Annotated in this window: 51 protein-coding genes (1 of these 51 running past the window's edge); 35 read left to right on the top strand and 16 right to left on the bottom strand. The window is 71.0% G+C overall.

Going from position 1 to position 55,817, the window contains the following annotated elements:
- The first annotated feature begins 235 nt into the window (after window positions 1-235).
- Window positions 236-688, top strand: a complete 453-nt coding sequence (locus ACZ7NC_RS21740; protein ID WP_471490474.1) for a MarR family winged helix-turn-helix transcriptional regulator — start codon at window positions 236-238, stop codon at window positions 686-688.
- Between the two features lie 196 nt (window positions 689-884).
- Window positions 885-1,247 carry a nuclear transport factor 2 family protein gene (locus tag ACZ7NC_RS21745; protein WP_471490475.1) on the top strand — a complete coding sequence of 121 codons (363 nt, stop codon included), beginning with the start codon at window positions 885-887 and terminating at the stop codon, window positions 1,245-1,247.
- A gap of 28 nt (window positions 1,248-1,275) precedes the next feature.
- Here the strand turns inward: ACZ7NC_RS21745 and ACZ7NC_RS21750 are convergent, their stop codons facing one another.
- On the bottom strand, window positions 1,276-1,878 hold the full coding sequence (locus ACZ7NC_RS21750; protein ID WP_471490476.1) for a response regulator transcription factor: 603 nt from the start codon (window positions 1,876-1,878) through the stop codon (window positions 1,276-1,278).
- On the bottom strand, window positions 1,875-3,131 hold the full coding sequence (locus ACZ7NC_RS21755) for a sensor histidine kinase (protein WP_471490478.1): 1,257 nt from the start codon (window positions 3,129-3,131) through the stop codon (window positions 1,875-1,877). The genes ACZ7NC_RS21750 and ACZ7NC_RS21755 overlap by 4 nt, the downstream gene beginning before the upstream one ends.
- Window positions 3,132-3,280: 149 nt before the next feature.
- Here ACZ7NC_RS21755 and ACZ7NC_RS21760 point away from each other — a divergent pair, with 149 nt between their 5' ends.
- From ACZ7NC_RS21760 to lpdA, 4 genes are all read left to right on the top strand, one after another.
- Window positions 3,281-3,871 carry a hypothetical protein gene (locus ACZ7NC_RS21760; protein WP_471490479.1) on the top strand — a complete coding sequence of 197 codons (591 nt, stop codon included), beginning with the start codon at window positions 3,281-3,283 and terminating at the stop codon, window positions 3,869-3,871.
- Between the two features lie 352 nt (window positions 3,872-4,223).
- Window positions 4,224-7,424: an amidohydrolase family protein gene (locus ACZ7NC_RS21765; RefSeq protein ID WP_471490480.1), complete on the top strand. Its 3,201-nt coding sequence runs from the start codon at window positions 4,224-4,226 to the stop codon at window positions 7,422-7,424.
- 173 nt (window positions 7,425-7,597) lie between these two features.
- Complete coding sequence (locus tag ACZ7NC_RS21770; RefSeq protein ID WP_471490482.1) at window positions 7,598-8,455, top strand: SCO2400 family protein; 858 nt, start codon at window positions 7,598-7,600, stop codon at window positions 8,453-8,455.
- Between the two features lie 174 nt (window positions 8,456-8,629).
- Entirely contained in the window at window positions 8,630-10,042 is a 1,413-nt protein-coding gene (gene lpdA / locus ACZ7NC_RS21775) for a dihydrolipoyl dehydrogenase (protein ID WP_471490483.1), read from the top strand.
- Between the two features lie 16 nt (window positions 10,043-10,058).
- Here lpdA and ACZ7NC_RS21780 read toward each other — a convergent pair whose 3' ends face one another.
- Both ACZ7NC_RS21780 and ACZ7NC_RS21785 read right to left on the bottom strand, forming a co-directional pair.
- A complete protein-coding gene (locus tag ACZ7NC_RS21780; protein WP_471490485.1) occupies window positions 10,059-10,760 on the bottom strand; it encodes a lysostaphin resistance A-like protein in 702 nt (233 codons plus the stop codon).
- A 30-nt stretch (window positions 10,761-10,790) separates the two neighbouring features.
- Complete coding sequence (locus ACZ7NC_RS21785) at window positions 10,791-12,719, bottom strand: glycoside hydrolase family 5 protein (RefSeq protein WP_471490486.1); 1,929 nt, start codon at window positions 12,717-12,719, stop codon at window positions 10,791-10,793.
- A gap of 229 nt (window positions 12,720-12,948) precedes the next feature.
- Here ACZ7NC_RS21785 and ACZ7NC_RS21790 point away from each other — a divergent pair, with 229 nt between their 5' ends.
- From ACZ7NC_RS21790 to ACZ7NC_RS21800, 3 genes are all read left to right on the top strand, one after another.
- Entirely contained in the window at window positions 12,949-13,725 is a 777-nt protein-coding gene (locus tag ACZ7NC_RS21790; RefSeq protein ID WP_471490488.1) for a class I SAM-dependent methyltransferase, read from the top strand.
- 133 nt (window positions 13,726-13,858) lie between these two features.
- On the top strand, window positions 13,859-15,922 hold the full coding sequence (locus ACZ7NC_RS21795; protein ID WP_471490490.1) for a discoidin domain-containing protein: 2,064 nt from the start codon (window positions 13,859-13,861) through the stop codon (window positions 15,920-15,922).
- Between the two features lie 19 nt (window positions 15,923-15,941).
- Entirely contained in the window at window positions 15,942-16,538 is a 597-nt protein-coding gene (locus ACZ7NC_RS21800) for a TetR/AcrR family transcriptional regulator (protein WP_471490491.1), read from the top strand.
- Window positions 16,539-16,546: 8 nt separating this feature from the next.
- Here ACZ7NC_RS21800 and ACZ7NC_RS21805 read toward each other — a convergent pair whose 3' ends face one another.
- Window positions 16,547-17,647 (bottom strand): acyltransferase family protein, encoded by a 1,101-nt coding sequence (locus tag ACZ7NC_RS21805; protein WP_471490493.1) that lies wholly within the window; start codon window positions 17,645-17,647, stop codon window positions 16,547-16,549.
- Window positions 17,648-17,871: 224 nt separating this feature from the next.
- Between ACZ7NC_RS21805 and ACZ7NC_RS21810 the strand changes: the two genes are divergently transcribed.
- Together ACZ7NC_RS21810 and ACZ7NC_RS21815 are read left to right on the top strand one after the other, a co-directional pair.
- Complete coding sequence (locus tag ACZ7NC_RS21810; protein ID WP_471490494.1) at window positions 17,872-18,525, top strand: hypothetical protein; 654 nt, start codon at window positions 17,872-17,874, stop codon at window positions 18,523-18,525.
- Window positions 18,526-18,730: 205 nt separating this feature from the next.
- Window positions 18,731-19,354 (top strand): class F sortase, encoded by a 624-nt coding sequence (locus ACZ7NC_RS21815; RefSeq protein ID WP_471490496.1) that lies wholly within the window; start codon window positions 18,731-18,733, stop codon window positions 19,352-19,354.
- Between the two features lie 15 nt (window positions 19,355-19,369).
- Here ACZ7NC_RS21815 and ACZ7NC_RS21820 read toward each other — a convergent pair whose 3' ends face one another.
- Window positions 19,370-19,804, bottom strand: a complete 435-nt coding sequence (locus ACZ7NC_RS21820; protein WP_471490497.1) for a hypothetical protein — start codon at window positions 19,802-19,804, stop codon at window positions 19,370-19,372.
- Between the two features lie 28 nt (window positions 19,805-19,832).
- Window positions 19,833-20,255, bottom strand: a complete 423-nt coding sequence (locus ACZ7NC_RS21825) for a hypothetical protein (RefSeq protein ID WP_471490499.1) — start codon at window positions 20,253-20,255, stop codon at window positions 19,833-19,835.
- Window positions 20,256-20,431: 176 nt separating this feature from the next.
- Here ACZ7NC_RS21825 and htpG point away from each other — a divergent pair, with 176 nt between their 5' ends.
- Both htpG and ACZ7NC_RS21835 read left to right on the top strand, forming a co-directional pair.
- On the top strand, window positions 20,432-22,339 hold the full coding sequence (htpG, locus tag ACZ7NC_RS21830) for a molecular chaperone HtpG (RefSeq protein WP_471490501.1): 1,908 nt from the start codon (window positions 20,432-20,434) through the stop codon (window positions 22,337-22,339).
- Between the two features lie 98 nt (window positions 22,340-22,437).
- Complete coding sequence (locus ACZ7NC_RS21835) at window positions 22,438-22,848, top strand: VOC family protein (protein WP_471490502.1); 411 nt, start codon at window positions 22,438-22,440, stop codon at window positions 22,846-22,848.
- Between the two features lie 16 nt (window positions 22,849-22,864).
- Here ACZ7NC_RS21835 and ACZ7NC_RS21840 read toward each other — a convergent pair whose 3' ends face one another.
- The gene (locus ACZ7NC_RS21840; protein WP_471490504.1) at window positions 22,865-23,404 is read right to left on the bottom strand and encodes a hypothetical protein; all 540 of its coding nucleotides are present in this window, start codon (window positions 23,402-23,404) and stop codon (window positions 22,865-22,867) included.
- 259 nt (window positions 23,405-23,663) lie between these two features.
- Between ACZ7NC_RS21840 and ACZ7NC_RS21845 the strand changes: the two genes are divergently transcribed.
- From ACZ7NC_RS21845 to polX, 9 genes are all read left to right on the top strand, one after another.
- Complete coding sequence (locus ACZ7NC_RS21845) at window positions 23,664-25,169, top strand: type III PLP-dependent enzyme domain-containing protein (RefSeq protein ID WP_471490505.1); 1,506 nt, start codon at window positions 23,664-23,666, stop codon at window positions 25,167-25,169.
- Window positions 25,166-26,497 carry a pyridoxal-phosphate dependent enzyme gene (locus tag ACZ7NC_RS21850; protein WP_471490507.1) on the top strand — a complete coding sequence of 444 codons (1,332 nt, stop codon included), beginning with the start codon at window positions 25,166-25,168 and terminating at the stop codon, window positions 26,495-26,497. The genes ACZ7NC_RS21845 and ACZ7NC_RS21850 overlap by 4 nt, the downstream gene beginning before the upstream one ends.
- A 2-nt stretch (window positions 26,498-26,499) precedes the next feature.
- Window positions 26,500-27,717 (top strand): aminotransferase class V-fold PLP-dependent enzyme, encoded by a 1,218-nt coding sequence (locus ACZ7NC_RS21855; RefSeq protein WP_471490508.1) that lies wholly within the window; start codon window positions 26,500-26,502, stop codon window positions 27,715-27,717.
- A 95-nt stretch (window positions 27,718-27,812) separates the two neighbouring features.
- Window positions 27,813-28,583: a class I SAM-dependent methyltransferase gene (locus ACZ7NC_RS21860; RefSeq protein WP_471490510.1), complete on the top strand. Its 771-nt coding sequence runs from the start codon at window positions 27,813-27,815 to the stop codon at window positions 28,581-28,583.
- A 152-nt stretch (window positions 28,584-28,735) separates the two neighbouring features.
- Window positions 28,736-29,863 carry a GNAT family N-acetyltransferase gene (locus ACZ7NC_RS21865; protein ID WP_471490512.1) on the top strand — a complete coding sequence of 376 codons (1,128 nt, stop codon included), beginning with the start codon at window positions 28,736-28,738 and terminating at the stop codon, window positions 29,861-29,863.
- Between the two features lie 116 nt (window positions 29,864-29,979).
- Entirely contained in the window at window positions 29,980-31,221 is a 1,242-nt protein-coding gene (locus ACZ7NC_RS21870; protein WP_471490514.1) for a DegT/DnrJ/EryC1/StrS family aminotransferase, read from the top strand.
- A 127-nt stretch (window positions 31,222-31,348) separates the two neighbouring features.
- Window positions 31,349-31,798, top strand: a complete 450-nt coding sequence (locus tag ACZ7NC_RS21875; RefSeq protein ID WP_471490516.1) for a hypothetical protein — start codon at window positions 31,349-31,351, stop codon at window positions 31,796-31,798.
- 305 nt (window positions 31,799-32,103) lie between these two features.
- On the top strand, window positions 32,104-34,425 hold the full coding sequence (locus ACZ7NC_RS21880) for a tetratricopeptide repeat protein (protein ID WP_471490518.1): 2,322 nt from the start codon (window positions 32,104-32,106) through the stop codon (window positions 34,423-34,425).
- A 56-nt stretch (window positions 34,426-34,481) separates the two neighbouring features.
- Window positions 34,482-36,218: a DNA polymerase/3'-5' exonuclease PolX gene (polX, locus tag ACZ7NC_RS21885; RefSeq protein WP_471490520.1), complete on the top strand. Its 1,737-nt coding sequence runs from the start codon at window positions 34,482-34,484 to the stop codon at window positions 36,216-36,218.
- Window positions 36,219-36,233: 15 nt separating this feature from the next.
- Here polX and ACZ7NC_RS21890 read toward each other — a convergent pair whose 3' ends face one another.
- Window positions 36,234-36,404 (bottom strand): hypothetical protein, encoded by a 171-nt coding sequence (locus ACZ7NC_RS21890; protein WP_471490696.1) that lies wholly within the window; start codon window positions 36,402-36,404, stop codon window positions 36,234-36,236.
- 123 nt (window positions 36,405-36,527) lie between these two features.
- Entirely contained in the window at window positions 36,528-37,169 is a 642-nt protein-coding gene (locus ACZ7NC_RS21895) for an acyl-CoA dehydrogenase family protein (RefSeq protein ID WP_471490521.1), read from the bottom strand.
- Between the two features lie 302 nt (window positions 37,170-37,471).
- Here ACZ7NC_RS21895 and ACZ7NC_RS21900 point away from each other — a divergent pair, with 302 nt between their 5' ends.
- The 8 genes from ACZ7NC_RS21900 (at window position 37,472) to ACZ7NC_RS21935 (ending at window position 44,585) form a co-directional block, all read left to right on the top strand.
- Window positions 37,472-38,587, top strand: a complete 1,116-nt coding sequence (locus tag ACZ7NC_RS21900; protein WP_471490523.1) for a Gfo/Idh/MocA family protein — start codon at window positions 37,472-37,474, stop codon at window positions 38,585-38,587.
- On the top strand, window positions 38,584-39,501 hold the full coding sequence (locus ACZ7NC_RS21905; RefSeq protein WP_471490525.1) for a DUF6807 domain-containing protein: 918 nt from the start codon (window positions 38,584-38,586) through the stop codon (window positions 39,499-39,501). Before ACZ7NC_RS21900 ends, ACZ7NC_RS21905 begins: the two co-directional genes overlap by 4 nt.
- Complete coding sequence (locus tag ACZ7NC_RS21910) at window positions 39,495-40,247, top strand: cupin domain-containing protein (protein WP_471490526.1); 753 nt, start codon at window positions 39,495-39,497, stop codon at window positions 40,245-40,247. The genes ACZ7NC_RS21905 and ACZ7NC_RS21910 overlap by 7 nt, the downstream gene beginning before the upstream one ends.
- Before the next feature lie 71 nt (window positions 40,248-40,318).
- A complete protein-coding gene (locus ACZ7NC_RS21915) occupies window positions 40,319-41,602 on the top strand; it encodes an ABC transporter substrate-binding protein (protein WP_471490528.1) in 1,284 nt (427 codons plus the stop codon).
- Window positions 41,599-42,543, top strand: a complete 945-nt coding sequence (locus ACZ7NC_RS21920) for a carbohydrate ABC transporter permease (protein WP_471490530.1) — start codon at window positions 41,599-41,601, stop codon at window positions 42,541-42,543. Before ACZ7NC_RS21915 ends, ACZ7NC_RS21920 begins: the two co-directional genes overlap by 4 nt.
- Window positions 42,540-43,400, top strand: a complete 861-nt coding sequence (locus tag ACZ7NC_RS21925) for a carbohydrate ABC transporter permease (protein WP_471490532.1) — start codon at window positions 42,540-42,542, stop codon at window positions 43,398-43,400. The genes ACZ7NC_RS21920 and ACZ7NC_RS21925 overlap by 4 nt, the downstream gene beginning before the upstream one ends.
- Window positions 43,401-43,405: 5 nt before the next feature.
- Complete coding sequence (locus tag ACZ7NC_RS21930; RefSeq protein WP_471490534.1) at window positions 43,406-43,984, top strand: hypothetical protein; 579 nt, start codon at window positions 43,406-43,408, stop codon at window positions 43,982-43,984.
- Window positions 43,985-44,132: 148 nt separating this feature from the next.
- Window positions 44,133-44,585, top strand: coding sequence for a phospholipase (locus ACZ7NC_RS21935; RefSeq protein ID WP_471490536.1), 453 nt, complete (start codon window positions 44,133-44,135; stop codon window positions 44,583-44,585).
- A 69-nt stretch (window positions 44,586-44,654) separates the two neighbouring features.
- Here the strand turns inward: ACZ7NC_RS21935 and ACZ7NC_RS21940 are convergent, their stop codons facing one another.
- Window positions 44,655-46,910 (bottom strand): heavy metal translocating P-type ATPase, encoded by a 2,256-nt coding sequence (locus tag ACZ7NC_RS21940; protein WP_471490538.1) that lies wholly within the window; start codon window positions 46,908-46,910, stop codon window positions 44,655-44,657.
- 67 nt (window positions 46,911-46,977) lie between these two features.
- Entirely contained in the window at window positions 46,978-47,193 is a 216-nt protein-coding gene (locus ACZ7NC_RS21945) for a heavy-metal-associated domain-containing protein (protein ID WP_471490540.1), read from the bottom strand.
- A gap of 241 nt (window positions 47,194-47,434) precedes the next feature.
- Here ACZ7NC_RS21945 and ACZ7NC_RS21950 point away from each other — a divergent pair, with 241 nt between their 5' ends.
- Complete coding sequence (locus tag ACZ7NC_RS21950; protein WP_471490541.1) at window positions 47,435-48,397, top strand: hypothetical protein; 963 nt, start codon at window positions 47,435-47,437, stop codon at window positions 48,395-48,397.
- 4 nt (window positions 48,398-48,401) lie between these two features.
- On the opposite strand, the gene ACZ7NC_RS21955 is transcribed toward ACZ7NC_RS21950, so the two are convergent.
- From ACZ7NC_RS21955 to ACZ7NC_RS21965, 3 genes are all read right to left on the bottom strand, one after another.
- Window positions 48,402-48,611, bottom strand: coding sequence for a hypothetical protein (locus ACZ7NC_RS21955; RefSeq protein WP_471490543.1), 210 nt, complete (start codon window positions 48,609-48,611; stop codon window positions 48,402-48,404).
- A gap of 74 nt (window positions 48,612-48,685) precedes the next feature.
- Window positions 48,686-50,521 carry a glycoside hydrolase family 15 protein gene (locus ACZ7NC_RS21960; RefSeq protein WP_471490544.1) on the bottom strand — a complete coding sequence of 612 codons (1,836 nt, stop codon included), beginning with the start codon at window positions 50,519-50,521 and terminating at the stop codon, window positions 48,686-48,688.
- Window positions 50,522-50,637: 116 nt separating this feature from the next.
- On the bottom strand, window positions 50,638-51,417 hold the full coding sequence (locus tag ACZ7NC_RS21965) for a DeoR/GlpR family DNA-binding transcription regulator (RefSeq protein WP_471490545.1): 780 nt from the start codon (window positions 51,415-51,417) through the stop codon (window positions 50,638-50,640).
- 168 nt (window positions 51,418-51,585) lie between these two features.
- Between ACZ7NC_RS21965 and ACZ7NC_RS21970 the strand changes: the two genes are divergently transcribed.
- Entirely contained in the window at window positions 51,586-52,467 is an 882-nt protein-coding gene (locus ACZ7NC_RS21970) for an SIS domain-containing protein (RefSeq protein ID WP_471490546.1), read from the top strand.
- A 33-nt stretch (window positions 52,468-52,500) separates the two neighbouring features.
- Window positions 52,501-53,355, top strand: coding sequence for a class II fructose-bisphosphate aldolase (locus ACZ7NC_RS21975; protein ID WP_471490548.1), 855 nt, complete (start codon window positions 52,501-52,503; stop codon window positions 53,353-53,355).
- A gap of 18 nt (window positions 53,356-53,373) precedes the next feature.
- Here the strand turns inward: ACZ7NC_RS21975 and ACZ7NC_RS21980 are convergent, their stop codons facing one another.
- Entirely contained in the window at window positions 53,374-54,507 is a 1,134-nt protein-coding gene (locus tag ACZ7NC_RS21980; protein ID WP_471490697.1) for a methyltransferase, read from the bottom strand.
- 68 nt (window positions 54,508-54,575) lie between these two features.
- On the opposite strand from ACZ7NC_RS21980, the gene ACZ7NC_RS21985 reads away from it, so the two are divergent.
- Window positions 54,576-55,217, top strand: a complete 642-nt coding sequence (locus tag ACZ7NC_RS21985) for an alpha-ketoglutarate-dependent dioxygenase AlkB family protein (protein ID WP_471490549.1) — start codon at window positions 54,576-54,578, stop codon at window positions 55,215-55,217.
- A 36-nt stretch (window positions 55,218-55,253) separates the two neighbouring features.
- Window positions 55,254-55,817: the 5' portion of an ROK family protein gene (locus tag ACZ7NC_RS21990; protein WP_471490551.1), read on the top strand. The gene runs 675 nt beyond the window's last position; only the first 564 of its 1,239 coding nucleotides appear in the window; its start codon is at window positions 55,254-55,256; its stop codon lies off the right edge, out of view.

A 55,817-nucleotide genomic window follows, 5' to 3' on the forward strand; every position in this document is an offset into this window, starting at 1 on the left:
ACAAACGACGCGGACACAGTCCCTGAAACTGCCCAGCAATCAGAACAAGCACCGTTGCAGTACTAGGACCTGTCGTTTGGATCATGCCGGCGTCGAGTCGTTCCGCGGCGGGTGATCGAGTGGCGGCTGTTGTGGTCCTGTGCAATGATTGCGCGTACCTTTACGAGTACATTAGGTAGTTGTACCGTTGTTGGTTGCCGCGAGCTGCTCCTCCGGCGTCAGGAGGGTAGTAGCGATGAGTCAGAGTGCATCGGAGCGCCAGGCCACCCAGACGGAGCGGGGTGCGTGGAACCGGCTCGTCTCCTTCCACACCCAGGTGTCCGAGCTGGTCGAAAAGGCGCTTCAGGACAGGTTCGGGCTGTCGCTGAGCGAATACACCGCGCTGGAGGCGCTCGCCGGCGCCTCCGTGGACGGCCGGCCGGGACTGCGAATGCAGGCGCTGGCCGAGGCGGTCGGCATGAACCAGAGCTCCGTGAGCCGCCTGGTCACCCGACTGGAGCGACAGGATCTCGTCGAGCGCATTCACTACGAGAAGGACAGACGCGGCGTATTCACGGCCATCACCGCGTCGGGACGCGAGACTCTGGAGGCCGCCGTTCCGGTCTATCTCCAGACCCTCGCCGCAGCCTTCGACCGGGCAAACGCCGATCCCGACCTGCGGGAATTGGTGAAGCGCATCGGCAGTTAACCTGCCGTTCGAAAATCGACGGGCCGAAATTGCCCTTCGCACTCCGCCGTGCGGATGTGGCCAATTCTGTGCATCCCACCTTCGGTCCTTCTGCGCCCATGTCACTCCAGCACTAGTATTTCCAAGCGAAGTGAATGGGCCGCCGGTACAGGCGCGCCTATCGCCACCTGCACACTTCTCCACGGGAGTTGGTCGCATGACCACGGCAGATATCGTCGAGCGCTACTACGACGCCTGGATCAACCGGGACGGAGACATGAGCGATGTTCCGCTCTCGGACGACTTCGTCTTCGTCGGTCCGGTGGGCACCTTCGATTCGGCCGACGGCTTCCGCGCGATGGCCGGGCAATTCGGCCCGGCCGCCACAGATTTCACCGTCCGTCACCGGTTCATCGACGGTGACAAGGCCTGCGCCTTCGTTTCCTGGAACCTCGCCGCCGTTCCCGGCACGATGACGGCCGCCGAACTGCTCGAGGTCCGTGACGGCACCCTCGTCCGCGCCGAGGTGATCTACGACGCCGAGGACCTCCGCAAGGCCGCGGCGGCCGGCCGCGTCTGACCACCGCCGCCCGCCGCCCAGGCGACGATCAGATCCAGCCCTGCTCCCAGGCCCGGTGCGCGGCCGCGTGCCGGGTCGGCACGCCCAGCTTGGCCATGGCCGCGGAGAGATAGTTGCGGACCGTGCCCGGGGCCAGATGGACCTCGGTGGCGATCTCGGCCACCGACGCGCCGGTGCGTGCGGCACGCAGGACCTGTAGTTCGCGGTCGGTGAGCGGGCAGTCGTCCTCGGTCAGCGCGGAGGCGGCGATGTCCGGGTCCACATAGCGACGGCCGGCGGCGATGTCGCGGATGATCTCGGCCAGCCGTGCCGCCGGCGTCGTCTTGGGCACGAAGCCGCGCACACCGGCGGCCAGGGCCCGGCGCAGTACGGCGGGCCGGGCGTGCCGGGTGACCAGGACGATCCGCGTGGGCAGTTCGGCCCGGATCTCCTCGGCCGCGCGCAGCCCGTCGGTGGGCGGCATCTCCAGATCGAGGACGGCGATGTCGGGGCGATGCTCCCGGGCCAGCCGTACCGCCTCGGTGGAGGTGGCGGCCTCGGCGACCACGGTGAGGTCGCTCTCCAGCGCGAGCAGGGCGGCCAGGGCGCTTCTGAGCAGGTCCTCGTCGTCGGCGATCAACAGGCGGATCATCGGGCGGCTCCGTCCGCGGGGTGGGACAAGTCGATCATCGCGCCCGCCCTCCGGGTGGCCGGAGAGGACACCGGCAGCGCGGCCACCACCACGAACAGATCCCCGTCCCGGTGCCACGCCAACTCGCCCCCGGCCACTTCCAACCGCTCGGCGAGCCCACGCAGTCCCGTGCCCTCCGAGGCGTCCGGGCCGTCCGCCACGCCGTCGTTGCTCACGCGCAGCCGGGCGACACCGTCGGCGACCCGGTACTCCACCTCGGCATTCCCGGCCCGGCTGTGCCTCAGGACGTTGGTCGTGGCCTCCCGCATCACCAGACCGAGCAGGTGACGGGCCGGCTCCGGGAGAGCCCCGGCCACGGCGTCGGGGTCGAGCGTCATCCTCGCGTCGATCCCCGCGGCGGCCAGCACCCGGGTCGCGTTGGCGATCTCGTCGTCCAGGGTCGTTCGCCGGTAACCCCGCACCACGGCACGGGTGTCGGCGAGGGCGTCCGCCGCGAGCCGCCGTACCTCCTTCATCTCCCCGGCCGCACGCTCCGGGTCCCGCTCGACCAGCCGCTCCGCCAACTCGCCCTTCAGGGCGATCACTTGGAGATGGTGACCCTGGATGTCGTGCAGGTCGGCGGCGAACCGCAGCCGTTCCTCCCTGACCGCCAGCTCCGCCTCCAGCCGCCGCGCCTCGTCCAGCCGCCGAGCGGTGTCCCAGGCCCACAGGGGACCGAGTGTCACCCAGACCGTGAAGGCGACCAGCCCCGGGGGAAACAGCGCGGCGTAAGCCAACTCGCCGTCGCCCTCGACCAGGCTCACGACACCTCCGGGCAGCGGCGCGAGGAGCACGGCGCCCGCGATCAGCAGCCGTGCGCGGCGCGGCGGGAGGTACGTCGCCACGATCGCCGCCACGATGGCGGGCGCGACCGGCCACAGCCCGTAGTCGCGCCGGGCCAGCGGAGCGGCGGCGAGCACGACTCCGGCCCCGACGGCGGCGATCAGCCACCCCAGGGGCGGTCCGCCGGGCCGGGAGCCGGCCACCGGCAGAAGGGCCGGCCGACTGCCCAGCAGTACGACGCTCGCCCCCACCTCGACCACCAGCGCGACGGCGGCCGGGCCGCGGGCCCACAGCGGGACATCGCCGTCGAGGACCCACGCGCCCACGAAGACGGCCAGCACACACGCGGTCATACCCGGCACGGTCCACCAGGTGTAGCGGCGAAGGCCCGTCAGCCCCGCCGTGTCACGATCGATCGCCCCGTCCCCCACCCGGTCATTGTGGCCCAGGCCGCATGACAGATGTCACGCGAGGACGTGACAACTCCACGGGCGGGCATGGGGGTTCGGCACTACTGGCGGGCTGCGCCGCGCCGCAGGCTGGATCTGCCCACGGATACGTACCTGACCAGGAGATCCTCATGTCCACGCCCGCACCTCACGCGACGGCGGACGGCCCGCGCCCGGCTGCCATGCTCAAGCGGCGCTGGCCCACCGCGCTGGCCGCCGCGGTCGTCACCGTCAATGTGCTCGCCTCCGGCTCACAGGACCAGGCCGACGCCGTCGGCGGCTACGGGGAGACCCTGCCGCTGCTGCCCCTGATCTATCTGATGGTCAATCAGCTGGGGCAGCCCCGGTTCACCTGGCCGGTCCTCGGGGCGGGGGTGGTGCTGGTGTTCGCCCTCGCCGCGCAGGACGCCCTCGCCCCGTCGGCCGTCCTCGTCGCCCTGGCCCTGCTCCTCCTGGTCTGGGGTGCCGTCCGTGGAACTCCGCACGGGCAGGCCGTCTTCGGGCTCCAGGTCGCCGGCGCGGTCCTGTTCTGCGGGCTCGCAGTGGCCGGGCTGGCCGTGGATCCCGATCTGGGCCGCTGTCTGGTGGCCGCTGGCTGGTTCTTCCACGGTGTCTGGGACTTCGTCCACCTGCGGCGCGACCAGGTCGTCTCCCGCACGTTCGCCGAGTGGTGCGGCGTCATCGACGTACTCGTCGCCGCACAACTGCTGTTTCTGGCCTAGGGCCTGTCGTTTGGATCATGCCGGCGTCGCGGGGCCTGGCACGCGCATCTGCCGCGTTGTCGTCAGTCGCCGACGCTCCGCGTCGACTCCCTCCTCCGCCTTGCAGCTGCACGCTCCCCCACGCTCGAACCGGCTTCGCTCGGCTCGCGCGGGGGCACCCCCATCGCCCCCGCTCGGGTCGGCTGAAATGCGCAGTCCCTCTCAGCCGACCTGATCCAAACGACAGACCCTAGCCGGCGCGAAGAACGGCCGAGAAGCGCCCGGGCGGGGCCCGTAACCGGGTCCCGCCCCGTACGTTGCCACCAGTGGTCTCTGCCGTCCGATCCGTCAACTCCGCGCACTGGGAGCTCCCTTGGACACCGAAGACACCTCCGGCGCCCTCCCTTTCGGCCCGCTCTCCCGCCGCAGATTCCTCCAGGCCACCGCGACGGCCACCGCACTCGCCACCGTCGGCACGTCCGTCGCGTCCGCCGCGTCCGCCGCGTCCGACACGGCCACCACCCTCTCCTTCACCGCCGCCACGGGCGGCTCCGCGACCCTCGCCCCCACCGGTGACCGGCTGGTCGCCGAGGTCCAGAACGTGCTCTGGTCCATCCCGCGCAAGGGCGGCACCGCCGTCCCGCTCACCCCGCCCGGCCTCGAACCCAGCCGTCCGCAGTTCTCGCCCGACGGCAGCCGGCTCGTCGTCTGCGCCTACCGCGACGGCGGCTTCCACCTCTGGACGCTGCGGCCCGACGGCTCCGAGCTGCGGCAGCTCACCGACGGCCCGTGGGACGACCGGGGCCCGGCCTGGTCGCCGGACGGCACCCGGATCGCGTTCGCCTCCGAGCGCGGGGGCGACACCGTGACCGGTGCCCCGTACCGCATCTGGGTCGTGGACGTGCGCACCGGCGCGCTGACCCGGCTCACCGGGGGCCCCGGCCGGCAGGGTCCCGGGCAGGACGCCCGCTGGGAGGACTTCGACCCGGCGTGGTTGCCCGACGGCGAGCGGGTGCTCTTCGTGCGCGCCGGCGTCACCGCCACGGGCACCCTGCGCGCGACCACCGTCGCGTCCGTGGCCGCCGACGGCTCGGGCCCGGTCACCACCGAGCACACCGACGACTCCGGCGCCCAGCTCATGACCCCGGCCGTCTCGCCCGCCGGACGCCTGGCCTACCTGCGCACCACCGCCTCGCCCGCGGCCTCCTGCACCCTCGTCGTGGACGGCGAGCAGGTCGCCGTGCGGGGCGACCTGCTCCCCGCGCCGCCCCGGTGGACGGACGCCGAGCACCTGCTCCTCACGGTCGACGGGCACTTCCGCCTGGTCGACCCGGACGCTCCGGGCGAGGGCGAGGAGATCCCGTTCACCGCCACGCTGCCCGTGGACCGGCCTCACTACCGAGGCAAGGCGTACGACTTCGAGGGCTCCGGCGCCCGTCCCGTCCGCGCGCTGCACCTGCCCGCCCTGTCACCGGACGGCCGCAGCGTCGCCTTCGCCGCGCTCAACGCCCTGTGGACCGCGCGAACGACGGGCGGCCGCGCGCCCCGCAATGTGCTGCAAGTCCCCGCCACCCGCTATGTGCTGGCCCCCACCTGGACGCCCGACGGCACGGCTCTGGTGTACGCCGACGACCGCGACGGACTGTTCGCCGTACGGCGCCGCGACCTCGGCTCCGGAGAGGAGACCGTGCTCGCCGAGGGCGGCCGTGTCTTCCCCGCCCTTTCGCCCGACGGGACACGGCTGGCCTGTCTGGACATGTCCGGCAACCTCGTGGTGCGCGACCTGCCCGACGGCACCGAACGGATCCTCGTCGCGCCCCTCGGCTCGGGCGGGCTGCCCGGCCGCCCCAGCTGGTCGCCCGACGGCCGGTATGTGGCCCTGTGCGACCGCAACCGCCTCAACCAGCGCTTCCGGGAGGGCTACAACCTCATCCGCGTCGTCGACACCACGACCGGGACCGCCGCTCTCCACGCCCTCGCCCCGCACACCTCGCTCTCCGACCGCTATGACTCCGGCCCCGTCTGGTCCCCGGACGGCCGCTGGATGGCCGTCGTCGCCGAGTCGGTGCTGTGGCTGCTGCCGGTCCGCACCGAGGGCACCCCGGACGGCGAGCCCCGCCGGCTCACCACGGAACCCGCCGACCACCCGTCCTGGTCCGCCGACGCCCGCACCCTGCTCTACCTGAGCGCGGGCGCCCTGCGTCTGATCGACATCGGCAGCGGCAGAAGCCGTACCGTCCGCGTCCCGCTGGGCTACCGCAGACCGCGCCCCGCCGACACGGTCGTGCACGCGGGCCGCCTCTGGGACGGCACCGGTTCGGCGGTCCGCGAGGACATCGACGTCGTCATCCGCGACGGCCGGATCGCCGAGGTGGCCCCGCACCGCGCCGGCCGCCCCGCCGCACACCGTGTCGACGCGAGCGACCGCACCGTGATCCCGGGCCTGTGGGACGCGCACACCCACCCCTGGCAGAGCACGTACGGCGGCCGGCAGACCGCGCTCCAGCTCGCGTACGGCATCACGACGGCGGTCTCGCTGGGCGGCTTCGCCTACGAGCAGGCCCGCATCCGGGAGGCGGTCGCCGCCGGCGTCCTCGCCGGGCCCCGGCTGCTGGCCACCGGTGAACTGCTCGACGGCGCGCGGGTCGCCTACAGCATGGGCCGCGCCCACCGCACCCGCGAGGGACTGCGCCGCTCGCTGGCCCGCGGGGAGGCGCTGGACTGGGACTTCGTGAAGACGTACGTACGCGCCCCGGGGTGGGTGATGAAAGAAGCCGCGGACTTCGGGCACCGGCGGCTCGGTGTGCGCAGCGGCAGCCATCTGTGCAGCCCGGGGGTGCAGCTCGGCCAGGACCTGACCACCCATTTGCAGGCCACGCAGCGGCTGGAGTTCGGGCACGCGACCTCCGCGACCGGGCGCTCCTACAGGGACGTCGAGGAGATCTACACCGCCGGCGACTTCCACCTCGTGGCGACCCCGTTCACGGCCATCGCCCTCCTCGGCGCCGATCCCGCGCTCGCGGACGACCCACGAGTCACCGCGCTCATGCCGCCGTGGGACACCGCACTCGTCCGCGAAGGGGCCGGACAGCCGCCCACCGACGCCCAACTGGCCACGCTGGGCCGGGAGATGGACGTCTACCGGCGGATCCTCGCCGGCGGCGGGCTCGTCGCGCTGGGCACCGACCAGCCGATCGTCCCGGTCGGCCTGCATCTGCACCTGGCCCTGCGTGCCCTCCATCGCGCCGGCCTGTCACCGGCCGAGGTGCTGCGCACCGCGACCCTGCTGCCCGCGCGGGTCTTCGGCGCGGACGCCGATCTGGGCACGGTGGAGGAGGGCAAACTCGGCGATCTGACCGTCGTGGACGGCGATCCGTTCACCGACTTCGCCACGCTGATCCGCACGGTGGCGGTCCTGCGGGGCGGTGTGCTCTTCGACGGGGCGGACCTGGTCGACGCCGTCACGACTCCCGACGCGCGGCGGGACGGGACACCGCCGACGGCGTCGGCCGAGGAGTGGCTGGAGGTGAGCCGCCACATGCGACGCGAGGGTTGCTGCGATCCGGGACTCTGAGCGGGGCACGGTTCACACATACCTTGTGAGACATCTGCGCAGGAGTATCACTCGGGCTGCACACAGCCCGTCGAAAGGCTCGTTAGCGTTCTGGCCGTTCGCTCCCGAGTACGAACGTGACCAGGTCGCGGCCGAACAGGGCCGATGGCGCAGTCAACCCAGAAAGACCGCAGATGGACTACTGCTCCTCGTGCCGTCGGCACCTCAACGGGGCCCTTGTGTGCCCCGGGTGCGGCGCCTACGCCCCGGACATCGCTCCCTCCGCGGTAGGGGGTCACTCCGCGGTAGGGGGCCCCTCCGTGTCGGCCGCGTCCGATCCGGCGCCGCGGACTCCGGCCGTCGACACGTGGTACGACGGCTACTTCCGTGACGAGCCCGTGCCGCCGGCCGACCCGGACGAGACCGCGCCCCTCGCTGCGTCCGAGGACGTGGAGGGCGTGCCCGCCGCCCCGGAGGGCCGGGCGGCGCGGCGCCGGCAGCGCGCCCGCTGGAAGAAGAACCAGCGCCGGGCCGTGGTCGCCACGGCCGTCGCCCTGGTCGGCGGCGGCCTGACCGTCTCGGCGTTCAACCAGCAGTCCGGCGACAAGGCCCAGGCGGCCACCGCCCCGGAACGGCCGAACGTGGGCCTCCCGGAGCAGCAGCAGACGGAGCTCACCCGCCCGGCGTCCACTCCGGCGGACACCCGCGGGAGCGGGCGCACCGACACGCCCACATCGCATCCGACCCCGACGAACGCCGCCCGGGAGTCCGTCAGTACGCCCCGCACCACGCGGCAGTTCACCCGACCGGACGCCGCCGCCACCCCGCCTCCGGCGGCGACCACGGTCCCGCAGACGCAGACCGTCTCCCCGGCGCCCGGCGGCCAGAACTCCGGCGGCGGCACCGGCGGTGAGCAGGCCGAGCAGCAGACGCCGGCCCCGGCGCCGACCGACGGAGCGGACTCCGGTGCGTCCCCGGCGCCGACGAGCCCGGCCCCGCAGGAGACCACGCCGGCGCAGCTGTGCGTGCTCAACCTGGTGTGCGTCGGCTGACAACGCCGGGAACCGGCCTGAGCGCCACGGCAAGAGCCACTTGAGATCGTCGTCACCCTCCCGCATCGCCACACAACCTGGTGGATGCGGTCATGCTGGAAGAAGCCGGATCACGTCCCACGACGAGGTTCGGCACCGGCAGAGCAGGACGTCGTACTCAGGAAGGAACTCTCCATGGTCGAGCAGGACGAGCGCTTCGACGTCGTGGTCCTCGGCGCGGGCCCCGGCGGCTATGTCGCCGCCATCCGCGCCGCCCAGCTGGGCAAGCGCGTGGCGGTCGTGGAGGAGAAGTACTGGGGCGGCGTCTGTCTGAACGTGGGCTGCATCCCCAGCAAGGCACTGCTGCGCAACGCCGAACTGGCGCACATCTTCACCCGTGAGGCGAAGACCTTCGGCATCAAGGTGGACGGGCAGGTCACCTTCGACTTCGGCGAGGCGTTCCGCCGCAGCCGCAAGGTCGCGGACGGCCGGGTCAAGGGCGTCCACTACTTGATGAAGAAGAACAAGATCACCGAGATCGACGGCCGCGGCACCTTCCTGGACCCGCACACCCTCCAGGTGGCCGGCTACGACGGCGACACCCGCACCATCGGCTTCGACCACTGCATCATCGCCACCGGCGCCACCCCCAAGCTGCTCCCCGGCACCCGGCGCAGCGCGCGCGTGGTGACCTTCGAGGAGCAGATCCTGGCCGAGGAACTGCCACGCTCGATCATCATCGCGGGCGCCGGTGCGATCGGCGTCGAGTTCGCCTATGTGCTGCACAACTACGGCGTGAAGGTCACCATCGTCGAGTTCCTGGACCGGATGGCCCCGCTGGAGGACGCCGAGGTCTCCGCCGAACTCGCCAAGCAGTACCGCCGGCTCGGGATCGAGGTGCTGACCTCCACGCGGGTCGACGCCGTCGACGAGTCCGGCGAGCAGGTGCGCGTCACGGTCACCGGGAAGGACGGCTCCCAGAAGGTCCTGGAGTCCGACAAGGTGCTCCAGGCCATCGGCTTCCAGCCGAACATCGAGGGCTACGGCCTGGACAAGACCGGCGTGAGGGTCACCGAACGCGGCGCGATCGACATCGACGGCCGCTGCCGCACCTCCGTCCCGCACATCTTCGCCATCGGCGACGTGACGGCGAAGCTGATGCTCGCGCACGCCGCCGAGGCGATGGGCATCGTCGCCGCCGAGACCATCGCGGACGCCGAGACGATGGAGCTGGACTATGTGATGATCCCGCGGGCCACCTACTGCCAGCCGCAGATCGCCAGCTTCGGCTGGACCGAGGCCCAGGCACGCGAGCGGGGCTTCGATGTGCAGGTGGCGAAGTTCCCCTTCACCGCGAACGGCAAGTCCCACGGCCTCGGCGACGCGACCGGCTTCGTGAAGCTGATCAGCGACGCCAAGTACGGCGAACTCCTCGGCGGCCACCTGATCGGCCCGGACGTCACCGAGCTGCTGCCCGAGCTGACCCTGGCCCAGCAGTGGGACCTGACCGTCCACGAGGTCGCCCGTAACGTCCACGCACACCCGACGCTCGGAGAGGCGGTCAAGGAAGCGGTGCACGGTCTCGCCGGTCACATGATCAACTTCTGACGGCGGAGTCCAGGGCTCAGCCGTCGAGCCACCAGCGGGCCGCCGCCCAGGCCAGCGCGTAGCTGAGGCCGTTGACCGACCAGTGCAGGGCCATCGGCGCCAGCAGGCTGCCGGAGCGGCGGCGCAGCTCGCACAGGACGACCCCGGCCAGGGCCGTGACGACGATCGCCGCGGCCACGGTCGGTGCCACACCGGCCGGGCCGTCGCCGAAGACGGAGCCGAGCGCGGCGTTGGAGCTGTTGATGCCGCGCGAGGGCATCAGATGCCACAGCCCGAACAGCAGCGACGACACTCCGGTGGCCCACGCCGTGCCGCGCCGCCGCCGGATCATGGCCCACAGCACCCCGCGGAAGGCGATCTCCTCCAGCAGTACGGTCCCGAAGGGCACCCGCACCAGCGCTCCCGACAGCATCCGCCCCAGGGAGAGGTCCGCCGCCCTGGCGTCCCGGAACGCCTCCCGCCCGGCGGGCACGGCCAGGAGGGCCAGCAGCACAAGCAGGACGATCCCGGCCAGGACGGGCGCCCACCGCAGTCCCCGGCGCACCGCCGCCGCGTCGAGGCCCAGTTCGGCCGGGGTGAGTCCGTCCCAGCGGGCGATCAGCAGCAGAACGGCCGTCGCGATCACGCAGATGACCAGGTACATGGCGGTGCCGCGCGCGAGCCAGTTGTTCAGCAGGTTCGCGACGGCGAGAACGGCGACAGCACATGTGATCCGCATCCGGGTTCCAGCATCCCCCGGCTGCGGCGATCAGCCCAATGCGCGGCAGTACAGCGCGTCGGGCGTCCGGGCCGACCCCACCCGCCCGGTGTAGGCGATTCCGGCCGCGTACTCGTCGTCCGCGCACTGGCCCTTGTAGCGGCCGTACGCGAAGTCGCCGCCCTTCGCGGCCGTCCCCCGGTTGTCGCCCCGGTCGAACCAGACCGTACGGCCGCTCGTACCGAGCCTCCCGGCGGGTGCGGCCGCGCACAGGGCGGCGGAGACGGCCGGGCCGCGGACGCTGTACCCGATGAGGAACTGCCCGTCGGCACACTGGAGTTTGGTGTACCCGGACGCCCAGTCGCCGCCCGGCCGGACATGCCGCTCGTCGACGACCACCTCGTGTCCGCCGGCCAGGTCCCACAGGGCGCCCGCGGTCACGTCCGAGCAGAGCCCCCGGTTGCCGGTGTGGCCGAGACCGAGCAGCCGCTGTCCGTCGGGGCAGACGGCCTTGCGAGCGCCGGAGTCCCAGTCGGGCAGGGCGCGCATCCGCCGTGACTGGACGAAGTCGCCGTGGTCCGGGCTGAGCATGGACCAGTCGGCGACCGGCGCCACCGGCCCCGTGCGGCCGTCGGCCTCGATGAGCCGCGTCCAGGCGGCGGCCCGCCAGTCGTCACCGTCGTAGAGACCCATACGATGCCCCCGCGCGTCCCAGTGCAGCAGCGCCCAGCCGTTGCCCTTGCGGTCCTCGTGCCAGCCGACGAGCGGCCAGTACGCGAAGTCGGCGTCGGTGCGGATCAGTTGGTCCACGAAGTTCTCGAACCAGGCCCGCTGTTTCTGTCCGGTCTCGTCGCGGCCCCCGACGCCGAACTCGCTGATCCACACGGGGGCGGTGAAGTGCTGGTCCTGTTCGGCGGTGACGAAGAAGGCCTGGCGGTTCAGGACGGCGATCAGTTCGGCGGGGCTCAGGTCGCGGTAGCGGGGGTCGCTGGTCTCGCCCGTTCCGGTGGCGCCGCTGTGGTTCGGGCCCGTGTAGTCGTAGAAGTGGGCGGAGTACACGAGCTTGCCGGAGTCGACGAGTGTGTGCGACAGGCGGCGGGCGGGCTCCAGGGTGGGGCGCTCGTGCGGCAGGCCGTCGACGGGGATGCCCGTCCAGTTGATGCCCTCGACGACGATCAGCAGATTCGGGTTGGCCTCCGTCAGGATGCGGTCCCCGACGCGCTGCGAGGCGGCGAACCAGTCGTGGTCGTCGCCCATGCCCCAGTTGGGGTCGTCCCAGACGCTTCGGCGTACCTCGTTGTACAGGTCGGCCCCGACGACGCGCGGGTTGTCCCGGTAGCGGCGGGCCATGAACAGCCAGTCGTCCTCCCAGGCGGCGGTGGACCGGCTCGCGTTCCAGCGTTCGTTGCCGTCGACTCCGCAGCACCAACGCGTGGTGTTCGTATGGTTGTTGAGGATCACCGCGAGACCGGCCGCGGTGAGCTCGCGCACCACCGCGTCGTACACCTGAAGCGGTGTCCTTCCGCGCAGAGAGGCATTGGCGGCGACGGAGTCGTCCGTGACGGGACGGGTGTCGTGGATCATCTCGTTGGAGAAGGGCAGCCGGACGCTGTTGATCCCGATCTCCCGGAATCCGGCGATGATCTCGGCCATCGGGGCGCGGTCCAGGCCGAGCGGCATCCGGCCCGAGTTCTCGCCCGCATGATGGCTGGAGTCCTGCTCGGGGTCGCCCGAGCCGTTCCAAGTGCCGCTGGCCCCGTGCCAGTTGCCGGAGCGCAGCTTGAAGCGGTCGCCGTCGGCGTCGACGATCCAACGGCCCCGGGTGCTGAGCGGAGGCGTCCAGTCCGCGGCGACGGACGGTGCGACCGTCTCGGCGACGGGCTGCGGCTCGGCCACGGACCGGGGGAGGGGTGCCAGAGGAACCAGGAGGAACACGGCGGCGAGGGCCGCTCTCACCAAGGATCCGCGCACGGTCACCATCCCTGAGGCAGCTGTTTTGTCATGGCAGCGTCATGCAATGTGGGCTCGTACACCGTAGTGCACCAACGTCGCGCAGGCACCGGGGTGTTCGGGCGAGACGCGGACGTCTCTCACCGCCGGCCGTGTCCCGCCGTCATGGCGACACCGGCGCCCGCTCCTGTGGCGTCCCGGCACCGCACTGAGCATGCTCGGTGGTATCGCGTCGCGTCCCTAGGGAGGCACGATCCTCATGCCGGCCAAGAACCTCACCGTGAACCGCACAGCCCTCGGCCACCGCCTCGCCTACGCCCTGCGCCACCCCGACCGCGTGCCCCGTCACCTCGCCCGGTCCGCCCGTGACCTGTGGCTGCGCCGCCGGCACCCGGACCACATCGCCTACTACCGCGCCGTGATGCGCTCCGACACCCGGGCCGACCCGGACGCGGCGGTCGGCAGCCACAACCGGGAGCGCTGGCTGGCGCTCGGCGCGATGCAGTTCGACTACCTCGTCGGCCACGGCCTGCGTCCCGAGCACCGGATGCTGGAGATCGGCTGCGGCAACCTGCGAGGCGGCTGGCGGTTCATCCGTCACCTGGAGCCCGGCCACTACTACGGCATCGACATCTCGCCCGACATCCTGTTCGCCGCGCAGGACACCGTCACGGCGTTGGGCCTGCAGCGGCGGCTGCCCACCCTGACCCCGGTCCGTGACCTGAAGCTGCGCTTCCTGCCCGACGCGTACTTCGACGTGGTGCACGCCCACAGTGTCTTCTCGCACTCGCCGCCGGAGGTCATCGAGGAGTGCCTGGCCCACGTCGGCCGGGTCATGGCGCCCGGCGGCTGGTTCGACTTCACCTTCGACCGCACCGAGGGCGAGGAGCACCAGGTCCTGCGGGAGGACTTCTACTACCGCACCGAGACCCTCGTCGCGCTGGCCGAGCGGCACGGACTGCGGGCCCGCTTCATGGCCGACTGGGAGGAACTCCCGCACGGCCAGTCCAAGATCCGCGTCACCCACGGGAGTTGAGCCGACAGCCCGTCATCAGGTCATCCGTCCCGGACTCTTGACTCGTAAAGCGGTAGCGGCGATCCTCTTTCGCACATCTTGCGAGGTCATGACAAGTCGACCCCGCCATCCCGCCGACCGAGGGACATGGGCTGTGACCAGTGCCGGACGCCCGTACCGCCGACGCAAGAACATCACCGTTGTCTCGCTGCTCCTGCTGGTGCTGTCGATCGCGCTCGGGCCCACACCGAGCTCGGCGGCCGGACCGAACTGGTGGGACCCGAGTGCGCGGCCCGCGCCCGACTCCCGGATCAACGTCACGGGAGAGCCCTTCAAAGGCACCAACACCAAGGGCGAGGTCCGCGGCTTCGTCGACGCGCACGACCACATCTTCTCCAACGAGGCCTTCGGCGGCCGGCTGATCTGCGGGAAGCCGTTCTCCGAGCAGGGCGTCGCCGACGCCCTCAAGGACTGCCCCGAGCACTACCCCGACGGCTCGCTCGCCATCTTCGACTTCATCACCAACGGCGGTGACGGCAAGCACGACCCGGTCGGCTGGCCCACCTTCAAGGACTGGCCCGCGCACGACTCGCTGACCCACCAGCAGAACTACTACGCCTGGGTCGAGCGGGCCTGGCGCGGCGGCCAGCGGGTGCTGGTCAACGACCTCGTCACCAACGGCGTGATCTGCTCGGTGTACTTCTTCAAGGACCGCAGCTGCGACGAGATGACGTCGATCCGGCTCCAGGCCAAGCTGACGTACGACATGCAGGCCTTCATCGACAAGATGTACGGCGGCACCGGAAAGGGCTGGTTCCGGATCGTCACCGACAGCGCACAGGCGCGCGAGGTCATCGAGCAGGGCAAGCTCGCGGTCATCCTCGGCGTCGAGACCTCCGAGCCCTTCGGCTGCAAGCAGATCCTCGACATCGCGCAGTGCGACAGGGAGGACATCGACAAGGGCCTGGACGAGCTGTACGCGCTGGGTGTGCGCAGCATGTTCCTGTGCCACAAGTTCGACAACGCCCTGTGCGGGGTCCGCTTCGACTCGGGCGGGCTCGGAACGGCCATCAACGTCGGCCAGTTCCTGTCGACCGGCACCTTCTGGAAGACCGAGACCTGCAAGGGCCCGCAGCACGACAACCCGATCGGCAACGCCTCGGCGGCCCAGGCCGAGCACGAACTTCCGGCGGGCGTGGAGGTCCCCTCGTACAACGCGGACGCGCAGTGCAACGTCCGAGGGCTCACCGAACTCGGTGAGTACGCGGTGCGCGGCATGATGAAACGCAAGATGATGCTCGAGATCGACCATATGAGCGTCAAGGCCACCGGCCGCGCGCTGGACATCTTCGAGTCCGCGTCCTACCCCGGAGTGCTCTCCTCGCACAGCTGGATGGACATGGACTGGACCGAGCGGGTCTACGGACTCGGCGGCTTCATCGCCCAGTACATGCACGGCTCCGAGGGCTTCATCGCGGAGGCGAAGCGCACAGAGGCCCTGCGTGACAAGTACGGCGTGGGCTACGGCTACGGCACCGACATGAACGGCGTCGGCGGCTGGCCGGGACCGCGCGGAGCGGACGCCCCGAACAAGGTGACCTACCCCTTCAAGAGCGTCGACGGCGGCTCCGTCATCGACCGGCAGACCACCGGCGAGCGCACCTGGGACCTGAACACCGACGGCGCCGCCCACTACGGCCTCGTTCCCGACTGGATCGAGGACGTCCGCAGCGTCGGCGGCCAGGACGTGGTCGACGACCTCTTCCGGGGCGCCGAGTCCTACCTCGACACCTGGGCGGCCTCCGAGAACCACGAGGCCGGGGTGAACCTCGCGCGCGGCGCGGCCACGTCCGCCAGTTCCTCGGAGTGGAGCCTGTTCACCAGCTACCACCCGAACCGGGCCACCGACGGCGACGGCCGTACCCGCTGGGCGAGCGGCTGGAGTGCCGACCAGTGGTACAAGGTCGACCTCGGCTCCACGCACCTGGTCAAGCGGGTCACCCTCGACTGGGAGCGCGCGTACGGTAAGTCGTACCGCATCGATCTCTCCACCGACGGCGTGAACTGGCAGACCGCCTGGTCCACGACCGCCGGCGACGGCGGCCTGGACACGGCCAGGTTCACCGGCACACCGGCCAGGTACGTACGCGTCCAGGGGCTGGAGCGCGGCACCGACTGGGGCTACTCCCTCTACGAGCTCGGTGTCCACAGCAGCTGACACCCAGGAGAGGGGCTCCATGGCACGGTTGCCGTCCGCCGAGCGGCGGCGACAGCTCACCGAAGCGGCGATCAGGGCGATGGCCCGGGACGGCGTCCCCAGGACGACGACCCGGTCCATCGCCGCCGAGGCGGGCGTCTCGCTGAGCGTCTTCCACTACTGCTTCGACTCCAAGCAGGAGCTGATCGAGTCCGTCATCACCACCATCACCGGGCACTACGTGACGCTGGTGAAGGAGGCCCTACGGCCCCGAGCCACCCTGGAGGAAACCGTCCGGGCCGGCTTCCAGGCGTACTGGGACCATGTCCGAGCCCACCCGGACGAGCACATGCTGACCTATGAGCTGGCGCAGTACGCCCTGCGCCAGCCCGGTTTCGAGCACCTGGCGCGACGGCAGTACCAGCTGTACGCCGAGACGTACGCCGACCTCATCGACCAGCTCCGCCAGACCATGGGCCTGCGCTTGCGCGTACCCGCTCCCGTCCTGGCCCGCTACCTGGCCGCGATGACCGACGGCCTCACCCTCAACTACCTCGTGCTCGGTGACGAAGCGGTCTGGAACGACATCCTCGACACCGTCACCGCACACATCGCCGGGCTGGTCGGCGAGCCCTGACCGGGCGGTCACCCCCGTGCGGTGACCCGGTCCCGGGCCGGTTCCGGCGCCTCCCGCCGAAACAGCCACCGCAGATCGGGCTCCACCACGAAGCGCAGGAGGCGCCGGACGGGCGGTGTGCACAGCAGGGTCACGGCCGTGGCGGCCACGAGGGTGACGACGACCGCGCCGAGCGGCCGGTGGATCCAGGCGGGGTCGTACCAGCCCCCGTACTTGGCGCCCTGCGCGAGGAAGCCGTGCAGCAGATAGCCGTACAGCGTGCCCGCGCCCAGCACGGTGCACCACATCCGCCGCCCCGGCACCCAGGAGAGGAAACAGGCCACCAGCAGCAGCGAGCAGACGAACAGGACCGGCGTCATCAGCACCCCGTACCACTCGGGCGCCCCCAGCTCCGCCGCGCTGTCCCGGTGGTAGAACCAGGCGCCGGTCATCCGCGGCACCGCCCAGTACGCCACCGCGAACGCACCCACGAACACGGGCACCGCCGCGATCCGCACCGCGCGCCGGCGGACCAGCCGGAAGTGCTCGGGCCGCAGCGACAGACCCAGCACGAAGTACGGCAGGAACTGGAGGGCGCGCTGGAGGTCGAGGTCGTTGCCGATGGACGGCGACAGGGTGGCCAGCATCGCCACGCCGAGCGCGAGCGGCACCGGCAGGCGCACCCGCTGCCACAGCGGGGTGGTCAGCCGCCACAGGAACAGCGCCACCAGGAACCAGGTCAGATACAGCGGATCCAGCAGGCTGATCGGGCGGTCCGGCTCCTGATCCGTCCACCGGGTGAACAGGGTGTACGCGGTCTCGAAGACGACATACGGCACCACGAGGCCGCCGACCAGCCGCTTGAGCCGGTCCGGGCGGCCGTCGAAGCCGCGGGAGAAGTAGCCGGAGACGACGATGAACGCCGGCATGTGGAATGCGTACACGAGCATGTACACAGCGCTCACGGTCCGGCTGCCGTCCCGCAGCGGTTCCCACGCATGGCCCACGGCCACCAGCACGATCGCCGCGTACTTGACGTTGTCGAAGTACGCGTCCCGCTGCTGCGAAGGCGCAGGTGACGGCGGTGCGGCGGACTCGCGGGCGGGGGCGGCGACGGCGTGCTGGGACATCCCACGCGTCTCACCGCTGGAACGCGACGCAAACCTCTCCGGGTGAATCCGTCCACCCGAACGGCGCGGCGCGTCGACATACGGCCGTCAGGGTGTGGGCGTAACCCGTGTGATCGCTTCGAATGGTGCGTCCGAAAGACATGACTGACGGTGGATCACGTCAAGGCCTGGCTCCAGTGGTGATGAAGCGTCAGCCGCCCAGGCCGTGACGGAAGGATTTACCTATGCGCTCTGTCCGCATGCTGCTCGCCACCGCGACGGCCACGGCCGCGCTGGCGATCGCGCCCGCAGCCTACGCCGTCACCACGGGTGACTGGGACCAGGGAGACAGCTCCCACAGCAAGGACCACGAGGAGCCCGACGGCCACGGAAAGTCCGAGGACCACGGAAAGTCCGAGGACCACGGAAAGTCCGAAGATCACGGAAAGTCCGAGGACCACGACCAGTCCTACAGCAGGGAGCACGAAGAGGAAGGCAAGCACGACGGGCCTCGTGGCGGGATCCACACGGGCGGCGGAGCGCTGGCCGCCGTGACCAACGGCGACGACTGGGGCGGTGCCAAGGACCCGAAGCACGACCCGGACAGCTACCGCAGCAAGGAAGGCGGGCCCGACAAGGGTGACTGGGGCGGCGACGAGGAGCCCTGGAAGGAGGACCACGGCCAGGACTCGTGGGGCGGCGACAACGAGGAGTGGGGCGGTGGCCACGACGAGGAGTCCGGGCGCTCCGGGCACGACAAGCCGCACGGCGGCATGCACACGGGCGGCGGCGGCCTCGCCTCCTCCGGTGTGACCGCCGGCGGACTGGCCGCGCTGGCGGTCGCCGGCACCGGCATCTACGCGCTGCGTCGCAAGAAGGCTTCCGGATCCGTGGCCTGACCATGCCCGACGACACAGCCGCGGTGGCCGCCGCGCGTGCGCCACGCGTCGCGGCGGCCCCGCCCGTCCTCCCGCCCCTTGTGTCCCCTGCCGTGCCCCAGTGAGGTGGTGCCCGATGGCCGCCGGCTGTCCCCCGTCCCCCAAAACCGACCCGGCCCCTTCCGACACCCGTTCCGACACCTCACGGCGGATAAGGCGCGTGGCCGTGGCGTTGTTCTGGAGCGCGGTGACCGTCATGGTGCTGGCGGTCACCCTGGGCGGTGAGGACCGGGCGTCCGAAGCGGGCCGCGCGCCGTATCTGCCACCCGTGGTCGAACGGCACGCCCCGTCGGCGGCCAGGTCGACCTCGCCCGACGGGCGGCCCGTGGGCAAGCATCTGCCACGGTCGAGGCCGATCCGCCTGCACATCCCCAAGATCTCGGTCGACGCGCCCTTCGTCGATCTCGCCATCGGCCGTGCGGGCCGACTCGAACCGCCGCCCGCCGGCAACACCAACCTCGTCGGCTGGTACGCCGATGGAGTGTCCCCCGGAGAGCCGGGCACGTCGATCATCGCCGGGCACGTGGACACGGCCACGTCCGCCGCGGTGTTCGCGAACCTCAGCGAACTGGCGAAGGGGGACAGCTTCGAGGTGGCGCGGGCCGACGGGCGCAGGGCGTCGTTCGTGATCGACAGCGTGGAGACCTTCGACAAGGACCACTTCCCCAGCGACCGTGTGTACGGCGACACGCCCCGCGCCCAGGTCCGGCTCATCACCTGCGCGGGCGACTACGACCGCCAGGTCAGGGACTACACCGCGAACCTGGTGGTCTTCGCCCACCTCGCCTGAGCCGCCGGCGGCCGCTCAGCACTGCGGGAGCCGGGACTTCCAGGTGTTCGGGCCGCCGGTGTCCAGGTACCAGTCGTTGACGTAACCGTCCCCGATGCCGTTGTCGACCCGCATCCAGTAGCGGTACCCGTGCCCGTCGGCGTCCGGGTCGCCCGTGGTCCAGCAGATCAGGCCGAATTCGTCGCCGTTGTGGTACTGGCCGAAGACGGGCGACTTCGGGGCGCTGTACCGCGGGGCGGTGCGTACCGCCAGATGGGACCCGGGATCGATGCCGGTGACGTAGGCGCACTGGGTCCGATCGCCCGAGATGCTGCACGTGTGGATCGCGGCGCCCGCGGGGCCCGCTCCGGTCAGGACGGCGGACGCCGCGACGGTGAGCACGGCACCCGTCAGGGTGAGAGAGCGCAGGTGCCGGGGCCGGGTCCGTGTCGTCCGGTCGGTCTGTGTCATGAGGGTTCCTTCTGCCTGTTCGTCGTGATCAGCGGCACTGCGGGAGCTGGGACTTCCAGGTGTTGGGACCCCCGGTGTCGAGATACCAGTCGTTGACGTATCCCCAGGACCTCGGCGTGGAGACCTGCATCCAGTAGCGGTAGCCGTGGCCGTCCGCGTCCGGGTCGCCCGTGGTCCAGCAGGAGAGCTCCAGCCACTGGCCGTTGCCGTAGCGGGCCACCTCCGTCGCGCCGTAGCGCGGCTCGGTGCGCATCACCAGGGACGAGCCCGGGTCGATGCCGATGACCTGGGCGCAGCGCGCCGGGTCGCCCGGTCCCGCGCCGGGGCACGGACGCGGGGCGGCCTCGGCGGGCGCGGCGGTGAACAGCCCGGCCCCGGCGAGCAGGGCGGCGGCCGCCCCCGTGACGGCCGCCGACCTGCGCCGGGAGGTGAGTGGTCGTGAGGTGGGCATCGGCCCCTCCGTTCGATCGTGTCGAGCCTCGATGCCCACCGACCATGGCATCGAACGGGGAGGGAGACAGCCTCTGATGTCTCAGGGTGCCGGATCGCGGCACTCCGCGCTGACCTCGTGTCTTACAGTGACTTCGACCCATTCCGGTGACTGGACCTGTGAGGTAGTTGCGAACCATGCCGACCGAGACGTTTGAGTTTCAGGTAGAGGCCCGTCAGTTGCTCCAGCTGATGATCCACTCGGTCTACTCGAACAAGGATGTCTTCCTGCGCGAGCTCGTCTCCAACGCCTCCGACGCGCTCGACAAACTGCGTCTGGAGAAGCTGCGGGACGATGCCCTCGACGCCGATGTGTCCGACCTGCACATCGAGATCGACGTCGACGAGGAGGCCCGTACCCTCACGGTCCGGGACAACGGCATCGGGATGTCGTACGACGAGGTCGGAAAGCTGATCGGCACCATCGCCAACTCGGGTACGGCGACCTTCCTGAAGGAGTTGCGGGAGGCGAAGGACGAGGCCGGGGCCGAGGGGCTCATCGGGCAGTTCGGCGTCGGCTTCTACTCCGGCTTCATGGCGGCGGACGAGATGACGCTGGTGACCAGGCGGGCCGGCGAGCCCCAGGGCACCCGCTGGACTTCGCGCGGCGAGGCCACGTACACGCTGGAGACCGTCGACGACGTGCCGCAAGGCACCTCGGTCACGCTGCACCTCAAGCCCGCCGACCCCGAGAACCAGCTCCACGACTACACCTCGCCCTGGAAGATCAGGGAGATCATCAAGCGGTACTCGGACTTCATCACCTGGCCGATCCGGATGGTCCCGGAGGCCGCCTCCTCGAACGACGGGGACAGCGCGCCCGAGCCCGAGACGCTGAACTCCATGAAGGCCCTGTGGGCGCGTTCGCGTGACGAGGTGTCCGACGACGAGTACCACGAGCTGTACAAGCACATCAGCCACGACTGGCGCGAGCCGCTGGAGACGATCCGGCTCCAGGCGGAGGGCACCTTCGAGTACCAGTCCCTGCTGTTCATCCCCTCGCACGCCCCGCACGACCTGTTCACACGGGAGTTCAAGCGCGGCGTCCAGCTCTATGTGAAGCGCGTCTTCATCATGGACGACTGCGAGGCGCTGCTGCCGCCGTACCTCCGCTTCGTCAAGGGCGTCGTCGACGCGGCCGACCTCTCGCTCAACGTCTCCCGCGAGATCCTCCAGCAGGACCGGCACATCCGGATGATGCAGCGCCGGCTCACGAAGAAGGTGCTGTCCACGGTCAAGGAGATGATGACCAAGGACGCCGAGCGCTACGCCACGTTCTGGCGGGAGTTCGGCACCGTCCTCAAGGAGGGCCTGGTCACCGACTCCGAGAACAGCGAGGCCATCCTCGCCGTGGCCTCCTTCGCCACCACGCACAGCGACGACGAGCCGACCACGCTCGCGCGCTACGTCGAGCGGATGAAGGACGGCCAGGACGACATCTACTTCATCGCCGGAGAGTCCCGGCAGGGCATCGAGAACTCCCCGCACATGGAGGCGTTCCGCGACAAGGGCATCGAAGTCCTGCTGCTCACCGACCCCGTCGACGAGGTGTGGGTCGACACCGTCGGCGAGTACCAGGGCAAGAAGCTGCGGTCCGTCGCCAAGGGCGAGATCGACCTCGACGCCGACGGGGACGACAAGGGCGAGGGGGAGCGGGCCAAGCAGGCCGAGGAGTACGCCGGCCTGCTCGGCTGGATGGGGGAGCAGCTGGACGAGGACATCAAGGAGGTGCGCCTGTCGGCGCGGCTGACCGTCTCCCCGGCCTGTGTCGTCTCGGACGCGCACGATCTGACGCCGGCCCTGGAGAACATGTACCGGGCGATGGGCCAGGAGGTTCCGCGTACCAAGCGGATCCTGGAGCTCAACCCCGACCATCTGTTGGTGAAGGGCCTGAACGAGGCGTACAAGGAGCGCGAGGACCGCTCGGGACTCGTCGAGTCCGCCGAGCTGCTCCACACGCTGGCGGTGCTCGCCGAGGGCGGCCAGCCCAAGGATCCGGCGCGGTTCGTGAAGCTGGTGGCGGACCGCCTGGAGCGCACTCTCTAGCGGGCTCGGTGCGCCATGTGGCCGTGTGCGCGGGCCATTGTCAGTGGCCCGCGCTACCTTCCTTGCTGTCGGCTTCCGGCCCTGTTCATGGAGGACTCATGGCCTCGCGTCTCAACCCCTACATCACCTTCGCCGGCGACGCCCGCCAGGCGCTGGAGTTCTACAAGGAGGTCTTCGGGGGCACCCTGAACCTCAACACCTACGCCGAGTTCGGCCAGAAGGACTCCCCCCTGGCCGACAAGATCATGCACGGCATGCTGGAGGCCCCCAACGGCTTCACCCTGATGGCCGCCGACACCCCGTCGGACGACCACAGGCCGGGCAACAACATCGCGGTGAGCCTGAGCGGCGACGACGACGCCGACCTGCGTGGCTACTGGGAGAAGCTGACCGCCGACGCCCAGGTGACCGTGCCGCTGGAGAAGCAGATGTGGGGCGATGTCTTCGGCATGTGTACGGACCGCTTCGGCATCACCTGGATGGTCAACATCGTCGCGCAGGCCGGCTGAGCGCGGACTGGCCGGCTCAGCGCTGCGGCAGCCATTCGCTCAGGGCGTCGATGAGCCGGTCGAGGGCCGGCTCCTCGGCGGAGCGGTCCGTCATGACCGTACGTCCGTCGAAGCGGAGCGTGTACTGGAACAGGTCCGCCGCCTCCGTGTTCCTCGTGGAGTCGGGGACCTGATCCAGGGCCGGATCGCCGAGCAGCGTGCGCAGTTCGGTGAACTCGGCCGCGCCGGCGCGGCGGACGGCGCGTTCGCCCTTGTCGCTGGTGTGCACGGAGCCGTCGCCCCGTAGGGCCACCTCCTGGTGCACGCCGGCGAAGCCGCCGGTGACCACCATGGTCACCAACTGCTGATCCGGTCCGGTGACGGGGACCGGTGTCGGCGTGCGGGCCGCCGTAGGCGCAGGCGAGGGGGATGACGACGGGGTGGCCGGGAGGGACACCGAGGGGGACGTGACGGTCGCGGTGCCGACCGCGACGTCCGACGGCTCCGCCCCGCCCGCGCCCCCGTCGGAAGTGCAGCCGGCCAGCCCCAGCAGCCCGGCCATGGCCGCGACCGTCATCCACCTACCGAACACAGCGCTCCCATCCACGGACCCCGTCAACTGGAGTGTGCCTACCACGGAATGGGCCGTTCCGGGTCCAGCGGGCGATCGGGCAGCGGGCACCGGTGATTTTCGGCCCACCTGTTCACGTACCGCCCAGCAGGGCAGGTACGGGGCGTAAACCACCGCGAGCAGGGAAAGGAGCTATACGGCAAACCGCGGGGAGTGGTCGACAGCGCCCGGAGTGTCGGGCCCGAAGCGCTGGGGAGGGCCGGGCATGGGCGGGCAGCCCTTGTTTCTCGCACCGCGGCTGGAGTCACGGCTGCGCTCCTTGCTGCACTCCCCGGACCTGCTGCACACCCTCACCGACGCCCTCGGTTCACCGCTGAACGTGGTCGTCCCCGACCAACTCGCCGACAATCTCCAGCAGTTCCGCGCGGTGTACGGAACCCATCATCTCGCCGGCCAGGTGTTCCTCGCCCACAAGGCCAACCGGTCCAGTGCCCTGCTGCGCAGGCTCGCCGCCACGGACGCGGGCGTGGACGTCGCCTCGCTGGGGGAGCTGCAGCACGCCCTGGGCGCGGGGCTCACCCCCGACCGGATCACGGCGACCGGGCCGAAGAACCCGGAATTCCTGTGGCTGGCGGCGCGCACGTCGGTCACCGTCAGCCTTGACACGCGAGGCGAACTGGAGCAACTCGCCACGCTGATACGCAAACACGACCTGCCCCGGGCCCGAGTCCTGCTCCGTTTGGCGGGGTTCGAGGCGTCCGGCGTACGCGTACTGACCCGGCGGAGCCGATTCGGCACCGCGGTGGGGGAGTCGGCCCCGCTGCTGGAGGCCGTGGAGCGGCACACCGATGTGCTCGACCTGGTCGGTGTGGCGTACCACCTGGACACGACGAGCCTGACCGAGAAGGCCGTGGCACTGGAGGGCTGTCTGCGGGTGCTGGAGGAGTGCCGGAGCCGCGGGCTCAGGCCCCGGGCCGTGGACATCGGCGGCGGCTTCGGCGTCAACTACCTGGCCGACGGCGGCCAATGGGAGCGGTACACCAGCGAACTCACCGAAGCAGTCCTGGGCATCCGCCCGTCCCTGACGTACGGCGGCCACGGCTACGGGCTGCGCAACGAGGCCGGCACCCTGCGCGGCACCCTCGGCCTGTACCCCGCCCACCGTCCGGTGGCCGGCGCCCGCTACCTCGACGAACTGCTGGCGCACCCGGCGGCGTCCCTCGGCGGCCGCCCCCTGGCCGCGCTGCTCCTGGAGCACCTCTACGACCTGCACACCGAACCCGGCCGGGCGCTGCTCGACCAGTGCGGGCTGACCCTGACGAAGGTGCTGGAGGTGCGCGACCCGGAGGGCGGCGGCCCCCTGCACATACGGCTGGCGGCGAAGGCCGACGACGTGGCGCTGGAGGACCACGGGGTGCTCATGGACCCCGTCGTCGTGCCCCCGGACCTGGCGAGGGGCGGCGTCCCACCGGGTCTGCCGGTCGGCGGTGAGGACACCCGCACCGAACCGGTCGCCGTGCACCTCTTCGGCAGCCTGTGCCTGGAGTCCGACCTGATCACGCGCCGCACGGTCTTTCTGCCCCACCGCCCCGCCCCCGGCGACCTGCTGGCCTTCGCCAACACGGCCGGCTACTGCATGGACTTCCACACCACCCGTGCCCAGCACCAGCCCGCCGCCCGCAAGGTCGCCGCCTGGCAGGAGGGCGACCGATGGCGCTGGTGCCTGGACGACCAGTACTGGCCGACCACACCCGTGGGGGGAGCGCAGTGAGGTACGACAGCATCACCGAGGCCATCGGCAACACACCGCTGGTGCGCATCGACCCGGCCGTGCACGGCCTCAGGCACATCGACCTGTACGCCAAGCTGGAGCTGCTCAACCCTTTCGGTTCGGTGAAGGACCGCGCCGCCTGGAACATGGCCCGACCGCATCTGGAGTCCGCGGCCGCCGCCCCGGGCGAGGGGCCCGGTCAGGTCGTCGAGTTGTCGAGCGGCAACACCGCCAAGGCCCTGGCCGTCCTCGCGGGCATGCACGGCCTGACCTTCAAGAGCGTCACCAACCGGATGCGCATCCCGGAGATCAAGGACCTCCTCCTGCTGCTCGGCGCGGAGATCGAGGAACTTCCCGGCCAGAGCGAGTGCCTGGACCCGTCGGCCACCGACGACCCGCTCACCCTCTTCCACCGCACCCTCGCCGAGCCCGGCAGCGCCTTCCTGCACACCGACCAGTACTTCAACCCGCGCAACACCGAGGCCCACTTCACCGGTACCGGCCCTGAGATCGTCAAGGACCTCGACGGCCGGGCCCCGGACTGGTTCATCGCCTGTGTGGGCACCGCCGGCTCCTCCACGGGCGTGGCCCGCGCCCTGCGCGAACACGACCCCGCCGTAAGGGTCGTCGGCCTCGTCGCAGCCAAGTCCGACTTCGTGCCCGGAATCCGCACCATCGACGAGGCGCACGAGGTGGGCCTGTTCGATCCTAGGACCTACGACATCATCGAGTCGGTGAGCGCCGACGAGGCGATCGAGGGGATGCTGACCCTCAACCGCCGCTGCGGCATCCTGGCCGGACCCACCGGAGGCGCCGCCTACTTCGGAGCGACCCGCCAACTGCGCACCGTCGACAAGGAACTGACGGAGCGCCAGTCGGCTGTCTTCATCGTCTGCGACCGCGTCGAGAGCTATCTCAGCTACGTCCGTCAGCGCAGGCCCGACCTCTTCGGCCGCCCACGTCGCGGCAACTCCCCGGCCGACCTGTCGGACGCCGAGGTGCGCACGGCACCCGCCATCGGCGTGGCCGACGCCCGGGCCTGGATCGCCACCGGGGAGCCGCTCGTCGTCGACCTGCGCGGCCCCCACGCCTATGCGGCCCTGCACATCGACGGCTCGGTCAACATCGTCGACGAGCTCTTCGAGGAACTCCTGCACGGCGGGCTGCCGTTCAGCCACAACCGCCCGGTCCTGCTCGCCTGCCCGGTCGGCGAGAAGTCCGCCCGCTACGCCGCCCTGCTGACCCGGATGGGCCACCCGGACGTGCGCAGCCTGACCGGCGGCATCATCGCCTGGCGCGACGCCGGCGCACCCCTGGTACGGGACTGACCATGACCGTACCCAGGACGGACACCCAAGGACACGCCCTGGCCGAGGAGTTGGGGGAGTGGCAGCGGGCCCTGCGCGCCCAGTTCCCGATCATCACCGCCCACCCGGACCTGGCCTACCTCGACAGCGCGGCCACCGCCCAGAAACCGCAGGCCGTGCTCGACGCCGCGTACGCCTACCTCACCACGACCAACGCCAACGCCGGACGCGGCACCTACCCCTGGGCCAACCGGACCACGGCCCTGGTCGAGGAGGCTCGCGACCGGGTGAAGCGGTTCCTCGGCGACCCCGCGCCGGAGGGGTCGGCCGTGCACTTCACGAGCGGGACCACCGAGGGCCTGCGCACCCTCGCCCGCGACTGGCTGCCCCGGTTCCTCGCCGACGGGGACGAGATCGTCGTCCCGGTCGCCGACCACGAGGCGAACATCGCGCCCTGGCTGGAGGCCCAGGGCCAACTGGCCGGGCAGGGCGTCCACATCCGCGTGCGGCCGATGCCGTACCAGCGGGCGTCCGGCGACTACGACCACACCGCGCTCGCCGAACTGGCCGGTCCGCGCACCCGCTTCGTCGCCGCCAGCCATGTCCACCACGTGTACGGCGGCGACATGAACGTCCACCGCATCCGCCGGGCGGTCGGCCCGGACGCGGTCATCTGCCTGGACGCCGCCCAGAGCGTCGGCCATCTCCCGGTGTCCGTGGCCGACCTGGACGTCGACTTCGTCGTCTTCTCCGGGCACAAGGCCATGGCCCTGCCCGGCACGGGGGCCGTCTGGGCCCGCCAGACACGCGGGCCGCAGTTCACGCCGGGCGGCTGGACGGGCACTCCCAACACCGTCGGCATCGCCTCCCTCACCACCGCCCTGGACTGGCTGGAGGCCGCCGGCACCGACCGGATCGAGCGGTGGACGGTCGCGCTGGCGGCCCGGCTCACCGAGGGCCTGCGCCACCTCGACGCCTACGAGATCCTCGGCTGCCAGGCCAGCCTGGCCGCGGACTCGCCCGTCCAGCGGCGCCAGGGCATCGTCACCTTCCGCCACGACGCCATCGACTCCGGGGACCTCGGCTTCATCCTCTTCAGCCACGGCTTCATGGTCCGCTCCGACCAGCACTGCCAGGGCGGCGCGGGAGAGCGCTCCGGATCGGTGCGGGTGAGCCTGCACGTCCACAACACCGTCGAGGAGGTGGACCGGCTCATGGCCGTGCTCGCCACGCTCGGGTGACGTACCGCCATTGGAGCTAATGGGAACCGTTTCCACCTGTAGGGTCGATGCCGGAAGCGTGAGACAGGTGCGGGACGGCGAGGTGGCACGACCGGATGGGGCTGAGCCTGGCGACGGCGGAGCGATGGGTGGAGCGCTGGGAGCGCCAGCAGCAGCGGTACGCCGTGGACCGCGAGGAGCGTTTCACAGTGATCGTCGATGTCGTGGAGCAGACCGTGCCGGGCCGGCCGGCCAGACCGCTCGTCGTCGACCTCGGCTGCGGTCCCGGCTCGCTCGCGGCCCGGCTGGCCCGGCGATTGCCGTACGCCGACATCGTGGGCGTGGACATGGACCCGGTGCTGCTGGAGCTGGCCCGCACGCACCACGCCTACGCGGCCCGCTATGTGGACGCGGTGATCGGCGAGGAGGGCTGGACCGATGCCCTGTGCCTCGGCCGCCCTCTGGACGCGGCCGTGTCGACGACGGCACTGCACTACCTGGCCCCGGACACCCTGTACAGCACCTACCGGCAGCTCGCTGACCTGCTGCGGCCCGGCGGCGTCCTCGTCAACGGCGACCACTTCCCACCCGAGGACCGCGCGCTCGCCGACCTCGCCGGAAGCGTCGGCCGCCGCCACGCCGAACGCGGGCGCGCCTTCGCGCACGAGGACTGGGACTCCTGGTGGACGGCCGTGGCCCAGGACCCCGAGCTGACCGACCTGCTCACCGAGCGCCGACGCCGGCACCGACGCTCGGCCACCGGGACCGACAGCGCGGCCCGTCTGTCCGTCTCGGCACACGAACGACTGCTGCGCCGGGCGGGGTTCGGGCATGTCGGTGTCGTCTGGCAGTACGGCGACAGCCACGTCGTGGTCGCGATCCGCTGAACCAAGCGAAGCTAAAGGATCCTTCCTGCGCCTTGACAGTGTGCGTACTGTTTCGCGACGTTTGAGCCTCGCCACAAAGTTCGACATGGGGGACACGGTGGCGAGGCGCCGAAAAGCGCCTCTTGGGGGGAATTTTGGGGGGAGCGGTCGCCATGCGATCCACGAGCGCCATCACGATTCACAGACCCGAGGAGCTGAGCGAGTCACTGCGCCGGGCGTGGCACCGGGCGATGGACGAGTCGCTCGACTACGCCAACCCTTTTCTGGCACCGGAGTTCACGCTCGGGGTCGGCAGGTACCGCAAAGGGGCGCAGGTGGCGGTCCTGCACGAGGGTGGGCAGCCGGTCGGCTTCTTTCCCTACGAGCGCAACGCGTACGGGGTCGGCCGGGCCATCGGCCTCGGCCTGTCCGACTGCCAGGCCCTGGTGCACCGGCCGGGAGTCAGCTGGGACGCCCGTGAACTGCTGAGGGCCTGCGGGCTGTCCGTCTTCGAGTTCGATCACCTCGTCGAGGAACAGCAGCCGTTCGGCCCGTACGTCACGGGCACGTTCGCCTCTCCCGTGCTGGACCTGAAGCCCGGCGAGGGCGGCTACCCGGAGTGGCTGCGGGCCACCTACCCGGGGCTGGCCAAGACGACGCTGAAGAAGGAGCGCCGACTGGGCCGTGACGCGGGCGAGGTGCGGTTCGTGTACGACGAGCGCGACCCGCGCATGCTGCGCACCCTGATGCGGTGGAAGTCCGCCCAGTACCGCAGAACCGGGCGGATGGACCGCTTCTCCAGACCCTGGATCGTCGACCTCGTCGACCATCTCTTCCACGTCCGCGAAGAGCACTTCACCGGCATCCTGTCCGTGGTGTACGCCGGTGACCGGCCGGTCGCCGCGCACTTCGGGCCGCGCTCACGCACGGTGTTCGCGGCCTGGTTCACCGCCTACGACCCGGAGTTCGGCTACTACTCGCCCGGACTGATGATGCATCTGCGGCTGGCGGAGGCCGCGGGCCGGGACGGCGTGACGCTCATGGACATGGGGCGCGGCGAGAAGGAGTACAAGGACTGGCTCAAGACCCGTGAACTGCGGGTGGCCGAGGGGTTCGCGGTGCGCCCGCATCCGGTGGCCGCGGCCCACCGGATGTGGCGCAGACCGGTGCGCGGCCTGAGGAACACGGTCCTGGCCCATCCCCGGCTGCGCGATCCCGCCGACCGGCTGCTGAAGACCGTCGGCACCCTGCGCACCTCCGGCCCGGCCCAGTCCCCGGGCGCGGGAGCCCGCGCCCGCTGAGCGGGGACCCGCTCGTCATGCGCACGCGTCGGCGTCGTGTCCCTGGCCCGTCGCGGCCTCATACCCCGCCCGCCTCGGGCAACCCTTCGTCGGACCCTTCCACGGAAGAGGTGACCATGCCGTACGGATCGCGGCTCGCCGCGATGATGACACGGCGCATCGGACGCGAATGCGTCTATACGCCGTCGGCCCGACTGGCCCTCTATCTGGCGCTGCGGCGCTGGTGCCGGCCGGGTGCACGGGTCCTGATGTCCCCGGTGAACGACGACGTGATCCTGTTCGTCGTCCTCGCCGCCGGACTGCGCCCGGTACAGGCCCCCGTGTCCCAGTGGGACGGCAACATCGACCCGGCCGCCGTGCCGGAGTCCACCTGGCGCAACGTGGACGCCGTCCTGACCACCAACCTGTACGGCATGCCGGACCGGGTCGTCGAACTGCGCCGCCGCTGCGAGCAGTTGGGGATCCCGCTGATCGAGGACGCGGCGCACGCCATCGGCACCCATGTCGACGGGCAGCCGATCGGCACCTTCGGGACGGCCGCGACGTTCAGCCTGTCCAAGCATGTCGCGGGGATGGCCGGCGGCTTCCTCGCCGTCGACGACGTACGCACCCGGCGCGAGCTGGAACTGCTGCGCGACGACCTGCTCACCCCGCGGCGCCTGCGCGCCGACGTCGCCACCACCCTGCGCCCGCTGGCACGGTCCGCCGTTCGCACATTCCATCTGGTGCGCCCCGTGTGGCGCACGATGCAGCGCCTCGGGCTCCTCGAACGCGACGACTTCCGCATGGCCCTGCACGCGCCGCGCCTCGCGGGCAGCGCCCGTCACGCGCCGAGCCTGACCGCGTACGAGCCCTGGGTACGGGTCGACCTGCACGGCTTCCGCTCCCGCCACGGGTCGTTGGTGCGCGGGCAACTGGAGCTGCGGATGGCGCTGCTCGACGGTGACCTCGCTCGGCGCCGGGCCGGTGTCTCGCTGCTGTCGGGCACCACCTGGGCCACCCCGGCACTGCGCGAACGGGCGGCACACGACGGCCCGCCCTCCCTCTTCCGCGTACCGCTTCTGGTCCACGACCGCGACGCCCTGGTGGAACGCCTCGTCAGCCACGGCGTGGTCGCCGGCTACATCTACGACCCGCCGCTCGACGACTACGCCGGCGCCGAGTTCGTCGAACCGTCCCCCGCCCCCGCCGCCGCCCGCTGGTTCGCCTCCCACACCCTGCCGGCCGATCCCCTCGCGGCCCGCAGGATCGTGGCCGCCCTGACGAAGGAACGGGCGACCCCGGCCCACCCACCCCTGCGTGCCCCGGTACCCCGGCCCGACCCCACGGCCACACCACCCACGCCTCTGGGCCCATAGGGCCTGTCTGGCCCTGACGGGGTGTCACAGATCGTTGCTCGTCGAAGGTGTTGGGAAGCGTGGTGACAACGGGTATAGGTTTTCGCGTGTCGGAGTAACGGAGGGGGCGTTCCGAGTAATGGATCCTGTGTCGCTTGTCGTCGCGGCGGTGGTGGCCGGTGCGACGGCCGGGCTGAAGGAGCAGGCGCAGTCGGCCGTGCGCGACGCGTACCTGGGGTTGAAGAACCTGATCGTGCGGCGGCACGGGGTCGAGGTCGGCGCGGTGGAGCGGCGGCCCGACTCGGAGGCCAAGCGGGAGTCGTTGCGGGAGGATCTCGCCGACGCCGGCGTCGGCGAGGACACCGAGGTACTCGGGGCGGCGCACGAGGTGGTCAAGGCCGTGCGTGAGCACGATGCGGCCGCTGCGAGGGCGGTCGGTGTCGATCTGAACGACGTCGATGCCGAGCTCGTCAGGATCGTCAACGTGAAGGTTCGCGGCGACGCGACCGGCGTCGACCTCGATCGCGTGAGGACGCGGGGCGGCATCGTCATCGAGGGCATCCAGGTCGACGGAGGTGACTCTCCCGCCCACCCTTGACAGCGGCCGGTCCGGCCCCGTTCGCCGCACCCTCACTGGGGTTTCGTGACATCGAGGCCGGCCGCGACATCATCGTCACCGTCCACCAGCAGTTCACGGCGCCGCCGTCGCGGCCGGAGGAGAGCTGGCCCAAGCGGGTCGGAGCGGTGCCGCCGGCGGCTGAATGCTTCCGGGAGCGGGCCGTCGCGGCGGACCTGGACGCCGGTGGGGCCGTGGTGCTGGTCGGGTACAGCGGTGTGGGGAAGACCCAGCTGGCCGTTGGGCACGCCGAGCGGCTGTGGGCCGACGGTGAGCTCGACCTGCTGGTGTGGATCACCGCCGGCTCGCGGGACGCGATCCAGCTCGGCTACCTCGCCGCCGCTAAGGCGCTGAACGAAGAAGCTGCCGGAGAGGAAGCGATCAAACGCTTCCTGGCCTGGTTGACCGAGACACCCCGGCGGTGGCTGATCGTGTTCGACGATCTGTCCACGGTGGACGACCTGCGTGACCTGTGGCCGCCACGGCACGCGTCGGGGCGGACCGTGGTGACCACCGGCCTCAAGGATGTCGACGCGTTCGGCGAGGACGTGCACTTGGCGTTCGTGAACGGGTTCGACGACCAGGAAGCCGTGGAGTACCTGCACGAACGGCAGGCCGGAAGTCCCCATCGGACCGAAGGTGCGGCGGAACTAGCCAGTGAGCTGCAGCGATTCCCCCTCTTGCTGGCGCACGCCGCGAACTACGTGGCGAGCCGAAACACGACATACGCCGAATACCATCGCCTGTGGTCGGCTCGCTACGAGGAGGTCGCCCCTCGGCACGAGTGGCTCGCGCGTACCTACATGCCGCTGCGGCCGGGCTTCGCACTCCACGCCCCCGTGGTGGCCACGTGTTCGTTGTTGCTCGACCTCGCGAGTGGGCTGACCCGTCCGGTGCTGGACCTGGCCTCGCTGGTGGACGGCGGCGCCATTCCCCTGGCGTTCTTCGGGACCTCGGCCGTCGCGCGGCACCTTACTGCCGGCCAGGGCAGAACCGTCGACGCGAACGACGTCCGAAGCGCGCTGGCCCAGGCGCACGGCTTGGGCATCGCCACGATCGACGCGCATCGGATGCTCCGGCTGGACCCCTGGATGCGACGCGTCCTCCTGGAGTACCAACAGATCGCCGTCCTCGACGAGCGGGCCAGGACGACGCCGAACGACTGGATCTCGCCGAGGCCCGACCGGCCCGACATGGGTGAGCGCGCGGCAGGCGACGCCCTGGTGGAAGCGTGGCCGGGCGCGCGCAGCGACCCCGTGGGCAACCAGGTGTTCTTCGCGGCCGCGATGGCCCTGCGTGGCTGGGCCGACGGACAATTCTGGCTCAATGGCGGGCACCCGGTGCTGATCCGAGCCGGAACGGCGCTCAAGGACGCCGGCCTGCTCGACCCCGCCGCTGTCTACTTCCACGACCTGCACGGCGTGGCGCAAAGCCGGCTGGGCGAAGACCACCACGAAACCCGGAGCATCCACGGCCACCTCGTGACCGTGCGCAGCCTGATCGTGCGCGGTGAAGTCACCGAGCTCGAGGAACTGCTGGCGGAACAGACCCGGACGCTGGGTCCCCACAACCGGGAAACCCTGGCCACCCGCAGCAAGGTGGCGTTCGCCCACGCCTACGCCACACCGGGCGATCGCGGCAGCGCGAACGAACTCCGGAACGTGCTCGCCGACCAGCGGCGAGTGCTGGGCCGCAACGACCAGGACACGCTGTTCACCCGCTACCTCCTCGGTTGCCTGCGGGTGATGTCGGGCAACGTCGACGGCGCGATGAGCGAACTCAAGAAGGTGCTGAAGGACCAGCGGCGGGCGTTGGGGTTCGACCACGTCCACACGCTGTACACGCGACAGTTGCTCGCCGAGCTGCGTATTTCACGGGACGACACATCGGGTCTTGACAAGGTCCTGCACGAGTTGATCGAGGACCAGAAGCGGGTGCTCGGCCGTAACAGCGAGCAGACTCTGCTCACCCGGCACAACCTCGCGGTCGTCCGCATGAGACGCGGCGACATGGCCGCGGCCGCGACAGAGCTGGAGGAAGTGCTCGCGGATTTCACGAGGGTGTACGGCGCGGACCATCGCGAGACGTTGGCGGTGCGGCGAAACCTCGCCACCACGTACCGCGAACTCGGCGACGAAGTGGGTGCGCTGGCCGAGCTGGAACTCACGATGGACTACGTGAACCGCGTGTTCTTACCTGACGACAAGGACTTCAAGAGCACCCGTGATCTGCTCGACCGCTATCGGCACGGCGCCTACTGGCAGGTGATGGACGAGTACGAGCGGGAATGGGGATCCGATGAGGCCCTTCTGTCGCACATGAAGGCCACCATCAGCTCTCGCTATTTCCACAAGGAGGCCGGCACGATGGCGGGCTCGTGGGAATTCCTGTTGAGCGAGCACGCGGCGCCGAGGGACGCGGAAGGCACGCTGTCGATCCGCCGCATCGCGGCCTGCTGGCGCGGGCTGGGCGGCAACGCGGCGGGTGCGGTGACGGAGCTGGAGCAGATCCTGGACGGTTGCGTGGAGGCGTTGGGGTCTGAACACCTGCTCACCCGGTTCACCCGCCGCAACCTCGCCTTCTGGCGGGCGCGGGCCGGGCTTGCCTGAACGACGGCGGAGGCCCTTGGTTCGTCCGGTCGGCCTTCCCGTGCCACCCTGGAGGCGTGGCTCGGTCCAACGACGAGGTCGCCGCGCTGCTCCAGGAGTACGCGGATCTGATCTCGATCACCGGAGGGGACGCGTTCAAGACACGTGTCTACGAGAAGGCCGCCCGGGCGATCGGCGGCCACCATGCCGACGTGTCCACGCTCGACGTCAAGGGCCTGAAGGAGATCCCGAACGTCGGCAAGTCGATCGCCGAGAAGGTCGTCGAGTACTTCGCGGAAGGCAGCATCTCCGCCGTCGAGGAACTGCGCGCCAAGATCCCCGCCGGTGTCCGGCAACTGACGGCGATTCCGACACTCGGCCCGAAGAAGGCGATGGTCCTCTACCAGGAGCTGGGCATCTCCACCACCGAGGAACTCGCCGACGCCATCCACGAGGAGCGGCTGCGCGACCTCAAGGGCTTCGGGCCGAAGACGGAGGAGAACATCCTGCACGGCATCGGCCTGCTGCAGTCCTCCGGCGACCGGGTCCTCATCGACGTCGCCATGAGCCTCGCCGAGGACATCGTCGCCGAGATGTCGCAGGTCACCGGCTGCAAGCGGTGCTCCTACGCCGGATCGCTGCGCCGTGTGCGCGAGACGATCGGCGACATCGACATCCTCGTCGCGGCGAAGAAGCCGGAGCCGGTCATGCGGGCCTTCACCGAGCTGCCGTACGTCTCGGAGGTCATCGCGCACGGCGAGAAGAAGACGTCGGTCCGCACCAGCAAGGGCCTCCAGGTCGACCTGCGAGTCGTACCGCCGGACTCCTGGGGCGCGGCGATGCAGTACTTCACCGGGTCGAAGGCGCACAACATCCGCACCCGGGAGATGGCGGTCCACAAGAAGCTCAAGCTCTCCGAGTACGGCCTGTTCGACACGGAGACCGGCAAGAAGATCGTCTCCGAGACCGAGGAGGAGGTGTACGCCCGCCTCGGCCTGCCCTGGATCGCGCCCACCCTGCGGGAGGACCGGGGCGAGATCGAGGCCGGGCTGCGCGGTGAGTTGCCCGACCTGATCCGGGAGAAGGACATCCGGGGAGATCTGCACACCCACACCGACCTCACTGACGGACTCGCCCCGCTGGAGGAGATGGTCGCCGCTGCCGCCGGGCGCGGCTACGCCTACTACGCGGTCACCGACCACGGCCCGGACATGGCCATGCAGCGCATGACCGACGAACGGATCCTGGCCCAGCGCGAACGCGTCCGCGAGCTCGACGGGGAGTACGGCAAACGGGGCAGCCGCGGCGGCATGCGGGTGCTGCACGGTGCGGAGCTCAACATCGGCCCCGAGGGCGACGTGGACTGGCCACCGGAGTTCCTCGCCGGTTTCGACCTGTGCGTCGCCTCGGTGCACTCGCACTTCAACCAGGGGCGCGAGGCGCTGACCCGGCGGATCGTGCGGGCCTGCGAGAACCCGCACGTCCACATCATCGGCCACCCCACCACCCGCATCATCGGCAAGCGCCCCGGCATCGACGTCGACCTCGACGCGGTCTTCGCCGCCTGCGCCCGCACCGGCACCGCCCTGGAGATCAACTCCCATCCGGACCGGCTCGACCTGCGCGACGAGGACATCCTGCGGGCCAGGCGGCACGGCGTGAAATTCGCCGTCGACAGCGACGCCCACGCCGTGATCCACCTGGCCAACCTGCGCTACGGCGTGGGCACGGCGCAGCGCGGCTGGCTCACCAGGGACGACGTGATCAACACCTGGCCGCCGGCCCGGCTGCGGCGCTTCCTGAAGAAGGGGTGACCGGCCAGGACGGCGTCACAGGAACGGCGTGCCGGGGTCGACGCCGGACCGGACCCGGCCGTAGATCTCCAGGTTCGTGGCGGGGTTCACGAACGAGTGCAGACTCAGCGCGTGCAGGTCGCGCACGGCCCGCTGCATCGGCACGTCCAGCCGCAGGGACGACGCCCCGGAAGCCGAGCCGAGCAGATCGGGCCTCCTTGCACAGCCGGGTCACATAGCCGTTCCGCGCGCGGATCCTGGCCCGTTCCTCGGGCGAATAGGGCTCGCCGGACTCAGCACGCGACTCGATCACGGAGATGAAGTCGGAGGTCAGGGCAACGGGGCGACAGGGAGTGCGCGGTGGGCGGGCACGAACACGTCCCTCGCGCGGACGCTGTTGCTGCCGCTGCCCGCCGGCCCCGAGACGTACCAGTCGTCGAGGATCTCCCGCTCGGCCATCGGCACGGCTGTCCACAGCACCTCGGGCGGACCGTCGCCGGAATCGGACTCGACCCGGACGGTCAGCAGACGCCAGTCGGCGTCGTGGCAGCCCGTGGCGAAGCCCGAGGTGCCGTTGACGACGTAGCCGCCGTCCGCCCGGACCGCCGTAGCGTCCGGCACCAGGGTGCCGCCGACCTTGACGTCGGGGCCGGTGAAGATCTCGTCCTGCGCCTCGCCGGGGAGAAGCGCCGCGATGTAGGAGCAGCCGGCCTGGATCACGGTCTTGAACGCGGTCGAGTCGCACGCCGCGGCGATCTCGGCCACCGCGTCGGCCTGGGTGCGCAGCCGGCTCTGGTAGCCGCCGTACCGCCGCGGGACGTTCATCCGGTGGATGCCGGCGTCCGTCAGCGCCGCCGCGACCTTGGGCACCACCCGCCGTCGCTGTTCGGTGCGCGGGGCGTGCTCGCGTATCAGCGGTCGCAGGGACCGTACGCGGTCGACCAACTCGGCATCGGTGCCGGCTGCTGCCATCGGTTGACCTCCCCGGCACGACGGGTCATCACCGTGACCTGGCTCCCGCACGCTGTCAACGCCCCCTCGCCGAGCCGGAGTTGATGCACCGAACGGACTGGGAAAACCCTTACGATCTTCGTCCGTTTGAGTCGGGGACGAGAAGGGGAGCGTGCCGGAGGTGGGTCGAGCCGAACGGGTCGGGCTTTGTGGATCTCACCGCAGAGGGGTTGTCCTTACATTCCGTCCCTGCCTAGGGTCGCCCTCGAAGTGCAAGCGCTTTCTGAGAGCGGGCCGTCCGCCGGCTGTCCGAGGAGAACCGCATGTCCCCACGCCCCGCCCGCCGCCGCGCCGCCGTGATCGGCACCGGTGCCATCGTCAGCGGCAGTCATCTCCCCGCCCTGAGATCCCATGCCGACCGGGTGGAGCTGGTCGCCGCCGTCGACGTGGAGCGGGCCCGGCTGGACGCCTTCCGGGAGCTCGCGGGCGAGGAGGTCGCCGGGTACACCACGCCGGGCGACATGCTGGACGCCGTACGCCCCGACCTGGTCCTGATCGGTACGCCGCCGTCCCTGCACCGGGAGCAGACGATCGCCGCGCTCAAGGCGGGCGCCTGGGTGCTGTGCGAGAAGCCGCTGTGTCTGTCGCTCGCCGAGTACGACGACATCGCGGCGGCCGAGGAGGCGTCGGGGGCGTATGCGTCGGTGGTCTTCCAGCACCGGTACGGCTCCGGCGCCGTGCATGCCCGTGAGCTGATCGCGAGCGGTGAGCTGGGTGCCCCGCTGGTCGCGCACTGCCAGACGACCTGGCATCGCGACGCCGCGTACTACGCGGTGCCGTGGCGCGGGCGCTGGGCCACCGAGGGCGGCGGGCCGACCATGGGGCACGGCATCCACCAGTTCGACCTGCTGCTGAACCTGCTCGGCCCGTGGACGGAGATCCGCGCCATGGCCGCGCGCCTGGTCCACGACACCGAGAGCGAGGACGTCTCGACGGCCCTCGTACGGTTCGAGAACGGGGCTCTTGCCACCGTCGTCAACAGTGTGCTGTCCCCGCACGAGGTGAGCCGCATCCGCGTCGACTGCGCCGACGCGACCATCGAGCTCACCCACCTCTACGGCCACCGCAACGACGACTGGGTCTACACCCCCGCCCCGCACGTCCCCTCCGAGCGCGCCACCGCCTGGCGCACCCCGGCCGCGGACGTGCCCAGCTCGCACACGGCACAGCTCGGCGCCCTCCTCGACGCCCACGACAGCGGTGTCCGGCCACCCGGCAGCGGCCCGGACGCGCGGGCCACCCTCGACTTCGCCGCCGCCCTCTACAAGTCCGCGTTCACGGGGCATCCGGTGCACGCGGGCGAGATCGGGCCCGGCGACCCCTACTACCAGGCCATGCACGGCGACCACCCCCACTGGGCCCCCAAGGAGCGCGCATGAGCATCCGCGTCACCCACGCGCACGGCGACCACATCGCGGTGACGGCAGCGAACGGCACCGAGATCCTCCGCTACGTCTACCGCCCCGACCCGGACGCCTTCGAGTCCCGCAAGCCCTACGCCCACCCGGTGCGCACCCTCGCCGGGCACACCGTGACCGGCTATCGGCCCAGCGACCACCGCTGGCACAAGGGCCTGCAGATGACGGCGAGTCATCTGTCCGGGCAGAACTTCTGGGGCGGCAACTGCTATGTGCACGGCCAGGGTTATCTCGCCCTGCCCGAACGCGTCGGCTCCATGCGGCACGACGGCTTCCCGGTGTTCGCCGTCGAGGACGACCGGCTGACCTTCGCCGAGGAGCTCACCTGGGTGGCGAACGGCGGCGAGGAGTGGGCACGCGAACTGCGTGAACTCACCGTGCACTCGGTGGACGAGGCGGCCGGCGCCTGGGCGCTGGACTGGTCGATCCGGCTGACCAACGTCCGTGACGAGCCACTGCGGTTCGGGTCCCCGACCACCGAGGGCAGGGAGCTGGCCGGGTACACCGGACTCCAGTGGCGCGGCCCGCGCGACTTCACCGGCGGGACGGTCTTCGCACCGGATTCCGACGCGGACGCCGACAAACTGATGGGCAGTCAGGGGCCGTGGCTCGCCTACACCACCGAGCACGACGACATCGACGCACACTCCACGCTGGTCTTCGCGCACGCGCCCGAGAACCTGGAAGCACTGCACGAGTCCCACTGGTTCGTACGCTCCGAGCCGATCCCGACGGTGGCGTTCTCCTGGGCGTTCTTCGAGGAGTTCGAGCTGCCGCCGGGCGAGTCCTTCGCCTACCGCTACCGGGTCGTGTTCGCCGACGGGGCCTGGGAGCGCGAACAGGTGGGCTCCTACCTGGAGGGAATGCCGTGGTGAAGCCGACTCTTCCGCACCCGCTGCCCGGCGCCGTGGGCCTGTCCCACCTCAGCGCCTACGACTGGGAGGCCGCCGACGGCGTATGCGGCGGCAGCCCGCATCTGCACCTCGTGTGCACCGAGGCGTACGTCGTCACCGGTGGCCGGGGCGCCGTGCAGACGCTGAGCCCCGAGGGGTACCGGGACATCCCTCTGGAGCCGGGCTCCGTCGCCTGGTTCACGCCGGGCACCGTACACCGCATGGTCCAGGACGGCGATCTGCGCGTCACCGTGCTGATGCAGAACAGCGGTCTGCCCGAGGCCGGCGACGCGGTGTTCACGTTCCCGTCCGAGGTGCTCGCGGATCCGGAACGGTACGCGGCCGCGGCCACGCTGCCGCCCGGCACCGGCCCGGACACGGCGGCCGCCGCGCGGCGCCGCAGGGACCTCGCCGTCGAGGGCTACCTCGCCCTGCGCGAGGCGCTCATCGCCGGGGACAAGGGCCCGTACCTGGAGTTCCAGCGCGCCGCGGCCCGGCTGGTGCGTGCCAAGGTGCCGAACTGGCGGGAGCTGTGGCGGGCCGGCGCGCTCGCCACGGCCGAACGCACGGGCGCCCAGCTCGACGCGCTGGAGGCGGGGGAGCCGGCGTACCTCGCCGACGCGACCACCTACGAGGCCGGAGCCACCAGGCTCGGCGGGTTCGGGATGTGCGGTCGCCGGGACGAGTACAACCTGCCGGGGACGACGCTGCCGTACGACGGCGAGTAACAGCGTTTCGCAGGGGGCGGCCAAGAGGGGGGGCCAACAGAAAGCCCGAGGAGAGGAGAGGTGACCTCGGCATGCCCGGACACAGGACAAAGGGGTTCTGCGCTTCGGCCGCGGCACTGGCGCTCTGCGCGGTGCTGGCGGGCTGCGGAGGATCCGGGGAGTCGGTCGGCGGCGGCAAGGTCGTGCTGCGCTACACGTGGTGGGGCAACCCCGACCGCGCGGAGCGCACCGAGCGGGCGCTCGCCCTGTTCGAGAAGGAGCACCCGGACATCCAGGTGCAGACGTCCTTCTCGGCCTACGACGCCTACAAGCAGAAGCTCGCCGTCCAGGCCTCGGGCGGCGACGCCCCCGACGTGATGCAGCTCGACTACCGGCAGATCGACCAGTACGCCTCCGGCGGCGTCCTGCTCGACCTCGGCAGGCAGAAGGCCGTACTGCGCACCGGTGAGATAGACGCGGGGCTGCTCGCCACCGGCCGGCTGGACGGCACGCAGTACGCGATCCCCCAGGGGCGAGGCACCGAGACGGTCGCCTACGACGTCAAGGCGTGGAAGGCGTCCGGGGTGCCGCTGCCGGGAAGGAGCTGGACCTGGAGCGAATGGGCCGACACCATGCGCGCCCTGGCGAGGAAGACCGGCAAGCCCGGCGCCACCGACCCCGGCCAGAGCGAGGACTGCTTCGAGGTCTGGCTGCGCGGCCAGGGCAAGTCCCTCTACACCAAGGACGGCGGGCTCGGTTTCACCGCCGACGACCTCACCCGCTGGTGGACCTTCACCGACGAACTCCGCCGCGAGGGCGTCGTCTCGCCCGCGGAGCAGACCACCCAGCTGGACGGCTCCGTCGAGAACACCCCGCTGGGGCGCGGCGAGGCCCTGTCCGACTCCAACTGGGACGCCCCCGCCAGCGGTTACCTCGCCCTCCTACCCGGCGGCGTCGCGCTCGCGCCGATGCCGTCCGGCGAGGACGGCACGCCCGGCCAGTACTACAAACCGTCGATGTTCCTCGGCGTCGGGGCCAACACCGGTCACCCCGAGGAGGCGGCCCGGCTCGTCGACTTCCTCATCAACGACGCGACTGCGGCGAAGGTCCTCGGCGCCACCCGCGGCATCCCCGTCAACGACACCGTCCGCGAGGAGATCGAGCCGCAGCTCAAGGACTTCGACAAGACCATCGCCGCCTACCAGACCTCCCTGGAAGGCACCCTGGCGGACCCGCCGCAGGCCCCGCCCTCGGGTGACAACGCCCTCCAGACCACCTTCCAGCGCGACTACGACCAGGTGTCGTACGAGCGCATGTCGCCCCGCGAGGCGGCCGAGAACTACGTCACCGAGGCGAAGGCGGAGCTGCGGTCATGACCACCACCGACATACCCGCACCCGCCGCCAGGAAGCCGGGCGCGACCACAGCCCGAAAGCGACGGCCCAAGCGCGAACGCCAGGGCCCCGCCTGGGTGTTCCTCTCCCCGTGGGTGCTCGGCGCGGCCGTCCTCACCCTGCTGCCGATGGCAGTGTCGCTGTATCTGTCCTTCACCGACTACGACCTGTTCAGCCCGCCGCGCTGGGTGGGCCTGCGCAACTACGTCCAGATGTTCACCGAGGACCCGCGGTACTGGCGGTCGGTGGTGACGACCCTGACGTACGTCGTCGTCGCCGTGCCCCTGCAACTGGCCCTCGCCTTGGCCGTCGCGCTCGCCCTGAAGTCCATGAAGCGCGGCAAGAGCTTCTACCGGTCGGCGTTCTACGCTCCCTCGCTGCTCGGCGCGTCGATGTCCATCGCCCTCGTGTGGCGGGCGATCTTCAACGACGGCGGCACGGTGGACAACCTGTTCGGCACCGGCGGCTGGGTGAACCGGCCCGGCTGGGCCCTGCTCGCCGTGGCGCTGCTGACGGTGTGGCAGTTCGGGGCGCCGATGGTCATCTTCCTCGCCGGGCTCCAGCAGATCCCGGGCGAGCTGTACGAGGCGGCGGCGGTCGACGGGGCCGGGAAGTCGCGGCAGTTCCGGTCCGTCACCGTGCCCATGCTGTCCCCGGTCCTGTTCTTCAACCTGGTGCTCCAGACCATCCAGGCCTTCCAGGTCTTCACCCCCGCCTTCGCGCTCAGCGCGGGCAAGGGCGGCCCCGCCGACTCGACCCTCGTGTACACCCTCTACCTCTACGACCGCGGCTTCGTCGCCTCCCACATGGGCTACGCCTCCGCCATGGCCTGGGTACTGCTGATCGTGATCGGCGCCGTCACGGCGGTGCTCTTCCGCACCTCGCGCTCCTGGGTCTTCTACGCCTCCGAGGGGGACCGATGACCGCAACCGCCGTCGCCCGCAAGCCCGTTCGCTGGGGCCGGATCGTCCTGCACCTCGGCTGTCTGGCCGCGCTGCTGGTGATGCTGTACCCGCTGGCCTGGCTGCTGGCCACCTCGCTCAAGCCGGCCGACGAGGTCATCGCCAGCCTCGACCTGCTGCCCGGCCACCTGGAATGGTCGAACTACTCCACGGCCCTGGACGGCGTCAACGACGTGTCCATCTGGCGGCTGCTGAGCAACTCGCTGCTGATCGCGGGCGGCGCGGTCCTCGGCAACGTGATCAGCTGCTCCCTTGCCGCCTACGCCTTCGCCCGGCTGCGCTTCCGTTTCCGTGGTCCGTTGTTCGCGTTCATGATCGCGACGATCATGCTGCCGCACCACGCGGTGCTGATCCCGCAGTACATCATCTTCAACCAGCTGGGTCTGGTGAACACCTACTGGCCGCTGATCCTGCCGAAGTTCCTGGCGACGGAGGCCTTCTTCGTCTTCCTCATCGTGCAGTTCATGCGCTCTCTGCCCCGCGAGCTGGAGGAGGCGGCCCGTATCGACGGCTGCGGCCCGTTCCGCAGCTTCTTCCTGGTCGTGCTGCCGCTCACCCGTCCCGCGCTGATCACCACGGCGATCTTCACCTTCATCTGGACCTGGAACGACTTCTTCACCCAGCTCATCTACCTCTTCGACCCCGACAAGTTCACGCTCACGCTCGCCCTGCGGTCGTTCGTGGACGCCTCCAGCACCTCCGCGTTCGGCCCGATGTTCGCGCTGTCCGTGATCGCGCTGCTGCCGATCGTGCTGTTCTTCCTCGCCTTCCAGCGCTTCCTGGTGGAGGGCATGGCCAGCTCCGGACTCAAGGGGTGAGCGAGATGCCGGCACGCGAGGCGGGCGAGGTGTTCGGCCCGCGGATGACCCTTTTCGCCGATGTGCTCAGCGTCGGCCTCGCCACCGCCGTGGCGAGTCTGCCCCTGCTGACCGCCCCGGCCGCGCTGTCGACGGCCTGCGCGGTGCTGCGGGGCGCGCGGGAGGACCAACCGGCCACCGCCGGGCGGTACTTCGCGCTGCTACGGCGACGGCTGCGGACCGGCGATCTGGCGGCGGGCGCGCTCGCGCCGGCCGGCGCGCTGCTGGTGGCCGCCGATCTGGCGCTGGCCGGGGCGGGGCTGCCCGGTGGGGCGGCCTTCGCCGTGACGGCAGCCGTCCTCGGGGCGGGCGCTCTGGTCGTCGGCCTGCGGGCCTGCGCCCGCCCCGAGTCGCTGACCGACTGGCGTAGCGCCCTGCGGGAGGCGGCCCGCGATGCCGTACGGGATCTGGGCGGCAGCGGTCTCGTGCTGCTCGCGGTGGCGACCGCCGCGCTGTGCGCCTGGATGCTGGTGCCGCTCGCGTTCCTGGTGCCGGGACCACTGGCACTGGCGGTGACCGCCGTGGACGTTCGCAGGGGAGGATGACGACGAGTTCATCCCCTGATCTCCTTGCATGTCCATGAGTTAACGGGCCATTAGGCGGCATGCGGTGTGAAAGGGCCGTTCGGGTGTCAATCATCTTGTCATGAACCTGCGACCCGATGGGCGGGTCGCAGCCTCATGGAGGTGTGGAATGCACCGCAGACTCGCCACCGGTCTTGCCGCCTCAGCCCTCTCCCTCGCGGCCGTCTTCGCCACCGCTTCGGCCGCCGACGCCGCTCCCGCGGACAAGCCCCAGGTTCTGTCCAGTTGGACCCAGACCAGCGTGTCCAGCTACAACGCCTGGGTGGCCGCCCGCGCCAACCAGTCCGCCTGGTCCGCGTACGGCTTCGACTGGTCCACGGACTACTGCTCCTCCTCGCCCGACAACCCCTTCGGCTTCCCGTTCTCCACGTCCTGCGCCCGGCACGACTTCGGCTACCGCAACTACAAGGCGATGGGCGCCTTCGACGCCAACAAGTCGCGTCTGGACAGCGCCTTCTACGAGGACCTCAAGCGTGTGTGCGCCAACTACGGCGGTGCTACGAAGAGCGCCTGCGACAGCACGGCGTGGACGTACTACCAGGCCGTGAAGGCCTTCGGCTGATCAGCCTCCGCCGGCCGGTCGAGCGAAGGGGGGCGCCGTTCGTCCGGCGCCCCCCTTCCTTTCGGTGATTCAGTTCGCGGCCCGGAACGACCGCAGCCGCAGGGAGTTGCCGACCACGAACACCGAGGAGAAGGCCATGGCCGCCCCGGCGATCATCGGGTTCAGCAGTCCGGCCGCGGCGAGCGGCAGCGCGGCGACGTTGTAGGCGAAGGCCCAGAACAGGTTCGAGCGGATGGTGCCCAGCGTCCTGCGGGAGAGCCGGATCGCGTCGGCCGCGACCCGCAGATCCCCGCGCACCAGGGTGAGATCGCCGGCCTCGATCGCGGCGTCCGTGCCGGTGCCCATCGCCAGACCCAGGTCGGCCTGGGCCAGCGCGGCCGCGTCGTTGACGCCGTCGCCGACCATCGCGACCGAACGTCCCTCACCCTGAAGCCGCTTGACGACGTCGGCCTTGTCCTGCGGCAGCACCTCGGCGATCACATGCTCGGGCGCGATACCGACCTCGCCGGCGACGGCCTGGGCGACGGCCCGGTTGTCGCCGGTCAGCAGGATCGGGGTGAGGCCGAGGGCGCGCAGCCGCCGGATCGCCTCCGGGCTGGTCTCCTTCACCGCGTCGGCGACCTCGAGGACGGCCCGTGCCTCGCCGTCCCAGGCGACCGCGATGGCGGTACGACCGGCTGCCTCGGCGTCGGACCTGGCCCGCCGCAGGTCCTCCGGCAGCTCCATCGCCCAGTCGGCGAGCAGCCGCTCCCGGCCCACGAGCACCGCATGGCCCTCGACGATGCCCTGCACCCCGAGGCCGGGTACCTTCGCGAAGTCCTCGGGCGTGGGCAGCCCGCCCAGCTTCTCCAGTGCCCCGTCGGCCACGGCACGGGCGATCGGGTGCTCGGAGGCGTGCTCCAACGCGCCCGCGAGGCGCAGGACTTCGGCCTCGTCCGTGTTGTCGGCGGTGTGCACGGCCAGCAGGGTCATCCGGCCGGTGGTCACGGTGCCCGTCTTGTCCAGGACGATCGTGTCGACCTTGCGCGTGGACTCCAGCACCTCCGGGCCCTTGATCAGGATCCCGAGCTGCGCACCCCGCCCGGTGCCCACCATCAGAGCGGTCGGAGTGGCCAGGCCCAGGGCGCACGGGCAGGCGATGATCAGCACCGCGACCCCGGCGGTGAAGGCGGCGGCCGCTCCCGCGCCATTGCCGAGCCAGAAGCCCAGGGTGCCGAGTGCCAGGGCGATCACGATCGGTACGAACACGGCGGAGACGCGGTCCGCGAGCCGCTGAGCGGCGGCCTTGCCGTTCTGCGCGTCCTCCACCAGCCTTGCCATCCGGGCGAGTTGGGTGTCGGCGCCCACCCGAGTGGCCTCGACGACGAGCCGGCCGCCCGCGTTGATCGTCGCGCCGGTGACCGGGTCGCCCTGCGCCACCTCGACCGGCACGGACTCGCCGGTCAGCATCGAGGCGTCCACCGCGGACGAGCCCTCGACGACGGTCCCGTCGGTGGCGATCTTCTCGCCGGGACGGACGAGGAAGCGGTCGCCGACCTTCAACTCCGTGACAGCTACGGTCCGTTCGCTGCCGTTCGCGCCCAGGACGGTGACGTCCTTGGCGCCCAGCTCCAGCAGAGCCTTCAGTGCCGCGCCGGCCTTGCGCTTGCTGCGGGCCTCGAAGTACCTCCCGGCCAGGATGAAGGCGGTGACACCGGCGGCGGCCTCCAGGTAGATGTTCCCGGAGCCGTCACCGCGGGAGATGGTGAGCTCGAAGGGGTGCGTCATGCCGGGCTCGCCCGCGGTGCCGAAGAACAGGGCCCACAGGGACCACAGGAACGCGGCCGACGTACCGACCGAGATCAGCGTGTCCATGGTGGCCGCACCGTGCCGCAGATTGGTCAGCGCCGCCTTGTGGAAGGGCCATGCGGCGTACGTCACGACGGGCGCCGCGAGCGTGAGCGACAGCCACTGCCAGTACTCGAACTGCAAGGCCGGGATCATGGCCATTGCGACGACCGGCACGGCGAGCGTCACGGCGGTGACCAACCGCTCCCGGAGCGGCCGCAGTTCATCGTGTCCGTCGCCGTGCTCGGCGTCCTCCCGCGTGGGCGGCGCGGGCTCCTGCGCGGTGTAGCCGGTCGCCTCCACCGTGGCGATCAGGTCCTGGACGGAGACGTCAGGGCCGTAGCCGACCTTCGCCTTCTCGGTGGCGTAGTTGACGGTTGCGGTCACGCCCGCCATGCGGTTCAGCTTCTTCTCGATGCGCGCCGCGCACGAGGCGCAGGTCATGCCGCCGATGGTGAGCTCTACCTCGGTCGTGGGGTCGGACGCGGTGGTGGTCATCCCTGCTCCTCGTGCGGGGTGCGGACGGAGCCCGGCGCGGCCGGGCCCGGCGGTTCGGGGGTGCGGGTCAGGCCGCGCGGCCGGTGAGCTCGTAGCCGGCGTCGTCGACGACCCCGGCGATCAGGGCGTCGTCGGGCGCGGTGGCGCTGGTGACGGTGACCTGCCCGGACGCGAGGTCGACGTCGACCTCCGTGACGCCGTCCAGCTCGCCTATGGCCTTGGTGAGCGTGGCCTTGCAGTGGGCGCAGCTCATACCGGCGACGGCGTACGTGGTGGTGGACATGGGTTTCCTCCTGGGTGCGGGGCCGAGATCGACCCGGGTACGGGGTGGGGGTATCCTGCTCGGTGTCCATGTATACCCCTAGGGGGTAGGCAGGGCAAGGGCGGGGTGAGGTTGACTTAATACCCCCTGGGGGTATCGTGAAATGCACCGAAGGCCGAAGTGCACCGAAGCCCCGAAGTGCATCGAAGCCCGAAGTGCATCCAAGAACCCCACCGAAGCATCCGACCCGCAGGAGACCGCCATGAATGCCGGACTGAGGATCACCACGTTCGCCGCCGCGCTGGCCGCGACCTTCGGGACCGCCTATGGCGTGGGCAAGGGCGTCGGCCCCGTCGTCGAGGACCCCGCGCCCGCCCGGCACGACAGCCACGGCGAGACGCCGTCGGAACCGGAGGAAGGTGAAGGCCACGGCGGGCACGAGACGATGCCGGCCGGCGGGCTGCAGATCTCCGAGGGCGGCTACACCCTCGACCTGAGGACATCGAGCGTCACCGCCGGCAAGCGCTCCGACCTGAGCTTCGTGATCCGCGACAGCGCCGGCCGGGCCGTCACCGCCTTCCAGCGCGAGCACGAGAAGGAGCTCCACCTCATAGTCGCCTCACGCGACCTGGTCACCTACCGCCATCTGCACCCCACCCGCGCGGCCGACGGCACCTGGAGCATCCCCGTAGAGCTGCCCCGCGCTGGCGGATACCGCGTCTTCGCCGACTTCACCCCGGCGAAGACGGGCGCCGAGAACCTCCCCCTGGGCGCGGACCTGGCGGCCGCGGGTGCCTACGAGCCGCGGAAACTGCCGGCACCGAACCGCACCGCGAAGGTCAACGGCTACGAGGTCCGCCTCGACGGCGCCCTGAGCCCGGGCAAGTCGAGCGAGCTGAAACTGACGGTCTCACGAGGCGGCCGTCCGCTGACCAACCTCCAGCCCTACCTCGGCGCCTACGGCCACCTGGTGGCCCTGCGCTCGGGCGACCTCGCGTACCTCCACGTCCACCCCAACGGCGAACCCGGCGACGGCACGACGAAGCCCGGCCCGGAGGTCTCGTTCACGGCCACCGCGCTGAGCAGCGGCACATACCGCCTGTTCCTCGACTTCAAGCACGAGGGCGAGGTGCGCACCGCGGAGTTCACGGTCCGGGCGGGCGCCGTGGAGGCCGCCTCGCAGTCGCCCACGCACGCGGACGGGGCCGAGGGGCACGGGCACTGACGGTTCAGATCCGCCCCGCTCGCCGCTGCCTCCGCAGCAGCACGACCAGCAGGCCGAGGGCGGCCGGGCGGACGTCCGCCCAACTGCGGCCGTTGAGGCTGCCGTTGAGCCACACCATCGTCTGCGCGGCCTGGGTGAAGCGGGCACCGCTCCCTGCTGGCCCGCCGCACCGCCGTGGTCTGACCAAACTCACCGTGCTCGCGGCGGTGAGCACGGGGCCCCGGTGCGCGGCTCGGCTGGTTGAGGATCACGTACGTTCGATGTCCTGCCGACGGGCGCGAACCGCCCTCATCCGAGGGCGCGGTCCAGGTTGAACGCGGCGCTGATCAGCGCAAGATGGGTGAACGCCTGCGGGAAGTTGCCCTGTTGCTCGCCGGTGTTGCTGATCTCCTCGGCGTACAGGCCCAGATGGTTGGCGTACGTCAGCATCTTCTCGAAGGCCAGCCGCGCCTCGTCGACCCGGCCGGCGCGGACCATGGCCTCGACGTACCAGAACGAGCAGATCGAGAACGTGCCCTCGTCGCCGCGCAGTCCGTCGGGGCTCGCCTCCGGGTCGTAGCGGTAGACCAGCGAGTCGGACACCAGGTCCTCGGTGAGGGCGTCGAGGGTGGACAGCCACTTCGGGTCGGTCGGCGCGATGAACTTCGCCATCGGCATCATCAGCACGGCCGCGTCGAGTACGTCGCTGTCCTCGTGCTGGACGAAGGCCTTGCGCGTCTCGGACCAGCCCCGGCTCATGATCCGCCGGTAGATCCTGTCCCGGCACTCCTGCCAGCGCGGCAGATCGGCGGGCAGGCCGCGGCGGTTGGCCATGCGGATGCCCCGCTCGATCGCCACCCAGCACATCAGCCGCGAATACAGGAACTTCTTACGCCCGCCGCGGGTCTCCCAGATGCCCTCGTCGGGCTGGTCCCAGTGCTCGCACACCCAATCCACCAGCGCGCACACATTGTCCCACTGGCCGCTGGAGATCGGCTGCGCCCACTTGTCGTAGAGGTAGATCGAGTCGATCAGGGCGCCGTAGATGTCCAGCTGGAGCTGGTCGGACGCGGCGTTGCCGACCCGCACCGGGGCGGAGCCGAGGTGGCCCTCCAGGTGGTCGAGACTGCGCTCGGGCAGCTCGGTGCGGCCGTCGATGCCGTACATGATCTGCAGCGGGCCGGTGGGCGAGCCGTCGCCCTGACTGACGTGCGCGGTAAGGAACTTCATGAACGCCTCGGCCTCGCTCGTGAAGCCGAGGCGCAGCATCGCGTACACGCAGAAGGCCGCGTCGCGCACCCACATGTACCGGTAGTCCCAGTTGCGTTCGCCGCCGAGCTGCTCGGGCAGACTCGTCGTCGGCGCGGCCACGATCGCTCCGGTGGGCGCGTAGGTGAGCAGCTTCAGGGTGAGGGCGGAGCGGTGCACCATCTCCCGCCAGCGGCCCCGGTACTTGGACGCGGACAGCCACTTCCGCCAGTACGCCACCGTGCTGTTGAACTGCTGCTCGGCCTCGGTCCGTGCGCACCGCTTCAGGGCCAGCGCGCCGCCGACCTGATCCAGCGCGAACACCGCCGACTCGCCCTCGGAGAGCTTGAAGTCGCCGCGCACATCGGGCCCGTCGGCCTCCAGCGGCACGGTGGAGGTCAACCCGAGCGACAGCCCATCCGACTCGAAGACGGCGACCTCGCCCTCCATACGGACGGTGTGCGTCCGGGAGCCGTAGTCGAAGCGGGGCGCGATGCGCGCATGGAACGGGATCGAGCCGCGTACGCACACCACGCGCCGGATCAGCCGGTGCCGCTCGACCTCGGCCGGGTCGCCGTCGACCGGCATGAAGTCCTGCACCTCGCCCACGCCGTCCTCGGTGAAGAACCTGGTGATCAGGACGTTGGTGTCGGGGAAGTAGAACTGCTTGGTGCGGGCCGGCACCGACGCCGCCAGCTCGAAGCAGCCGCCGCGCTCGGCGTCCAGGATCGACGCGAAGACGCTCGGCGCGTCGAAGGACGGGCAGCAGTACCAGTCGATCGTGCCGTCCGTGCCGACCAGGGCCACGCTGCGCAGATCGCCGATCAGACCGTGGTCGGCGATCGGCACATAGTGCGACGCCCTGGATGTGCCCGTCTCGATCGGGGTAGTGCTCATCGCAGCCTCCCTGGCCCGCCATGCGCCTCGATCCCAGAGTAGGTGGAATCGGGCGGGCGGGGGTCGGGCTGAGCGGAGCGGGGGTCGCGGTGGCCAGGGCTGCGGGGTACGGGGGCTCAGACCGCGAGGACCCGCAGTCCCGCCTCCTCGAAGCGCCGCACCGTCTCCGGATCCGCCGCCGCGTCCGTGACCAGTGTGTCCACCGCATCCGCCGCGCAGATCCGGGCGAACGCGCGCCGGCCCAGTTTGCTGGAGTCCGCCGCCACGACCACCCGCTCGGCGCGCTCGCACAGCAGCCGGTTGATCGCCGCCTCCGCCTCGTCGTGCGCGGCGGCGCCGTGTGTGGCGTCGAAGCCCACGACGCCGAGTACCGCCACATCGATCGTGATCTGGGCCAGTACCGCGTCCGCGAGCGGCCCGATGAGTTCGTACGACTGCGGACGGGCGACCCCGCCGGTGACCACGATCTTGAACTGCGGACGTACGGCCAGCTCATTGGCGATGTTGAGCGCGTTCGTGACCACGGTCAGCGCGGGCGAGCCGGACGTCAGGTCGCTGCGCACGGCCAGAGCTCGCGCCACCTCGGTGGTGGTCGTACCGCCGGTCAGCCCGACCGCCTCGCCGGGCGCGATCAGTTCGGCCACCGCCTTGGCGATGCGCTGCTTCTCGGAAGCGTTGCGTGCCGTCTTGTAGCGCAGCGGCAGCTCGTACGACACCCCGTGCACGACCGCGCCGCCCCGGGTACGGACCAGCATCTGCTGCTCGGCGAGCTGATCGAAGTCACGGCGGATGGTGGCGGACGACACCTCCAGTTCGGCGGCCGCCTCCTCGACGTCCAGCCGGCCCCGCTCGACGAGCAGCTCCAGCAGCGCCTTCCAGCGGGCGTCGCGCGACATCGGCCCTCCATTCCTCGATCTTCTCGGCGACCTTAGCGCACCCCTCCTGAGTCGATTGCTTGATTCTGCTCGAAAGCTCGCGATATCTTGCAAGAACAAGCACGAAGATGGCGGCCGCGAAGCAGAACAGGCACGAAGGTCTTGCATGGAAGCCAGGAGGGCGGCGACATGACCCATGTCGAGGACGAGCTCAAAAGCCAGCCCGAGTGCTGGACGCGTGCCGCGGCCGAGGCGGCCGGCCTCGGTGGGGTGCTTCCGGCGCCGGGGGAGCGGGTGGCCGTCGTCGGCTGCGGGACGTCGTACTTCATGGCGCAGGCGTTCGCCGTACTGCGCGAGGGAACAGGGCAGGGTGAGACGGACGCCTTCGCGGCGTCGGAGTTCCCGCACGGGCGCTCGTACGACCGAGTCCTCGCCCTGACCCGCTCCGGTACGACCACCGAGGTGCTCGACCTGCTGGGACGGCTGAAGGGGCGTACCCGCACCACGGCGATCACCGCCGACCCCGACACGCCCGTCATGACGACCGCCGATGACGTCGCCGTCCTCGACTACGCGGACGAACGGTCCGTCGTGCAGACCCGCTTCGCCACCACCGCCCTCACCCTGCTCCGCGCCCATCTGGGCCGGCACACCGACGCGGCCGTCGCCGACGCCCGTACCGCGCTCGCCGCCGACTTGCCCGAAGGGCTCGTGAAGTGCGGGCAGTTCACCTTCCTCGGCCGTGGCTGGACCGTAGGTCTGGCCAACGAGGCCGCGCTCAAGATGCGCGAGGCGTCACTGTCCTGGACCGAGGCCTACCCGGCGATGGAGTACCGGCACGGGCCGATCAGCATCACCACGAGCGGCACCGCGACCTGGATGTTCGGCGAGGCACCCGACGGGCTGGCCGAACAGGTGCGCTCCACCGGCGGGTTGTGGATCGAGGGCCGGCTCGACCCCCTCGCCGAACTGGTCCGAGCCCAGCGCCTCGCGGTCGCCGTGGCCGCGGCCCGGGGCCTCGACCCGGACCAGCCGCGCCACCTCACCCGCTCGGTGATCCTCACTCCCTGACGCGTCCCGCCAAGCGCCGAGAAAGGACCGGCCGTGCCCCTCGTGACCACCGGCGAGCTCATCACCCGTGCCGCCGCAGCCCGTTCAGCAGTCGCCGCGTTCAACGTCATCACCCTGGAGCATGTCGAGGCGGTCATCGCCGGTGCGGAGTCGGTGAGTTCGCCCGTCGTCCTCCAAGTCAGCGAGAACGCCGTCAAGTTCCGCTACGGACGGCTCCTGCCGCTCGCCCGTGCCGCCGTGGCCGCCGCCGAACGCGCCGCCGTCCCCGTCGCGCTGCACCTCGACCACATCCAGAGCGACGACCTGCTGCGCCAGGCGCCGGACGCCGGGTTCAGCTCGGTGATGTATGACGCGGCCCGCCTGCCCTACCTGGACAATCTCGCCGCGACGAAGGCCGCCGTCGACTGGGCGCACGCCCAAGGTCTGTGGATCGAGGCCGAGTTGGGCCGTCTGGGCGGCAAGAACGGCGAGCCGCCCCTGGACGCCCACGCCCCGGGTGCCCGCACCGACCCGGCCGAGGCCCATGCCTTCGTCGCCGACTCCGGCGTCGACGCCCTCGCCGTCGCCATCGGCAGCTCGCACGCCATGACCACCCGCACCGCCACCCTCGATCACGACCTGCTCAAACGCCTGGCCGCCACCTTGGACATCCCCCTCGTCCTGCACGGCTCCTCGGGCGTCCCGGACGACGAACTCGCGACGGCCGTCGCGGGCGGCATCGCCAAGGTCAACGTCGGCACGGCCCTCAACATCGCGATGACGAGCGCCATCCGCGACTTCCTCGCCGCGAACCCCGAGGCGGTCGACTCGCGCAAGTATCTGAGCGTGGGCCGGGAGGCGATGGTGCGGGCGGTCGCCGACATCATCGGCGTGCTGAGGACTGCCTGACCGAGCCCCGGCTCACCGTCACTTTCTGACGGCCCGCAGCACCACGAACTTCGGGTCGCTGGCGACGAGTTCACTGTTGCCGAACAACCGCCGCAGCTTCACGTGATAGCCGAGATGCCGGTTCCCGATCACCCACAGCTCACCCCCCGGCCTGAGCGCGCGCCGCGCCCCCGTGAACATCCGCCAGGACGTCGCGTCGCTCGTCGCCTGGTGGGAGTGGAACGGCGGGTTGTTGAGCACGAGGTCGACACTCCCGGCCGGCACACCGGCCATCCCGTCCCCGACCCGGAACTCGGCGTGCCCCGGCACCCCGTTCGCGCGGTACGTCGCCTCCGCGGAGGCCACGGCCTGGAACGACTCGTCCACGAACAGCACCTCGGCCTCCGGGTTCGCCAGCGCCACCGCCGTACCGACGACACCGTTGCCGCACCCGAGATCGACCACCCGCCCGGCGCCCTTGACGTCCGGCAGATGCCCGAGGAAGAACCGCGTACCGATGTCGAGCCGGTCCGGGCAGAAGACACCGGCGTGATTGACGACCGTGCGCTTCGAGGCGGCGCCGATGCCGTCGGGGAGCGTGTAGGTGTACGGCCACGGATTCGCGGGCCGCGCCGGCGAGGGCTCGGGCGTGCAGAAGATCAGCCGGGCCTTCTTCTCGGCGAGCGAGGTGCGGGTCGGGCCGAGAATCCGCTCGAACAGCTGGAGCGTGGAGGTGTGGATCTCCTTCACCATGCCGGTGCCGACGACCACGGTGCCCTCGTGCACCGCGGGCGCCAGCCTCAGCAGCTGGTCCTCCAGCAGCGCCAGGCTCTTCGGCACCCGCCCCAGCAGGACGTCGACCCGGTCCGGCGGCGCGTCCTGCGTGGTGAGCAGCCGGACGGAGCCGGGCTCGACGCCGAGCCGGGCGAGGTTGGCCCGGGTCGCCTCCTGGGTCAGGTGGGAGTCGGTGATCTGCGTCGGCCGGTGCGCGGCGAGCGCCGTGACCAGGGCGCCCCAGCGGTCACCGACGACCACGACCGTGCCGGACAGCCCGATCTCCTCCTCCGCCAGGTACCGGAGGAGGTACTCGTCGGAGGCGTCCCAGGCACGCAGCCGGTCGCGGGGGTCCTCGGGGAAACGGGTCAGCGCGAGCTCGCCCCACGGCGTCGTCATACGGTCGTTCATCGTGCGTCAAGGCTAGCCGAGCCGCAGCTCACGGCCGGTGGGGGAGGATGGGAGGCATGGACGCCGAGCTGTTCCCCCGGGAGCGTACGCAGGTCGCGCCGGGCGCGGTGCACATGCCGGACTGGCTGTCGGCGCACGCCCAGCGCGAGCTGCTGGAGGCGTGCCGGGAGTGGGCGCGCCCGCCGGCCGGCCTGCGCGCCGTCCGTACGCCCGGCGGCGGCACGATGACCGCCCGGCAGGTCTGCCTGGGCTGGCACTGGTACCCGTACGCCTACGCCCGCACGGTCGTCGACGGCGACGGCGCCCCGGTGAAACCGTTCCCCGAGTGGCTCGGCGAGCTGGGCCGGCGCGCGGTACGGGACACCCTGGGGGATCAGGCGGCGCCGTACGACATCGCGCTGATCAACTTCTACGACGCCGACGCCCGCATGGGCATGCACCGCGACAGCGACGAGAAGTCGCACGCCCCGGTCGTGTCCCTGAGCCTCGGCGACACCTGCGTCTTCCGCTTCGGCAACACCGAGACCCGGACCCGGCCGTACACGGACATCGAACTGCGCAGCGGCGACCTGTTCGTGTTCGGCGGCCCTGCGCGGCTCGCCCACCACGGCGTGCCGAAGGTGCACCCGGGTACCGCGCCGCCGGAGTTGGGACTGACCGGGCGGTTGAACGTCACGCTCAGGGTGAGCGGGCTGTAGACCGCCGCATCTGCGGATCATGGGAGACTCGCCCTCATGAGCGGCAAGGCGGACCCCCGGCCGGCGGGGGAAGGGACCACCTCGAGGACGCGGTTGGACCGGGGGCGCGGTGCGCTCGGACCCGCGTTGGAGCTCGTGCACACCGGACGCGCGCCCACGCGTGCCGTCCTCACCGCCGAGCTCGGGGTGACCCGGGCGACGGCCGGCGCGGTCGCCGCCGAGCTGGAGGCGCTCGGGCTGATCCGGGTCGACGCCCGGCCCGGCGCGGCGGCCGGTTCGCAAGGGCGGCCCTCGCACCGGCTGGCGGTCGCCGAGGACGGGCCGGTCGTCCTTGCCGCACAGGTGCACGCCGACGGGTTCCGGGCGGCGCTGGTCGGCCTGGGCGGCCGTATCGTCGCCACCGCGCCCGGCTGCGAGACCGTGGAAGCGGACCCGGCGAAGGTCCTCGGCTCGGTCGTCGAAGCGGGCGCCGACCTGCTGCGCACGACCGGACGGCGCTGCGTGGGCGCCGGGCTCGCCGTACCGTCCGCCGTCGCCGAACCCGACGGCCTCGCGCTCAACCCCCTGCACCTCGCCTGGCCCGTCGGCGCGCCGGTGCGC

The organism is Streptomyces sp. NPDC111802 (assembly GCF_055634335.1).

Bases quoted from the DNA above. Each gene is read 5' to 3' on its own strand.
- ACZ7NC_RS21780 (WP_471490485.1), bottom strand. From the start codon at position 10,760: ATGCGGATCACATGTGCTGTCGCCGTTCTCGCCGTCGCGAACCTGCTG.
- ACZ7NC_RS21810 (WP_471490494.1), top strand. From the start codon at position 17,872: ATGCGCTCTGTCCGCATGCTGCTCGCCACCGCGACGGCCACGGCCGCG.
- ACZ7NC_RS21905 (WP_471490525.1), top strand. From the start codon at position 38,584: ATGAGCATCCGCGTCACCCACGCGCACGGCGACCACATCGCGGTGACG.
- ACZ7NC_RS21945 (WP_471490540.1), bottom strand. From the start codon at position 47,193: ATGTCCACCACCACGTACGCCGTCGCCGGTATGAGCTGCGCCCACTGC.
- ACZ7NC_RS21925 (WP_471490532.1), top strand. From the start codon at position 42,540: ATGACCGCAACCGCCGTCGCCCGCAAGCCCGTTCGCTGGGGCCGGATC.
- ACZ7NC_RS21840 (WP_471490504.1), bottom strand. From the start codon at position 23,404: ATGACGGTCGCGGCCATGGCCGGGCTGCTGGGGCTGGCCGGCTGCACT.
- ACZ7NC_RS21820 (WP_471490497.1), bottom strand. From the start codon at position 19,804: ATGACACAGACCGACCGGACGACACGGACCCGGCCCCGGCACCTGCGC.
- ACZ7NC_RS21740 (WP_471490474.1), top strand. From the start codon at position 236: ATGAGTCAGAGTGCATCGGAGCGCCAGGCCACCCAGACGGAGCGGGGT.
- ACZ7NC_RS21835 (WP_471490502.1), top strand. From the start codon at position 22,438: ATGGCCTCGCGTCTCAACCCCTACATCACCTTCGCCGGCGACGCCCGC.
- ACZ7NC_RS21800 (WP_471490491.1), top strand. From the start codon at position 15,942: ATGGCACGGTTGCCGTCCGCCGAGCGGCGGCGACAGCTCACCGAAGCG.
- ACZ7NC_RS21790 (WP_471490488.1), top strand. From the start codon at position 12,949: ATGCCGGCCAAGAACCTCACCGTGAACCGCACAGCCCTCGGCCACCGC.
- ACZ7NC_RS21930 (WP_471490534.1), top strand. From the start codon at position 43,406: ATGCCGGCACGCGAGGCGGGCGAGGTGTTCGGCCCGCGGATGACCCTT.
- ACZ7NC_RS21845 (WP_471490505.1), top strand. From the start codon at position 23,664: ATGGGCGGGCAGCCCTTGTTTCTCGCACCGCGGCTGGAGTCACGGCTG.
- ACZ7NC_RS21950 (WP_471490541.1), top strand. From the start codon at position 47,435: ATGAATGCCGGACTGAGGATCACCACGTTCGCCGCCGCGCTGGCCGCG.
- ACZ7NC_RS21980 (WP_471490697.1), bottom strand. From the start codon at position 54,507: ATGACGACGCCGTGGGGCGAGCTCGCGCTGACCCGTTTCCCCGAGGAC.
- ACZ7NC_RS21965 (WP_471490545.1), bottom strand. From the start codon at position 51,417: ATGTCGCGCGACGCCCGCTGGAAGGCGCTGCTGGAGCTGCTCGTCGAG.
- lpdA (WP_471490483.1), top strand. From the start codon at position 8,630: ATGGTCGAGCAGGACGAGCGCTTCGACGTCGTGGTCCTCGGCGCGGGC.
- ACZ7NC_RS21935 (WP_471490536.1), top strand. From the start codon at position 44,133: ATGCACCGCAGACTCGCCACCGGTCTTGCCGCCTCAGCCCTCTCCCTC.
- ACZ7NC_RS21915 (WP_471490528.1), top strand. From the start codon at position 40,319: ATGCCCGGACACAGGACAAAGGGGTTCTGCGCTTCGGCCGCGGCACTG.
- ACZ7NC_RS21760 (WP_471490479.1), top strand. From the start codon at position 3,281: ATGTCCACGCCCGCACCTCACGCGACGGCGGACGGCCCGCGCCCGGCT.
- ACZ7NC_RS21920 (WP_471490530.1), top strand. From the start codon at position 41,599: ATGACCACCACCGACATACCCGCACCCGCCGCCAGGAAGCCGGGCGCG.
- ACZ7NC_RS21770 (WP_471490482.1), top strand. From the start codon at position 7,598: ATGGACTACTGCTCCTCGTGCCGTCGGCACCTCAACGGGGCCCTTGTG.
- ACZ7NC_RS21805 (WP_471490493.1), bottom strand. From the start codon at position 17,647: ATGTCCCAGCACGCCGTCGCCGCCCCCGCCCGCGAGTCCGCCGCACCG.
- ACZ7NC_RS21825 (WP_471490499.1), bottom strand. From the start codon at position 20,255: ATGCCCACCTCACGACCACTCACCTCCCGGCGCAGGTCGGCGGCCGTC.
- ACZ7NC_RS21745 (WP_471490475.1), top strand. From the start codon at position 885: ATGACCACGGCAGATATCGTCGAGCGCTACTACGACGCCTGGATCAAC.
- ACZ7NC_RS21785 (WP_471490486.1), bottom strand. From the start codon at position 12,719: ATGGTGACCGTGCGCGGATCCTTGGTGAGAGCGGCCCTCGCCGCCGTG.
- htpG (WP_471490501.1), top strand. From the start codon at position 20,432: ATGCCGACCGAGACGTTTGAGTTTCAGGTAGAGGCCCGTCAGTTGCTC.
- ACZ7NC_RS21860 (WP_471490510.1), top strand. From the start codon at position 27,813: ATGGGGCTGAGCCTGGCGACGGCGGAGCGATGGGTGGAGCGCTGGGAG.
- ACZ7NC_RS21855 (WP_471490508.1), top strand. From the start codon at position 26,500: ATGACCGTACCCAGGACGGACACCCAAGGACACGCCCTGGCCGAGGAG.
- ACZ7NC_RS21940 (WP_471490538.1), bottom strand. From the start codon at position 46,910: ATGACCACCACCGCGTCCGACCCCACGACCGAGGTAGAGCTCACCATC.
- ACZ7NC_RS21970 (WP_471490546.1), top strand. From the start codon at position 51,586: ATGACCCATGTCGAGGACGAGCTCAAAAGCCAGCCCGAGTGCTGGACG.
- ACZ7NC_RS21900 (WP_471490523.1), top strand. From the start codon at position 37,472: ATGTCCCCACGCCCCGCCCGCCGCCGCGCCGCCGTGATCGGCACCGGT.
- ACZ7NC_RS21870 (WP_471490514.1), top strand. From the start codon at position 29,980: ATGCCGTACGGATCGCGGCTCGCCGCGATGATGACACGGCGCATCGGA.
- ACZ7NC_RS21750 (WP_471490476.1), bottom strand. From the start codon at position 1,878: ATGATCCGCCTGTTGATCGCCGACGACGAGGACCTGCTCAGAAGCGCC.
- ACZ7NC_RS21865 (WP_471490512.1), top strand. From the start codon at position 28,736: ATGCGATCCACGAGCGCCATCACGATTCACAGACCCGAGGAGCTGAGC.
- ACZ7NC_RS21985 (WP_471490549.1), top strand. From the start codon at position 54,576: ATGGACGCCGAGCTGTTCCCCCGGGAGCGTACGCAGGTCGCGCCGGGC.
- ACZ7NC_RS21895 (WP_471490521.1), bottom strand. From the start codon at position 37,169: ATGGCAGCAGCCGGCACCGATGCCGAGTTGGTCGACCGCGTACGGTCC.
- ACZ7NC_RS21960 (WP_471490544.1), bottom strand. From the start codon at position 50,521: ATGAGCACTACCCCGATCGAGACGGGCACATCCAGGGCGTCGCACTAT.